The sequence below is a fragment of the Bradyrhizobium elkanii WSM2783 genome, from assembly GCF_000472865.1.
In the GTDB taxonomy this organism is placed as follows: domain Bacteria; phylum Pseudomonadota; class Alphaproteobacteria; order Rhizobiales; family Xanthobacteraceae; genus Bradyrhizobium; species Bradyrhizobium elkanii_A.
This window is the reverse complement of sequence record NZ_AXAP01000040.1, coordinates 1-55916: the sequence shown is the minus strand read 5'-3', so window position 1 is coordinate 55916 and position 55916 is coordinate 1. Positions and strand designations below refer to the sequence as shown.

The 55916-nt window shown below is 63.9% G+C and carries 56 protein-coding genes and 1 tRNA gene (1 of these 57 running past the window's edge); 25 read left to right on the top strand and 32 right to left on the bottom strand.

Annotation, left to right across the window (positions count from 1 at the left end; all coding sequences use genetic code 11):
* Positions 1–560 carry the 3' portion of an adenylate/guanylate cyclase domain-containing protein gene (locus YY7_RS0129225; protein ID WP_028166328.1) on the top strand. Its footprint begins 742 nt before the window's first position, so the window shows 560 of its 1302 coding nt (coding positions 743–1302); its start codon lies off the left edge, out of view; it ends in the stop codon at positions 558–560.
* A gap of 9 nt (positions 561–569) precedes the next feature.
* Positions 570–1484 (top strand): PhzF family phenazine biosynthesis protein, encoded by a 915-nt coding sequence (locus YY7_RS0129220; protein ID WP_028166327.1) that lies wholly within the window; start codon positions 570–572, stop codon positions 1482–1484.
* 109 nt (positions 1485–1593) lie between these two features.
* Here YY7_RS0129220 and YY7_RS0129215 read toward each other — a convergent pair whose 3' ends face one another.
* Positions 1594–2055 (bottom strand): DUF488 domain-containing protein, encoded by a 462-nt coding sequence (locus YY7_RS0129215; RefSeq protein ID WP_028166326.1) that lies wholly within the window; start codon positions 2053–2055, stop codon positions 1594–1596.
* A gap of 12 nt (positions 2056–2067) precedes the next feature.
* Positions 2068–2883: a DUF72 domain-containing protein gene (locus YY7_RS0129210; protein WP_028166325.1), complete on the bottom strand. Its 816-nt coding sequence runs from the start codon at positions 2881–2883 to the stop codon at positions 2068–2070.
* Between the two features lie 137 nt (positions 2884–3020).
* Here YY7_RS0129210 and YY7_RS0129205 point away from each other — a divergent pair, with 137 nt between their 5' ends.
* The 9 genes from YY7_RS0129205 to YY7_RS0129165 all read left to right on the top strand — a co-directional run bounded on the left by YY7_RS0129205 (position 3021) and on the right by YY7_RS0129165 (position 12460).
* Entirely contained in the window at positions 3021–3380 is a 360-nt protein-coding gene (locus tag YY7_RS0129205) for a hypothetical protein (RefSeq protein WP_028166324.1), read from the top strand.
* Between the two features lie 92 nt (positions 3381–3472).
* Positions 3473–3670 (top strand): hypothetical protein, encoded by a 198-nt coding sequence (locus tag YY7_RS63550; protein ID WP_028166323.1) that lies wholly within the window; start codon positions 3473–3475, stop codon positions 3668–3670.
* A gap of 248 nt (positions 3671–3918) precedes the next feature.
* Positions 3919–5052 carry a glycosyltransferase gene (locus YY7_RS0129195; RefSeq protein WP_028166322.1) on the top strand — a complete coding sequence of 378 codons (1134 nt, stop codon included), beginning with the start codon at positions 3919–3921 and terminating at the stop codon, positions 5050–5052.
* 7 nt (positions 5053–5059) lie between these two features.
* Complete coding sequence (locus YY7_RS0129190) at positions 5060–6562, top strand: glycosyltransferase family 39 protein (RefSeq protein ID WP_028166321.1); 1503 nt, start codon at positions 5060–5062, stop codon at positions 6560–6562.
* Between the two features lie 198 nt (positions 6563–6760).
* Positions 6761–7456, top strand: coding sequence for a DUF899 family protein (locus tag YY7_RS0129185; protein ID WP_028166320.1), 696 nt, complete (start codon positions 6761–6763; stop codon positions 7454–7456).
* Positions 7457–7744: 288 nt separating this feature from the next.
* A complete protein-coding gene (locus YY7_RS0129180; RefSeq protein ID WP_080663898.1) occupies positions 7745–8902 on the top strand; it encodes a DUF2778 domain-containing protein in 1158 nt (385 codons plus the stop codon).
* 649 nt (positions 8903–9551) lie between these two features.
* On the top strand, positions 9552–11276 hold the full coding sequence (locus tag YY7_RS0129175) for a pyrroloquinoline quinone-dependent dehydrogenase (protein ID WP_028166318.1): 1725 nt from the start codon (positions 9552–9554) through the stop codon (positions 11274–11276).
* Between the two features lie 27 nt (positions 11277–11303).
* Complete coding sequence (locus YY7_RS0129170) at positions 11304–11687, top strand: c-type cytochrome (RefSeq protein WP_051396990.1); 384 nt, start codon at positions 11304–11306, stop codon at positions 11685–11687.
* Between the two features lie 8 nt (positions 11688–11695).
* Positions 11696–12460 carry a substrate-binding periplasmic protein gene (locus tag YY7_RS0129165; protein WP_349642689.1) on the top strand — a complete coding sequence of 255 codons (765 nt, stop codon included), beginning with the start codon at positions 11696–11698 and terminating at the stop codon, positions 12458–12460.
* Positions 12461–12552: 92 nt separating this feature from the next.
* On the opposite strand, the gene groL is transcribed toward YY7_RS0129165, so the two are convergent.
* Entirely contained in the window at positions 12553–14193 is a 1641-nt protein-coding gene (gene groL / locus YY7_RS0129160) for a chaperonin GroEL (RefSeq protein WP_028166315.1), read from the bottom strand.
* 41 nt (positions 14194–14234) lie between these two features.
* Complete coding sequence (groES, locus tag YY7_RS0129155) at positions 14235–14549, bottom strand: co-chaperone GroES (RefSeq protein ID WP_028166314.1); 315 nt, start codon at positions 14547–14549, stop codon at positions 14235–14237.
* A 388-nt stretch (positions 14550–14937) separates the two neighbouring features.
* Between groES and YY7_RS0129150 the strand changes: the two genes are divergently transcribed.
* Positions 14938–15228, top strand: coding sequence for an usg protein (locus YY7_RS0129150; protein ID WP_028166313.1), 291 nt, complete (start codon positions 14938–14940; stop codon positions 15226–15228).
* A gap of 90 nt (positions 15229–15318) precedes the next feature.
* Positions 15319–15849 carry a cupin domain-containing protein gene (locus YY7_RS0129145; RefSeq protein WP_028166312.1) on the top strand — a complete coding sequence of 177 codons (531 nt, stop codon included), beginning with the start codon at positions 15319–15321 and terminating at the stop codon, positions 15847–15849.
* Between the two features lie 115 nt (positions 15850–15964).
* Here the strand turns inward: YY7_RS0129145 and YY7_RS0129140 are convergent, their stop codons facing one another.
* The 11 genes from YY7_RS0129140 to YY7_RS0129090 form a co-directional block, all read right to left on the bottom strand.
* Positions 15965–17224, bottom strand: coding sequence for a NupC/NupG family nucleoside CNT transporter (locus YY7_RS0129140; protein ID WP_028166311.1), 1260 nt, complete (start codon positions 17222–17224; stop codon positions 15965–15967).
* Between the two features lie 248 nt (positions 17225–17472).
* The gene (locus tag YY7_RS0129135) at positions 17473–18231 is read right to left on the bottom strand and encodes an SDR family oxidoreductase (protein ID WP_028166310.1); all 759 of its coding nucleotides are present in this window, start codon (positions 18229–18231) and stop codon (positions 17473–17475) included.
* An 11-nt stretch (positions 18232–18242) separates the two neighbouring features.
* Positions 18243–19004: a proteasome-type protease gene (locus tag YY7_RS0129130; RefSeq protein ID WP_028166309.1), complete on the bottom strand. Its 762-nt coding sequence runs from the start codon at positions 19002–19004 to the stop codon at positions 18243–18245.
* A gap of 249 nt (positions 19005–19253) precedes the next feature.
* Positions 19254–20102 (bottom strand): alpha/beta fold hydrolase, encoded by an 849-nt coding sequence (locus tag YY7_RS0129125; protein WP_080663897.1) that lies wholly within the window; start codon positions 20100–20102, stop codon positions 19254–19256.
* 73 nt (positions 20103–20175) lie between these two features.
* Positions 20176–21390, bottom strand: coding sequence for an acyl-CoA dehydrogenase family protein (locus tag YY7_RS0129120; RefSeq protein ID WP_028166307.1), 1215 nt, complete (start codon positions 21388–21390; stop codon positions 20176–20178).
* A 114-nt stretch (positions 21391–21504) separates the two neighbouring features.
* Positions 21505–22668, bottom strand: a complete 1164-nt coding sequence (locus tag YY7_RS0129115) for a PepSY-associated TM helix domain-containing protein (RefSeq protein WP_035691192.1) — start codon at positions 22666–22668, stop codon at positions 21505–21507.
* Positions 22669–22672: 4 nt separating this feature from the next.
* Positions 22673–24982: a TonB-dependent siderophore receptor gene (locus YY7_RS0129110; protein WP_051396989.1), complete on the bottom strand. Its 2310-nt coding sequence runs from the start codon at positions 24980–24982 to the stop codon at positions 22673–22675.
* A gap of 317 nt (positions 24983–25299) precedes the next feature.
* Entirely contained in the window at positions 25300–25482 is a 183-nt protein-coding gene (locus YY7_RS0129105; protein ID WP_028166304.1) for a hypothetical protein, read from the bottom strand.
* Positions 25483–25498: 16 nt separating this feature from the next.
* Positions 25499–26338: a transglutaminase family protein gene (locus YY7_RS0129100; RefSeq protein WP_028166303.1), complete on the bottom strand. Its 840-nt coding sequence runs from the start codon at positions 26336–26338 to the stop codon at positions 25499–25501.
* 144 nt (positions 26339–26482) lie between these two features.
* Positions 26483–27427: an alpha-E domain-containing protein gene (locus tag YY7_RS0129095; RefSeq protein ID WP_028166302.1), complete on the bottom strand. Its 945-nt coding sequence runs from the start codon at positions 27425–27427 to the stop codon at positions 26483–26485.
* Positions 27428–27443: 16 nt separating this feature from the next.
* Positions 27444–28865, bottom strand: a complete 1422-nt coding sequence (locus YY7_RS0129090) for a circularly permuted type 2 ATP-grasp protein (RefSeq protein ID WP_028166301.1) — start codon at positions 28863–28865, stop codon at positions 27444–27446.
* Positions 28866–29092: 227 nt separating this feature from the next.
* On the opposite strand from YY7_RS0129090, the gene YY7_RS0129085 reads away from it, so the two are divergent.
* The 3 genes from YY7_RS0129085 to YY7_RS0129075 all read left to right on the top strand — a co-directional run bounded on the left by YY7_RS0129085 (position 29093) and on the right by YY7_RS0129075 (position 31162).
* Entirely contained in the window at positions 29093–29830 is a 738-nt protein-coding gene (locus tag YY7_RS0129085) for a competence/damage-inducible protein A (protein WP_028166300.1), read from the top strand.
* A 30-nt stretch (positions 29831–29860) separates the two neighbouring features.
* Complete coding sequence (gpt, locus tag YY7_RS0129080) at positions 29861–30382, top strand: xanthine phosphoribosyltransferase (protein ID WP_028166299.1); 522 nt, start codon at positions 29861–29863, stop codon at positions 30380–30382.
* A gap of 156 nt (positions 30383–30538) precedes the next feature.
* Positions 30539–31162: a hypothetical protein gene (locus YY7_RS0129075; protein ID WP_028166298.1), complete on the top strand. Its 624-nt coding sequence runs from the start codon at positions 30539–30541 to the stop codon at positions 31160–31162.
* Positions 31163–31307: 145 nt separating this feature from the next.
* Here the strand turns inward: YY7_RS0129075 and YY7_RS0129070 are convergent, their stop codons facing one another.
* Entirely contained in the window at positions 31308–32330 is a 1023-nt protein-coding gene (locus YY7_RS0129070) for a methionine synthase (protein WP_028166297.1), read from the bottom strand.
* Positions 32331–32432: 102 nt separating this feature from the next.
* Between YY7_RS0129070 and YY7_RS0129065 the strand changes: the two genes are divergently transcribed.
* The 3 genes from YY7_RS0129065 to YY7_RS0129055 all read left to right on the top strand — a co-directional run bounded on the left by YY7_RS0129065 (position 32433) and on the right by YY7_RS0129055 (position 34873).
* Positions 32433–33134, top strand: coding sequence for a glutathione S-transferase N-terminal domain-containing protein (locus tag YY7_RS0129065; protein ID WP_028166296.1), 702 nt, complete (start codon positions 32433–32435; stop codon positions 33132–33134).
* A 153-nt stretch (positions 33135–33287) separates the two neighbouring features.
* Entirely contained in the window at positions 33288–33899 is a 612-nt protein-coding gene (locus YY7_RS0129060; protein ID WP_028166295.1) for a 2-hydroxychromene-2-carboxylate isomerase, read from the top strand.
* Positions 33899–34873, top strand: coding sequence for an NADPH:quinone oxidoreductase family protein (locus YY7_RS0129055; RefSeq protein ID WP_028166294.1), 975 nt, complete (start codon positions 33899–33901; stop codon positions 34871–34873). Before YY7_RS0129060 ends, YY7_RS0129055 begins: the two co-directional genes overlap by 1 nt.
* Positions 34874–34980: 107 nt before the next feature.
* Here YY7_RS0129055 and YY7_RS0129050 read toward each other — a convergent pair whose 3' ends face one another.
* From YY7_RS0129050 to YY7_RS0129005, 10 genes are all read right to left on the bottom strand, one after another.
* A complete protein-coding gene (locus YY7_RS0129050; RefSeq protein ID WP_155255364.1) occupies positions 34981–35400 on the bottom strand; it encodes a hypothetical protein in 420 nt (139 codons plus the stop codon).
* 134 nt (positions 35401–35534) lie between these two features.
* Complete coding sequence (locus YY7_RS0129045; protein ID WP_028166292.1) at positions 35535–36209, bottom strand: esterase/lipase family protein; 675 nt, start codon at positions 36207–36209, stop codon at positions 35535–35537.
* A complete protein-coding gene (locus YY7_RS0129040; protein ID WP_028166291.1) occupies positions 36206–37096 on the bottom strand; it encodes a crotonase/enoyl-CoA hydratase family protein in 891 nt (296 codons plus the stop codon). Before YY7_RS0129040 ends, YY7_RS0129045 begins: the two co-directional genes overlap by 4 nt.
* Before the next feature lie 152 nt (positions 37097–37248).
* Complete coding sequence (locus YY7_RS0129035) at positions 37249–38670, bottom strand: amidase (protein WP_028166290.1); 1422 nt, start codon at positions 38668–38670, stop codon at positions 37249–37251.
* Positions 38663–39835, bottom strand: a complete 1173-nt coding sequence (locus YY7_RS0129030; protein WP_028166289.1) for a M20 aminoacylase family protein — start codon at positions 39833–39835, stop codon at positions 38663–38665. Before YY7_RS0129030 ends, YY7_RS0129035 begins: the two co-directional genes overlap by 8 nt.
* Positions 39836–39842: 7 nt before the next feature.
* Positions 39843–41366, bottom strand: a complete 1524-nt coding sequence (locus YY7_RS0129025) for a M81 family metallopeptidase (RefSeq protein WP_028166288.1) — start codon at positions 41364–41366, stop codon at positions 39843–39845.
* A gap of 261 nt (positions 41367–41627) precedes the next feature.
* Positions 41628–43268, bottom strand: coding sequence for an ABC transporter ATP-binding protein (locus YY7_RS0129020; protein WP_028166287.1), 1641 nt, complete (start codon positions 43266–43268; stop codon positions 41628–41630).
* A gap of 155 nt (positions 43269–43423) precedes the next feature.
* Positions 43424–44314 (bottom strand): ABC transporter permease, encoded by an 891-nt coding sequence (locus YY7_RS0129015; protein ID WP_028166286.1) that lies wholly within the window; start codon positions 44312–44314, stop codon positions 43424–43426.
* Positions 44314–45255: an ABC transporter permease gene (locus tag YY7_RS0129010; RefSeq protein WP_028166285.1), complete on the bottom strand. Its 942-nt coding sequence runs from the start codon at positions 45253–45255 to the stop codon at positions 44314–44316. Before YY7_RS0129010 ends, YY7_RS0129015 begins: the two co-directional genes overlap by 1 nt.
* A 243-nt stretch (positions 45256–45498) precedes the next feature.
* Positions 45499–46629 carry a M20/M25/M40 family metallo-hydrolase gene (locus YY7_RS0129005; protein ID WP_028166284.1) on the bottom strand — a complete coding sequence of 377 codons (1131 nt, stop codon included), beginning with the start codon at positions 46627–46629 and terminating at the stop codon, positions 45499–45501.
* A gap of 269 nt (positions 46630–46898) precedes the next feature.
* On the opposite strand from YY7_RS0129005, the gene YY7_RS0129000 reads away from it, so the two are divergent.
* On the top strand, positions 46899–48503 hold the full coding sequence (locus YY7_RS0129000; RefSeq protein ID WP_028166283.1) for an ABC transporter substrate-binding protein: 1605 nt from the start codon (positions 46899–46901) through the stop codon (positions 48501–48503).
* 80 nt (positions 48504–48583) lie between these two features.
* Here YY7_RS0129000 and YY7_RS60745 read toward each other — a convergent pair whose 3' ends face one another.
* From YY7_RS60745 to YY7_RS0128985, 4 genes are all read right to left on the bottom strand, one after another.
* Entirely contained in the window at positions 48584–48739 is a 156-nt protein-coding gene (locus tag YY7_RS60745; RefSeq protein WP_155255363.1) for a hypothetical protein, read from the bottom strand.
* A 92-nt stretch (positions 48740–48831) separates the two neighbouring features.
* Entirely contained in the window at positions 48832–49005 is a 174-nt protein-coding gene (locus YY7_RS60740) for a hypothetical protein (protein ID WP_155255362.1), read from the bottom strand.
* A 334-nt stretch (positions 49006–49339) separates the two neighbouring features.
* On the bottom strand, positions 49340–49600 hold the full coding sequence (locus YY7_RS0128990; RefSeq protein ID WP_080663895.1) for a DUF3551 domain-containing protein: 261 nt from the start codon (positions 49598–49600) through the stop codon (positions 49340–49342).
* Between the two features lie 111 nt (positions 49601–49711).
* A tRNA-Leu gene (locus YY7_RS0128985) sits at positions 49712–49798 on the bottom strand.
* A gap of 208 nt (positions 49799–50006) precedes the next feature.
* On the opposite strand from YY7_RS0128985, the gene YY7_RS0128980 reads away from it, so the two are divergent.
* Positions 50007–50414 (top strand): hypothetical protein, encoded by a 408-nt coding sequence (locus YY7_RS0128980; RefSeq protein ID WP_051396988.1) that lies wholly within the window; start codon positions 50007–50009, stop codon positions 50412–50414.
* A 9-nt stretch (positions 50415–50423) separates the two neighbouring features.
* On the opposite strand, the gene YY7_RS0128975 is transcribed toward YY7_RS0128980, so the two are convergent.
* Positions 50424–51623, bottom strand: coding sequence for an FAD-dependent monooxygenase (locus YY7_RS0128975; RefSeq protein ID WP_028166280.1), 1200 nt, complete (start codon positions 51621–51623; stop codon positions 50424–50426).
* Between the two features lie 21 nt (positions 51624–51644).
* Positions 51645–51890, bottom strand: a complete 246-nt coding sequence (locus tag YY7_RS0128970; RefSeq protein WP_021077734.1) for a zinc-finger domain-containing protein — start codon at positions 51888–51890, stop codon at positions 51645–51647.
* Between the two features lie 236 nt (positions 51891–52126).
* Here YY7_RS0128970 and YY7_RS0128965 point away from each other — a divergent pair, with 236 nt between their 5' ends.
* The 4 genes from YY7_RS0128965 to YY7_RS0128950 all read left to right on the top strand — a co-directional run bounded on the left by YY7_RS0128965 (position 52127) and on the right by YY7_RS0128950 (position 55510).
* Positions 52127–53275, top strand: a complete 1149-nt coding sequence (locus YY7_RS0128965) for a hypothetical protein (RefSeq protein ID WP_028166279.1) — start codon at positions 52127–52129, stop codon at positions 53273–53275.
* 60 nt (positions 53276–53335) lie between these two features.
* On the top strand, positions 53336–54088 hold the full coding sequence (locus tag YY7_RS0128960) for an alpha/beta fold hydrolase (protein ID WP_028166278.1): 753 nt from the start codon (positions 53336–53338) through the stop codon (positions 54086–54088).
* A 251-nt stretch (positions 54089–54339) separates the two neighbouring features.
* Positions 54340–55167 (top strand): serine O-acetyltransferase, encoded by an 828-nt coding sequence (cysE, locus tag YY7_RS0128955; RefSeq protein WP_028166277.1) that lies wholly within the window; start codon positions 54340–54342, stop codon positions 55165–55167.
* A gap of 130 nt (positions 55168–55297) precedes the next feature.
* Positions 55298–55510: a DUF3126 family protein gene (locus tag YY7_RS0128950; protein ID WP_027583509.1), complete on the top strand. Its 213-nt coding sequence runs from the start codon at positions 55298–55300 to the stop codon at positions 55508–55510.
* Positions 55511–55916 lie beyond the last annotated feature (406 nt).

Below are 55916 nucleotides of genomic sequence, written 5' to 3'. Positions count from 1 at the left end.
CGACCGACAGCGATATCCGCCGCGTCGCGGTGATGTTCGTCGACTTCCGCAGCTTCACCGCGGGTGCGCGGACGCGCTCGCCGCAGGAAGTGGTCGAGCGGCTCGACCGTGCCTTTGCCATGCTGGTCGATATCCTCGATCGCCACGGCGGCATCGTGAACAAGTTCCTGGGGGACGGTTTCCTCGCGCTGTTCGGCGCGCCGCTCGAAGCCGAGGACGCGGCGCATCAGGCGGTGGCCGCGGCACGCGAGATGCTGCTCGCCAACGAGCACTTCAACGCGACCACGAGCTGGCCGCTGCGCATCGGCATCGCCATCCATATCGGCGAGGTCGTCGCCGGCAATATCGGCTCGCCCCGGCGCAAGGAATATACCGTGATCGGCGACACCGTGAATTTTGCTGCGCGGCTGGAGGCGCTCAACAAGGAGCTCAACTCGCAGTTCCTGATCTCGTCCGAAGTGCGCGAGGCGATCGGCGAGGCGGCTGGCGATGCAGTGCCGCGCGGCGAGGTGCCGATCCGCGGCTACGAGAAGCCGGTTGCGGTGTGGCAACTGGGATAGGAGGATTTCATGCAGCGTCGCTACATCACCGTTGATGTCTTCACCAACAGCGCGTTCGGCGGCAATCCGCTTGCCGTGGTGCTCGATGCCGCCGGGCTGTCGACCGCGCAGATGCAGGCGATCGCGACCGAGTTCAACTATTCCGAGACGACCTTCGTGCTGCCGCCGCGGGACAGCGCGAACGACGCGCAGGTCCGCATCTTCACGGTGCGATCCGAAATCCCGTTCGCCGGTCATCCCAATGTCGGCACCGCCTTCGTGCTGGCGACGCTCGCGGCCAAGCCGCCGGCGCGGCTGCGGTTCGAGGAGAAGGCGGGGCTTGTGCCGGTCGAGATCCTGAGCGAGCAGGGCAGGGTCACGGGCGCCGAGCTCACCGCGCCGCAACCGCTGCAGCGGCTGTCGCGCGTTGATGTCGAACAGGCCGCGGCCTGCCTGTCGCTTTCGGCGAGTGACGTGAAGACGGACCGGCATCCACCGCAGATCGTCTCGGTCGGCCTGCCGTTCCTGATGGTCGAGCTCGCCTCGCGCGATGCGCTGAAGCGGGCACGTCCGGATGCTGGGGCCTTCGCGCGGACGTTTCCCTGCGACGGTTCGGATGCTGTCTATTTCTACACGCGCGACGTGCCCGCAAGCGAGCAGCCGCTCGACCTGCAGGCGCGCATGTTCCATCCGGGCTCGAGTGGCCTCTCCGAGGACCCTGCCACCGGCAGCGCGACCGCGGCCGCCGCTGCATTCCTTGCCGATCTCGACGAGACGCGTGACGGTGAATTGAGATTGGGCATCGGCCAGGGCGTCGACATGCGCCGGCCGAGCCTGTTGCTCACCCGTGTCCGCAAGCAGGGCGGCACGGTGGCGTCCGTGCATGTCGGCGGCGGCTGCGTGAAGATGATGGAGGGGACGTTGGAGTTGGAGGGGGAGGGATAATCCACGCTCTGCCGTCATGCCCGGGCTTGACCCGGGCATCCACGTTCTTGGTCGCGAGAGGAGAGACGTGGATGGGCGGGACAAGCCCGGCCATGACGGGGGAGGCGGCCTACACCTGCGGCGCCGCCAAATTCTCCACCTTCACGCCGTCGCGGTCCTCGATGATCTCGGCGATCATCTGGCGGTGGCAATGCGTGTGGTCGCGCTCATAGCACATGAGGCACACCGGTCCGGCCTTCTTCACCAGCGACGACAATTCGTCGAGCTCTTCTTTTGCCTGCGACGTCTTCAGGTGCTTTCCGTAGATCGTGCGGAGAAGCTGGTGCTGGCCGCTGCGCGCGGCAAGGCGTCCCTCCTTGGGGGTGCCGAGCGCTGCGAGATGGACGTAGGCGATGCCGCGCTCGTCGAGCGCCGCCGCAAGCTGCTTCTTGGAGAAGCCTGGCCGGCGGGATGAGGTGACCGCACGGACATCGACCAGAAGCTTCACGCCGGCATGCTCGAGCTCATCGAGCACCGCTTTGGGCGGTGTCTGCTCGTAGCCGATCGTGAAGAGCTTCTTGGCCCTGGCCATCCGGCGTCCCGATCACTTCACGCGTTCGATCAATTCCATCGCGCCGGCCGGCGCCCGCACTTTGCCTTCGTGGATCACATAGGCGAACACATCGCGCGGCGCCTTCTTAGGTTTTGTCTTCTCGACATGCGGCAGGTCGTCCGGATCGCCGCCGCCGGCCCATTCCTCGAACCGCTTGGCCCACGCGTCGAGCTGCTTCGGAGGATAACAGGTCTTGATCTCGTCATTGCCCTTCTGCAGTCGCGCATAGACGAAGTCGCTCGCGACGTCGGCAATCGCCGGATATTTGCCGTGCTCGGCGAATACGACCGGCGTCTCGAACTCGCGGATCAGCGCGACGAATTCGGGCACGCAGAAACTGTCGTGCCTGACTTCGACCACATGGCGCAGCGCGCGGCCGTCGAGCTTGCGCGGCAACAGCTCGAGGAATTTGCCGAAATCGGCGCCATCGAATTTCTTGGTCGGCGCGAATTGCCAGAGCACCGGCCCGAGCCGGTCGCCGAGTTCCAGCACACCGGAATCATAGAAGCGCTTGATGGAATCGCCGGCCTCCGCCAGCACGCGGCGGTTGGTCGCAAAGCGCGGGCCCTTCACGGAGAACACGAATCCATCAGGGACTTCGCTGGCCCATTTGCGGAAACTCTCCGGCTTCTGCGAGCCGTAATAGGTGCCGTTGATCTCTATCGAGGTCAGCTTCGATGCGGCATAGGACAGCTCCTTCGATTGCGCGAGCTTTTCCGGATAGAACACGCCGCGCCACGGCTCGAAGGTCCAGCCGCCGATGCCGATATAGATGCTGCCTGCAGTTTTCTTTGGGGCTTTGGCCACGAGAAGAACTCATCGTGAGGAGGGGACCATCCAAGAGTAGTCAAATAAATCGTGATTGGCCAGTTGGCCAGCGGCAAGCTTTCCACGCTTATCGATCCAGGCCGTTCGCGCTAGGATACCCGAAAAGGAGAACAACAATGCGCATGATGATCGCGGCCCTTCTGGTTCTGATATCCTCGGCCGCGATCGCCGACGACGATCTCGACGATGCGCACAAGCTCGCCGTGATCGGCCGCGACGCCTACTGGAATTGCCTTGCCCGCGAATATCCCCGCGACAGTAACAAGACCATGTCGGACCAGGAGTTCGCTTCCCTGATGGCGAGCGCGTGTCCCTCGGAGCGGCAGAACTTCCGGGCCTCGCTGATCGGCTTCCTCACCGAGCAATTCCCGAACCAGGACGCGAGCGCGCATCTGGCCACCGCCAACCGCGCCATCGAGCTTGCGCAAAAGGACATCATCACCGCTTTCGTCCGACGCAAGGCGGCGGCGAAATAGGCGGCCTATTCCTCGACCGGCCTCTTTCATGATATCAGGAACCGCCATGGCGCGGTCGGGCGATCGCGCTCCAGTTGCTGGGACAATCGGGTATGACATCGCAATCGGTCGGGGGCCTGTTGGGCGCCATCGTCGCCGTCATCGTGTTGGGGGCGGCGGTCGTGTATGGGCCGATCGGGCAGATGGGCAAGCCCCCTAAGCCGCCCGCGGAGCAGCCCCCGGCTGCGGCGCAACCGGCACCGGCCGAGCCGGCCCCGAGGGGGCCGGTGATCCGGGAGGTGCCGAACTAGCGTAAGCGCCCTAGGAGCCCTTGCGGAAACGCATAGCGGTTCCTATCTAGGTGACAACGGCGCCGTCGCAGCCTGCAAGGGCTCTGGCGCTGGGACGACCACGTAATAGCACGGCAGCGCCGGATGTACGCGCGCCTGTTGTTCGTGGTCGTTGGCATTTTTGGGCGTGCCCAGGCCCGTTTTCCCGCATTCCAGCCGGCGTTTAGGGCTTCCCGCGGCTTGGCGGCGCGGATATACGCTTGGCCGCCATGAATGACGCCATCAAACCGGGCCCCGAAATCCCGTCGCAGGCCGTTGGTTTGCCACTTGTTTCGGTTGTCGTCCCCACCTTCAACGAGCGTGACAACGTCACCGTCCTGTACCGGCGGTTGGAGACGACGCTCGCCGGTATCCCCTGGGAGGTCGTTTTCGTCGACGACAATTCCCCTGATGGAACCTGGGAGGTGGTGCGCGGCCTGGCGCGGCAGGATTCCCGCGTGCGCTGCCTCCGCCGGGTCGGACGGCGCGGGCTGTCGGGCGCCTGCATCGAGGGCATCCTCGCCTCCAGCGCCCCCTATGCCGTGGTGATGGACGCCGACTTGCAGCATGACGAGACCCAACTGCCGAAGATGGTCGAGCTGCTGCGGAGCGGGAAGGCCGATCTCGTGGTCGGCAGCCGCTATATCGAGGGCTACCGCGCCGAGGGGTTCAACAAGCAGCGCGCCGGCGCCAGCGCTTTCGCCACCGAGATCGCGCGCCGTTTGCTGCGGGTCGATATCGCCGATCCCATGAGCGGCTTCTTCGCGATCCGCCGCGACCGCTTCGAGGAGCTGGCGCCAGACCTTTCGACCCAAGGCTTCAAGATCCTGCTCGACGTCGTCGCCACCGCCCAGGGCAAGCTGCGTGCGGTGGAGATTCCCTATACGTTCGGCTCGCGGCAGCATGGCGAGAGCAAGCTCGATTCCATGGTCGCGCTGGATTTCCTCGGCCTCGTGCTCGCGAAGCTGACGCATGACGTCATCTCGCTCCGCTTCGTGCTGTTCGGCCTGGTCGGCTCGCTCGGCCTGCTCGTGCATCTTGCCGCGTTATACGTTGCGCTGGAAGTATTCGGCGCGCCGTTTCCTGAAGCGCAGGCAACCGGCGCGATCGTCGCGATGACCAGCAACTTCGTCCTCAACAATTTCCTGACCTATCGCGACCAGCGGCTGAAGGGCTTTGCGATCCTGCGCGGCCTGTTGCTGTTCTACCTCGTCTGCAGCGTCGGCCTGCTCGCCAATGTCGGCGTCGCCTTCTCGGTCTATGACCAGGAGCCGATCTGGTGGCTTGCGGGCGCGGCCGGCGCGCTGATGGGCGTGGTCTGGAACTACGCGATGTCCGGACTGTTCGTCTGGCGCAAGCGATGATTGGGACATGAATCCGAACGAGACGAGTCTCGTCCGCACGACCGTCGTAACCGTCGTCGGGCTCGTCCTGTTGCGGCTGCTCGCCGCTGCTCTTACGCCGATCACCTTCGACGAAGCCTATTACTGGATGTGGTCGAAGAGTCTCGCCGGCGGCTACTACGACCATCCGCCGATGGTTGCGCTGGTGATCCGCGCCGGCACGCTGATTGCCGGCGATACCGAACTCGGCGTGCGGCTGGTCTCGATCCTGCTGGCGCTGCCGATGAGCTGGGCGGTCTATCGCTCGGCCGAGATCCTGTTCGGCGGCAAGCGTGTGGCGGCTAGCGCGGCGATCCTGCTCAACGCCACCTTGCTGGCCGCGGTCGGCACTATGATCGTGACGCCGGATGCGCCGCTTCTGGTTTCCGCAAGCCTCTTGTTGTTCGCGCTCGCCAAGGTGCTGGAGACGGGGCAGGGCGCATGGTGGCTTGCGGTCGGCGCCGCTGCCGGCGCTGCGCTGCTGTCAAAATACACCGCGCTGTTCTTCGGCCCGGCGATCCTGATCTGGCTCGCCGTGGTGCCGAAGCTGCGGCGCTGGTTCTTGTCGCCCTGGCTCTACCTCGGCGGCCTTCTCGCGCTGTTGATGTTCGCGCCGGTCATCCTCTGGAACGCCGACCACCACTGGGTCTCCTTCATCAAGCAGATGGGGCGGGCGCGCATCGAGGATTTCAGGCTGGCCTTCATCGGTGAACTGATCCCGACCCAGATCGCGTTCGCGACGCCGCTCGTCTTCATCCTCGGTGCGATGGGGCTGCACGCGCTCGCGTTCCGCCGCACGGGCGCCTTCGCCTCGCGCCTGCTCGTCAATCTGATGTTCTGGATCATCGTGGTCTATTTCATCTGGCACTCGCTGCATGCGCGCGTCGAAGCCAACTGGTTCGCACCGGTCTATCCGCCCTTCATGGTCGCGACCGCGGTAGCGGCGACGATGGTGCCGTGGGAGGGACGCTGGCAGCGGCTTGCCGATTTCTGCCGCCGCTGGGCGGCGCGGACCGGGATCGTGATGTTCGTGCTGCTGATCGTGCAGGCCAACACCGGCGTGCTCTCGCTCTATCGCCGCGATGCCACCGTGCGCAGCGTCGGCGTCGGCTGGCGCGAGACGGCGGCGGAAATCGAAGCGGCGCGCGCACGTACTGGCGCGACCTGCGTGCTGGCGCCGGATTACGGCACCACGAGCTGGCTCGTCTTCTATCTGCCGAAGGGCACGTGCGTCGCGCAGCAGACCCAGCGATACCGTTGGGTCAACGCATCAGAGCCGAGCGCGGCGGAGCTTGCCGGAAAGCTGCTCTATGTCCATGAAATCAGGCCCGAGGATCCGCCGTTCCTGAAGGAGATGTTCTCCCATGTGGAGAGGATCGCCGAGGTGCAGCGCAAGCGCGGCCCGCTCGTGATCGAGAGCTACGCGCTGTATGTTCTGGAGGGACCGAAGGGCGACGTCTTCGATCGCTCGCCGCCGCCGGAACTGCAGTAGAGCTGGCCCCGTCATTGCCGGGCTTGACCCGGCAATCCATCATTTCAAGAGTTCTTTGAAGATCGATGGATACGGGGGTCCAGCCCGCGTATGACGATTGTGAGTTAGCGGCGGGTCGAAAAAACTTCAGCCCGCACGTCGTCTTCGCGCCTCCAGGAACGTCTTCTAGAAGATATCGCCAACCAGCGAGGTTCCGTCATGACCAGTTCCATCCTCAAACCCGCCGCCGAGCTTGCCGCAACCAACACCACGCGCCAGCCGAATGAGAGCGCGGAATATCGCCAGGCGCGGCAGGCGCTGCTCGTCGAGGAGATCGAGTTGCGCCGCCAGATCGAGCGTGTCGCCGCGCTGCGCCGGGCCTTGCCGCCGGGCGGCGAGGTGACGAAGGCTTACGAGTTCGTCGGCGAGCGCGGCAAGGTCGGCTTTCCGGAGTTGTTCGGCGACAAGCAGACGCTCGTAATCTACAGCTACATGTTCGGGCCGCAGCGTGAGAAGCCGTGCCCGATGTGCACCTCATTCATGGGGACCTGGGAGGCCAAGCTGCCCGATGTCGAGCAGCGCACCGCCTTCGTGTTCGTGGCGCGCTCGCCGATCGAGCGGCTGGTCGCGGCGAAGCAGGCGCGCGGCTGGACGCAGCACAGGATCTTCTCGGATATGTCCGGCGACTACACGCGCGATTACGTCAGCGCTGATGATGCCGATGCGCCCGGCTACAATGTCTTCACGCGGCGCGACGGCACCATCCGCCATTTCTGGTCGGGCGAGATGGGATCGAAGATGTCCGACCCGGGCCAGGACCCGCGCGGCGCGCCCGACATCGATCCGCTCTGGACCATCCTCGACACCACGCCAGAAGGCCGCGGCACGGACTGGTATCCGAAGTTGAGTTACTGAGCGCGGGACTTAGAAGCGAGCGACTTTGGGCAGCGACTTGGGCAGCGACTTGGGCCGTCGAATCCCGCTTTGGGACATAGATAAATCCTGCCTTATTTCCGCAAGATTCCGGGGTAATTCACAAGGAAATTCCCCGCCGTTCCTCACGCCTCAGATCTGCCCGCGTTTAATCCGCATTTAACTAAAAGTCGCCTTAATGACGCTCCGCGCCTCTGCGAGATGCTCCGGCGAAACTTGTCCCGCACTCTCACACGAGGAAGAAGTGGAACTGTTCTGGACGCAAGGCGAATGAGTACGAGTATCGGTGCGTTTGGCTTTGCGGCGCCCTCCCGCAAAAAATCTTCCCGGAAAGTCCTCCCTCACCATTTCATCGGCAGCGCCGCAGTCGCGGCGCTCGTCGTCGGCTGCGCCTGGACCGTCTACACCAATATCTTCGCGGCGAACGTCTATCCCACGATGGGTGGTGCCTCCTATGAGACGCCCGCAGTGAACCGGGAGGCTGCGGTCGCCGCGCGTCCGACGCCATCCTTCAACGACGTGTTCGCGTCGCTGCCGCCACCGCCGCCGACCTTGTCGAAGCCTGAGCCAAGCTCGGCTTCGATTATGTTTAACGAAAGGTTTGCGGCCGCCGCTCCGGAGGGCGTGGAGTCACGGGCGGCCGAGGCCGCGCCGCCCGCCGAAGCGCCGAAGGTTGCGGAAGCGTCGAAGCCGGCCGCCGCAGCCAAACTCGCCGAAGCCAAGTCAGGTGCTGCGCCGAAGGGGGTTGAAGCGGCGAAGAAGGAAGCGGCGACCTCATTGCAGGTCGCGCTCAACACGCCGGCCGCGCCGGTTGACACCAAGCCCGCGGCAAAATCGTCCGGCGTCCGCGACATGGCGGCACGCGCCAAGGCGGCGGTGATGTCGATCGCCTCAGGCGAGAAGCAGTCGATCGTCGAAAAGCTCTGGGGCAAGCGCGAGTCTTCAGGCTCGCTGCTGTCGTTCGCATCTGCCGATGCCAATGTCACCGCCAGCATTCCCTCGACGCTGAGCCAGAACCCGATGAACGGCGGCTCGCCGCCCTATGACCGCCAGACCGCGGTCTACGACATCTCCGCCGCGACGGTGTATCTGCCTGACGGTACCAGGCTCGAGGCGCATTCCGGCCTCGGCTCCAAGATCGACGACGTCCGCTATGCGCACGTTCGCATGCAGGGCGTGACGCCGCCGCACATCTACGAGCTCAAGCCCCGCGAAGCGCTGTTTCACGGCGTGCCCGCACTGCGCCTGACCCCGATCGGCGGCGAGGACAAGATCTACGGCCGCTCCGGCCTGCTCGCGCATACCTACATGCTCGGGCCCAACGGCGATTCCAACGGCTGCGTCTCGTTCAAGAACTACTATGCGTTCCTGGATGCGTACCGGAACAAGGGCATCCGCCGGCTCGCGGTGCTGGCGAAGGTGCAGTGACGCGCTGGTGCGTGAGTGAGGTGCAAGCCCATCCCCGCGTCATTCCGGGGCGCGCGTAGCGCGAGCCCGGAATCCATTTATCCGAGAATTCAGCTCGCAATTTCCGGGTAAAGATCGATCCATTCGGGATTCTTCTCCTCGATGAACCGAATCTTCCAGTCTCTTAGAGGCCGTGTTGAAGCTTGACAGTTCCGGAGAGAAATCTAGGCTGTTTTCCATCCATGGGTGCACTTCGACATTGTCGCTTAGCGAATGGTCTGATCAACCAGGGATAGAGAGGAGGAACAAGATCGCCTCCACAGGATTTCGCGAAGATTGCGGTGAACAATAGCCTTTGCGCGAGTGGCTCGCGCAGGACAGATATGTCGCGACCGTATCTGGACGCGCAAGGCTTGAGATAAGCGTTGAGAGGCGCGCTGGCGTATGACCGGGCTCCTGAGTGTTGTTGACGCGCACGCGTAACGGATATCTCGCCGAAAATTAGAGCTAGCACGCCGCGGCGACAAATCGGCAACATGACCAATCGGCAATAGCAAGAGGGAGGAGGAGACCGCTGCAAGAAGCAAGCGGCGAGCGGATCGGCAAAATTCACCGCCGCGTATTAGCTGCAGAGATCAATGAAAACCAAAAATCAAAGGGGAGGAATCCAATGGCAATCGGTATCAAGTACCTTACGTGCGGTGCGGCATTCGCGCTGGCCGCTGTGGCTGTTGCGTCACCCGCATTGGCGATCGATCCGGCGCGCCTGCAGGCGGCCGAGCAGACGCCGAACGATTGGCTGACCTACCATGGCGGCTACAAGTCGTATCACTACAGTGCGCTCGATCAGATCAACGCTGATAACGTCAAGAATCTTCAGGTCGCGTGGATCCACATGCCGGGTCGCTCGACGCGCGGCCTGCAGTCGATGCCGCTCGCTGCTGACGGCGTGCTGTACTATTCGGGCTCCTACAGCCGCGTCTACGCGCTTGATGGCGCGACCGGCAAGCTGATCTGGTCGTATTTCCCCGAGCTCGACGAACAACTGGTGGCGATGCAAACGCACTCGCCGTACAACCGTGGCGTCGCGCTCGGCGATGGCAAGGTGCTGGTCGGCACCGTCGACGGCCGTCTCATCGCGCTTGATATGAAAACCGGTAAGCCAGCGTGGGACACCAAGCTGGTCGATTCCAAGAAGCTCACCGTGGGCTTCACGGGCGCGCCGCTGGTGGTGAAGGACACCGTCATCATCGGCAGCCAGGGCGGCGAGTGGACCTCGCGCGGGCCGCTGTTCGGCCTCGATATCAAGACCGGCCAGAAGAAATGGGAGTTCTTCACCGTCGCCGGCACCGAGGACGCCAAGGCGACCTGGGGCAATGAGTCCTGGCGCACCGGCGGAGGTGGCGCCTGGATGCCGGGCGGCTACGATCAGGAGAGCAACACGATCTGGTGGGGCACGGCGAACCCCGCACCGCTGTATGACTGGTCGGGCGCGGATTGGCAGAAGAGCGGGCCGCGGCCCGGCACCAACCTCTACACCACCTCGGTCATCGCGCTCGATCCCGATACCGGAAAGCTGAAGTTCTATCACCAGGAGCTGCCGCACGACGCCTGGGATTTCGATTCGGCGGTCGGTGAATTCCTGATGATCGACCGCGACGGTCGCAAGCTCGTCGTGCATCCGAACAAGGGCGGCTTCGTCTTTGTCTACGATCGCACCAATGGGAAAGTGCAGAACGTGTGGCGGCTCGCGAAGAACATCAACTTCGTGAAGGATATCGACCCAAAGACCGGCGAACTGATTGGTCGGCGCGACCTGTCGCTTGGCCAGACGAGCTCGCCGCTCTGCCCGGCGATCGCCGGTGGCATTAGCTGGAACGCGGGCTCCTACAACCCGAAGACCGGCCTCTGGTACAAGCTCGGACAGGAATGGTGCATGGACGTGGACGTGGTGAAGACCACGCCGATCACCGAGCCGATGGCGCAGCTCAACATCGGCGCCAACTTCAAGCTGGTCCCGCCGCCGGACGGGCCGGCGCGCGGACATCTCAGTGCCCGCGATCCCGTCACCGGCGACAAGAAATGGGAAGTCACCTTCAGCGAGCCGCCGCTCGCCAGTGTGCTCGCAACCGGCGGCAACCTGGTGTTCGTGCCGGACTCGCGCGGCGTGCTGCACGCCTACAATGCCGAGACCGGGTCGGAATTGTGGTCGCATTATAATGGCGTCGGCCATAATGGCGGCATCATCAGCTACACCGCCGGCGGCAAGCAGTACATCGCGGTGCCGGCCGGATGGGGCGGCATGGTGGCCGATGAATTTCCGGCCCTGTTCGGCGAACCCTACAAGAGCATGCCGAAGGATGCCGGCGCGCTCGTCGTCTTTACGCTGAAGTAACAACAATAACGACGGGGAGGCGGTGGGATGCTGTTGCATCCCGCCGCTGCAATCCTGATGCGAATGTCGAAGTCAATCATTCTCGCCATTGGCATTGCGCTGTTGTTGCCGTCGCTGTGGCCTTTGGGCGTCTGCGCGCAGCAAAGCCAGGCGCCTAACCAGGATCAGTCGGCCAAGGAGAGCGACATCGAGGGCAGGGTAATGTTCGCGACCTCATGCGGCTTTTGCCACCAGAACGGAGGCCGCTCCGCCGGCAGGGGACCGAAGCTCGCCGGAACGAAACGTGACGACGACTTCCTCGCGGAGCGGATCAGGAAAGGCAAGCCCGGCGCCATGCCGGCCTTCGGCGGCGCCTTTTCGGAGAGCCAGATCATGGCGATCGTGGCCTATATCCGGGCGCTCGAGGAGTGATGCCGGCAATGCGATTGGTCGTTCTCGCGAGCCTGCTGGCCTTGTGCGGCGCCGCCGACGCCGCGGCGCGCCCGCTTGACGCGATCCGGCAGCGCGGTGCGCTCACGCTCTGTGCGCATCCCAACGCGCTGCCGTTTGCCAGCAGGCAGGGCGACGTTCCGGGATTCCAGGTCGAAATCGCCAGGGAGCTGGCGAAGCGGCTCGAGGTCTCGCTGGAGCAGCACTGGGTCATCAACAGCTTTCAGTATCGCCGCGCCGATTGCGACGTCATCCTCGATGCGATCGCCGACCGCGCGGTGCTGGCAGAGGTGGGCTTACGCATGTCGCGGCCCTATCAGCGCAGCGGCGTCGTGCTGGCGGTGGGACCGAACTCTACCGCGGCGTCACTGGCGGAGTTGGGATCGGAGCAGCGGGTCGGCGTGCAGGTCGGCTCGATCGTGTCCATGATGCTCGGCAAGCGAGGGGTCAAGGCGTCGCCGTTTGCGTTCGAGGATGACATCATGGAAGCTCTCGCCAAAGGTGAGATCGATGCCGCGGCGGTCACGCCCGCCACCATCGGCTGGTTCAACCACACCCATCCCGACGCACGCGTCCGCCGCATCCCTGCCTTCGAGGACGAGCCGGACCTGAACTGGAATGTCGCCGTCGGGATACTCAGTCCGGACGAGAAGCTGCGACAAGGCATCGACGCTGCGCTGGAGGCCTTGCTGGCCGACGGCACACTCGCGCGAATCTACGCGCGCTACGATGTCGAACTGCAGCCGCCGAAATGAGTCCACGCGTGGAGAGATATCCCGCAAAACAAAAACCCCGGCATTGCTGCCGGGGTTTTGCGTTTCGTGGATCGCTCTGAAGCGAGGACTGCTCAGAAGTCCATGCCGCCCATGCCGCCGCCCGGAGGCATTGCGGGGCCGGCGCCGCCCTTCTTGGGCAGCTCGGCGACCATCGCCTCGGTGGTGATCAAGAGTGCCGCCACGGAGGCTGCGTTCTGGATCGCGGCGCGCACCACCTTGGTCGGGTCGATGATGCCCTTCTTGACGAGGTCGGCATATTCGCCGGTCTGCGAGTCGAAGCCGTAAGCGTAGGTCTTGTTCTCGAGGATCTTGCCGACGATGACCGAACCGTCTTCACCAGCGTTGATCGCGATCTGGCGGGCCGGAGCCGACAGCGCCTTGCGCACGATCTCGACGCCGGTCTTCTGGTCGTCGTTCTTGGTGCGGATGCCCTTGAGCTGCTCGGAAGCACGGAGCAGGGCGACGCCGCCGCCCGGAACGATGCCTTCTTCCACAGCCGCGCGGGTCGCGTGCATCGCGTCATCAACGCGATCCTTGCGCTCCTTCACCTCGATCTCGGTCGCGCCGCCGACGCGGATCACCGCGACGCCGCCCGCGAGCTTGGCCAGACGCTCCTGCAGCTTCTCACGGTCGTAGTCCGAGGTGGTCTCCTCGATCTGCGCCTTGATCTGCGCCACGCGCGCCTCGATGTCGGCCTTCTTGCCGGCGCCGTTGACGATCGTGGTGTTCTCCTTGTCGATCATCACCTTCTTGGCGCGACCGAGCATCTGCAGCGTGACGTTCTCGAGCTTGATGCCGAGATCTTCCGAGATCGCCTGGCCGCCGGTCAGGATCGCGATATCCTGCAGCATGGCCTTGCGGCGATCGCCGAAGCCCGGAGCCTTGACGGCTGCGACCTTCAGGCCGCCACGGAGGCGGTTGACGACCAGGGTGGCGAGGGCTTCGCCTTCGACGTCTTCGGCGACGATGACCAGCGGCTTGCCGGTCTGCACCACGGCCTCGAGCAGCGGCAGCAGCTCGTTCAGCGAGGAGAGCTTCTTCTCGTTGATGAGGATGTAGGCGTCGTCCATCTCAACGCGCATCTTGTCGGCGTTGGTGACGAAGTAGGGCGAGATGTAGCCACGGTCGAACTGCATGCCCTCGACGACGTCGAGCTCGGTCTCCAGCGACTTGGCTTCCTCGACCGTGATCACGCCCTCATTGCCGACCTTCTTCATGGCGTCGGAGAGGAACTTGCCGATCTCGGCGTCGCCGTTGGCGGAGATGGTGCCGACCTGGGCGATCTCGTCGTTGGAGGTGACCTTCTTGGAGTTCTTCTGCAGGTCCGCAACCACAGCCTCGACCGCGAGGTCGATGCCGCGCTTCAGGTCCATCGGGTTCATGCCGGCGGCGACCGACTTGGCGCCTTCCTTCACGATCGCCTGGGCCAGCACGGTGGCGGTGGTGGTGCCGTCGCCGGCCGCGTCAGCGGACTTGGAGGCGACTTCGCGCACCATCTGGGCGCCCATGTTCTCGAACTTGTCGTCGAGCTCGATCTCCTTGGCGACGGTGACGCCGTCCTTCGTGATGCGGGGAGCGCCGAACGACTTGTCGAGCACGACGTTGCGGCCCTTCGGACCGAGGGTGACCTTCACCGCATTGGCGAGGATGTCGACGCCGCGCAGCATCTTGTCGCGCGCCTCGACGGAGAATTTGACTTCTTTAGCTGCCATGTGAGTTTTTCCTTGAGGGATTTATCCTGGGAGGGAGGGCCTTAGGCCGCCTTCTTCTTGGAAGCGGGGACGTCGAGGACGCCCATGATGTCGCTTTCCTTCATGATCAACAGCTCCTGGCCGTCGATCTTGACTTCGGTGCCGGACCACTTGCCGAACAGCACGCGATCGCCAACCTTGAGGTCGATCGGGATCAGCTTGCCGGCCTCGTCGCGGCCACCCGGGCCGACGGCGACGACTTCGCCCTGGGAGGGCTTTTCCTTGGCAGTGTCTGGAATGATGATGCCGCCAGCGGTCTTCTCTTCGGCGTCGATGCGCTTGACCACGACGCGGTCGTGAAGCGGACGGAAACTCATGCAGTCCTCCTAAGCTATTCTGGATGCTGTAGAATTCTGGAGCGTTAGCAGTCTGTCTTGGCGAGTGCCAAGCCAGCCGCGATGGAGATAGGCCAGACTTTGTGTGGGAGCAAGGGTTTGTAGCAGAAAAATTGGCACTCGAAATCGCCGCCTGCCAATATCGTTTATCATCATTAACCTGGGCAGCGAGCGACGGCGAGACCTGCATTAGCAGATGCGCTAAGTTGCTGCTAATGCACGATTTTTCAACAGCCACCTAAACATTTGGGCTTGTGATGAGTTGGCCCTATGCGTCACAATTCCCTCATGTGAGCGCATCTCCGCGGGGGTGGCTCGGCTAGCAGGCCATCCCGTGAATGCGCTCCTTCGAAAAAACGGAGGTTGGCATATGGTCTCGCGGGTTGGTGGGGTTGCTTCCGACGATTTCCGGAAGCAGATGCTGGGTTATGGGCTGACGACGGCACAGATCCTCTACCGAATGCCGGACCATCCTTCACTGCTGCAGACCTACGTCTGGCAGAATTACGACCTCTTCCCGAAATTCCCTGCGCTGCAGGATTTCCTCGCCTTCTGGCAGGAGCAGCTCGAGGGGCCGCTGCACTCGGTGACCGTTGCGCATTCCAAGCTGATCAAGCCGGCGGAGCTGCGTGCCGTCGACGGCGTCTTCCGCTTGCACTGAGGCGCCAAGACCAATTGCTGCCGGGCGGAACGGTGGTAACGTTCCCTGGACGCGTCCGCGTCGCGGACGCCTGCAACAGGGAGGCAGGCCATGGCTAAGAAGGTGACATCAAGACCCGCGGCCAAGACGGCGGTCCGGAAGAAATGGACGGGCCACAAGACCGCCGCCAAATCCACCGCCCGCAAGGCGATCAAGTCCAAGGGCCGCGTATCCAAGGCGGCACATAAGGCGCAGCCGAAGCAACGCATTGCGGTGAGCCATCATCGCGAAGAAGACTTCAAGGCCGACGGGCTGCGCGCTTATGCGCAATATCGCGATCTCGGCTTTGCCGACGCCACGCACGGGCTTGCGCAGGCGCATGTGATCCGGCTGGTCGGGCCGTGCAATCCGGAAGAGGTCTCGAAACTGCATTATCACGACGTGCAATTCCAGATGGTCTATGTGCTCAAGGGCTGGGTGAAGACCTACATGGAAGGGCAGGGCGAGACTCTGATGCAGCAAGGCAGCGCCTGGACCCAGCCGCCGAAGATCAAGCACATGATCCTCGACTATTCGGATGATGTCGAACTGCTCGAGATCATCCTGCCCGCCGAGTTCAAGACGGTAGAGTTGACGACATAACCACCGCCGTCATTCCGGGGCGCGCAGCGCGAACCCGGAATCCATTCTTCCGCTTGTGTCCGCGGCCCGTTGGATTCCGGGCTCGTCCTTCGGACGCCCCGGAATGACGGAGCGGCTACGTCAACAGCCCCACGATCGCGCCCATCAGGCAGGTTGTTAGCGTGCCCGATACGATCGACTTCAGCCCGAGCGAATTGATCTCCTCGCGCCGCGTCGGCGCCATCGTGTTGAGGCCGCCGATCATGATGCCGAGGCTGGCGAAATTAGCGAAGCCGCACATCGCATAGAGCATGATCAGGCGCGAGCGCGCATCCAGCGCGTCGGTGGGAAGCTTCGACAGATCGACATAGGCGATCAATTCGTTCAGCACGGTCTTGGTCCCCATCAGGCTGCCCGCAGTGATGGCTTGCGACCACGGCAGGCCCATCAGCCAGCACACCGGGGCCATGATATAGCCGAGCAGACGCTGCAGAGAAATCTTGGCGCCGCCGATGTCCGGCAGGATCCCGAGCATCGCGTTGACGAGATAGACCAGCGCCACCAACACGAGCAGCATCGCGACGATGTTGAGCAACAGTTCAAGCCCGGCCGCGGTGCCCTTGACGATGGCATCCATCGTCGAGGACGCCTGCATCTCGGGATCGCTGCGATCGTCGAGCGCGCCGCCGGTGCGCCCGCCTGATGTCTCCGGCACCATGATCAGGCTCACCAGGATCGCCGCCGGCGCCCCTAGCACCGAGGCAATGACGAAATGCGCCGCCGCATCGGGGATCAGCGGCGCCAGCAGGGTGGCGTAGAGCACCAGCACGGTGCCGGCGATCCCGGCCATGCCGCCCGTCATCACCAGGAACAGTTCGGCGCGGGTGAGCTGCGCCAGATAGGGCCGGATGAACAGCGGCGCTTCCACCATGCCGAGGAAGATATTGGCGGCGGTGGAGAGCCCGACCGCGCCGCCGACGCCGAGCGTCCGTTCGAGCAGCCCGGCCATGCCGCGCACGATCGGCGGCAGCACGCGCCAATAGAACAGCAGCGTGGTCAGCACGCTCATGACCAGCACGATCGGCAGCGCCTGGAAGGCGAGGATGAAATCAGCGCCCGGCGCCTTGACATCGAACGGGAGCGGCGCGCCGCCGACATAGCCGAACACGAAGGAGGTGCCGGCACGCGAGGCGGCGGCGATGACGCCGACGGCCTCGTTGATGGCGCCGAAAGCCGATGCCACCAGCGGCACCTTGATCAGGGCCAGCGCAGTGACCAGCGTCACGATGAGGCCGACGATCGCCTGCCGGATCGACACCGCGCTGCGCTTCTCGCTGAAAGCCCAGGCGATCAGAAGCAGCGCCACCACGCCGAACGCCGATTGCAGTTGTAACATTCACAGGTCTCCCGAACGATTATGGCAGCACGATCTGCAAGTGCAATGCCGCTCCGTTCAGGTGCGGTGAACTTCGTCTTGTGGATGTGGTTTCTGTGGGCGCTGCTTCCGCCACCGTCATTGCGAGGAGCAAAGCGACGAAGCAATCCACTGTCTCCGCAGGCGGAGAGGTGGATTGCTTCGCGGAGCCTGTCATCGGGCGCGCATTCGCGCGACCCGTTGGCTCGCAACGACGGTGAGTGGGGTGTCTAACCCCGTCCCACAAACGGCATCTTGCTGGCCATCACCGTCATGAACAGCACGTTGGCGTCCAGCGGCAGGTTCGCCATATAGGCCACCGCATCACCGACGGCCTTCGCGTCCATCCGCGGCTCCGGCATCTTGCGGCCGTCGGGCTGCAGCACGCCGTCGACCATGCGGTCGGTCATTGGTGTCGCGGCATTGCCGATGTCGATCTGGCCGACCGCGATGTCGTACATGCGGCCGTCGAGGTTGGACGCCTTGGTCAGGCCGGTGATCGCGTGCTTGGTCGCGGTGTAGGCGGCGGAGAACGGCCGCGGCGCGTGTGCCGAGATCGAGCCGTTGTTGATGATGCGCCCGCCGCGCGGGGTCTGGTCCTTCATGATGCGGAAGGCGTGCTGGGTGCACAGGAACGGGCCGGTGAGGTTGGTGTTCACCACCGCCTGCCACTGCGCCAGCGGCAAATCCTCGAAATTCACCGGCGGCGCGCCCATGCCGGCATTGTTGAAGAGCAGGTCGAGCCGGCCATAGCTGTCTGTCACCTTGGCGAACAGGGCCGCGATCGAGTCGGGATCGGTCATGTCGGCCTGCACACACAGGCTCTTGCTGGCATCGCCGCCGAGCTTCTGCGTCTCCTGCAGCATGTCCAGCCGCCGGCCGACGAGCACCACGGTGAAGCCGGCATTGATCAGCGCCAGCGATGCGGCGCGTCCGACGCCGGTGCCGGCGCCTGTGACCACGGCTATTCTCTTTCCTGCTTCGGCCATCGTTTCCTTCCTTATTGTTTCTTGGATTCGGTTTCGGTCTTGTACGGCGGTCTCGGGATGTTCTGATGCGCCGCGCGGAGCGCCGCCGACCAGCGCGAGCGGAGATCGTGGAAATAGGGTTCGCCCGCCTCGATCCGATGATTGAGGTCGGCCTCGCAGGCATCGTTGCGCACCACAAGCACGTCGATCGGCAGGCCGACGCCGAGGTTGGAGCGCATCGTCGAATCCATCGAGATCAATCCGGTCTTCAGCGCCTCATAGAGCTCGACGTCGTAATGCATGGCGCGGTCGAGCACCGGCTTGCCGTATTTGTGCTCGCCGATCTGCAAATACGGCGTATCGGTGGTGCATTCGATGAAGTTGCCGGCGGTGTAGATCATGAACAGCCGCATCCGCGAGCCCTTGATCTGGCCGCCGAACAGGAACGAGACGTCGAAAGAGACGTCTTCCGACCTCAGCGCCTCGCCTTCGGTTGCGTGCACTGCGCGGATGGCGCGGCCGATGCGCTGCGCGGCCTGGAACATGGTCGGCGCGTTCAGGAGCGTCTCGACCTCGCCGGTTTCAGGATCTTCCATACCCTCCGTCAGCGTCGACAGCACCGACTGGCTGATGGCGAGATTGCCGGCGCTCGCGACCGCCATGATCCGCTCGCCGGGCTGGGCGAAGATGTGCAATTTGCGAAAGGTCGAGACATTGTCGAGACCGGCATTGGTGCGGGTGTCGGCGATCATGACGAGGCCGTCGCGCACCAGGATTCCGCAGCAATAGGTCATTTCCGTCCCCGAAAGTCCGAACGTCTCGGCGCCAAACTAGTAGCCAATTTCGGGATGTGATCCAACCCCAATTCCCCAGGGAACGGCGTTGCCTCCGCGATGGAGGCTGCGCTCCCTCTCCCGCTTGCGGGAGAGGGCCGGGGTGAGGGTGTCTCCACGATGGGACTTTCCGTGGGGAGAGAACCCTCACCCGCCGCGCTTCGCGCGTCGACCTCTCCCGCAAGCGGGGAGAGGTGAAGCAACCGGCCGCTAGCCTTCCAGGAAATCTAGCAGCGCCGCGTTGAACAGCACGGGATCCTGCAGGAAGGCGAAGTGGCTGACATTGGGAAGGATGAGCAGGCCGGCGCCCGGAATGGTCGCGGCCATGTATTCGGTGTGCTCGCGCTTGATGCCCTCGTCATACTGGCCGTCCGCAATCAGCACGGGGGCGCGGATCGCGCGCAACTGATCGTCGGTCCAGTTCGGCTGGGTCTCCCACATCTTCTCGATCTGGTGCAGGAACTGGTCGAATTCCCCAGGTGTCGGCGAGAGGCGCTCATACTCGGTCTTTGCGCGTGCGATGAACTGCGCGAAGGTCGGGTCCTTGTCGACGTCAGGCTTCAGGCCTGACGTCTGGGTGTTGGCGCCGAACGCAAACACCCGACTGACCCGATCGGGATGGCGCATCGCCATGTCCAATCCGATGATGGCGCCGTCGCTCCAGCCGACGATCGCGGCGCGCGGAATCTGCAGATGATCGAGCAGCGCGACGACATCATCGGTCATCAGGTCATATCCGAACGGCTGCGCGTTGCGCGTGCTGCGGCCATGGCCGCGGCTGTCGACGAGGATGACGCGATGCCGGCGCGCGACCTCCGGCACCTGCAGGCCGAAATAATCGGAGTTGGAAAGCCCGCCATGGAGAAAGACCACCGGGCTTCCTTCGCCGAGTTCGACGTAATAGAGGCTGATGCCGTTCACCTGCGCTCGCGCGCTGCGCCCCGCAACCGGCGGCGGTGTCGCAGGCAGCCTTTTCCACCGCTCGGCAGCGGCGGCGCGGTTAAGCGCCGCCAGGCTGGCGAGAGCAGCGATGACAAAGTGACGTCGATTCAAATTCATGATCGATGCGCGCTCCTGATGCCCTGCAGCCAGATGGTGATGACAGATATGTGTTCGGCGTAGCCTATCACCATCATGTCTGTCCGGCATCCTGCGCCGAGCGTGCCAGGAGCAGTTTGCCGACCGCGACATACTGTCGTTGCTGCACAGCGGCGTGCTGGGCGGCGACGTGCATGTCGCGCAGGCGCCGCTGCAGTGGCGAGGTCTCATAGACCGCGCTGCTTCCGGCAAGTGCGAAACACGCGTCGACGATCCGGACGCAGGTGGCGGCGATCCAGGTCGCGGCCTGCGTGCTCTCGACGACGAGGCTTTCGTCGTTCAGCGTTCCAGCCAAGGCGTGGTGCCAAAGGCTTGCGATCTGCGTCTCGCAAACGGCCCGCGCTGCATTGACGTCAGCGGAAATGCGGCCAAGTTCGAGCTGGAATATCTCGGAGTCGCGCATCGGCGTGGTTGCCCGGAACTGCTGCCGTCCCGTATGGGCCAGCGCCACCAATTCGTCGACGGCGCCTTCGGCAATGCCGACGGAGTTCGCACCGTGAAACATCGGCACCAATTGCGGCACCGCCGGATAGAGCGGGCCCGGTACGCAGGGCGTGCCGTTTGCGACATCGAAGAAGTTGGCCTCGGGAACCAGTGCATCGCGCAGTACAATGTGATGGCTGCCGGTTCCCCTGAGACCGGCCGCATGCCAGGTATCTTCGATTTCCCAGTTTTGCGCCGGCAATGCAAAGCCGCGAACCACCGGCTGCCCTTGCGGACCGGGGAGCGGTTTGCCGTCGTCGTCGGTGATGATGCAGAACCCCGCCATCCAATCGGCATGCTTGCAGCCGCTCGCGAATGGCCATCGGCCGCTCACCCGGAAGCCGCCCGCCGTCGGCTCCGCTTTTCCGCCCGGCTGCGCGGATCCGCAGATGGGTACGTCAGGTCCATTCCGATAGATGCGCTCGTAGGTTTCACGTACTGCCCAGGTCGCGAAAAGGCTGCCCCCGGTAGCCACCATCGCGGTCCACCCGATCGAACCGTCAAGCCGGGCCAGAGCCCTGATGACCTCCAACCCTTCCGGCAAGGCAAGTTCCAATCCGCCATAGCTTCTCGGCACGAACATCCTGAAGATACCGATCGATTTCAGCCGATCGATCAGGTCGGGCGGGACGCAGCGTGCGGCTTCGATCTCGGCGGCGCGAGCCGCGATCTCCGGAGCGAGTTTCCGGATGCCGGCGAGCACCGTTTTGTTGCTGTCCGGCGCCGTCAGGGTACGAAGGTCACGAAATTGGTCTTGATGGAGCATCTGTCTCGATCTCTCTTGCGGCAAAGGTGTCGCACGAGAGAATGGAGACGCGGCGCTACCGCATGGTTTCAGCGAGATCGCTCTCGATTACGGTTGTAACGTGATGCCGCCGTTTCACGAGGGAAGCCCGGATGTCGCCGCGACAGCCGGCCGGGGCGAGACCGCCGAGACGGCGCGGGCGGGCTTGCGTTTGCTGAGCCAGAGATAGATGCCGCTCGCCAGCACGACGATGGTCGCGAGATCGAGCAGCGCCCAGATGATCTTGAGCGGCAGGCCGCCGTAATCGCCGAAATGGAGCGGGCGCGACACCTGCAGCGTCCGCAGGTACCACGGCAATCCCTTTGCGGTGACGAGTTGCGCGGTCTCGGCATCGATGAGCACCGGCGTGAACAGGCGCGAGGTGATCGGCGTCGTCCCCTTGGTCCAGACGATGAAGTGGCGCGGCGTGCCGAATCGCGCTTCGGTTGGCAGCACGAGGCTGACGGGCGTGTTGTCGCCGAGCGCCTGGCGCGCCGTGACAACGACGTCATCGATGGAGGCGAATTTCGAAAGCGGCGGCTTGCCAAGATGCGGCGCGATCAATTCCGGCATCACCTGCGCACGCCAGGCGTTGAACAGCGGCAGCGATATGGTGTTGATGACGCCGGTGAGGCCGACGGCGAACGCCCACACCAGCGTCACCGCGCCGATCAGATTGTGCAGGTCGAGCCATTTGATCCGTCGCGCGCGGGCGCGTCGCACCTCGCCGAAATCGAGCCGCCGCATGAATGGCGCGTAGAGCATGACGCCGGAGACGACGGCGGTCACGAACAACAAGCCCATGACGCCGAGGAACAACTCGCCCGGCAATCCCATCAGCATGTCGCGGTGGAAGATGCGGATGGTCCGCATCAGGCCGCCTTGCTGCGCGTCTTCTCCGAGAATCTCGGCGGTCCGCGAATCGAAGGACAGCTTCAAGAACCGCTGTCCTGGCGGTGGGGTCGGAACATCGGACAGAAAGACATTGACGACATTGGCGTGGTCATCGTCCCAGTTCAGGACCTGGATATAGCGTTCCGGGAAGCGCGCCTTCGCTGCCTCGATCAGCCTGCTTAGCGGGGCTTCGGGCGTGTTGGGTGGAAAATCTCGCGCGGCAATTTCCGGCTCGAAAAGTTCATCGATTTCGTCGTGAAAGATCAGCGGCAGCCCGGTGATGCACAGCATCAGCATGAACAGCGTGCAGATGAGGCTGGTCCATTTATGGACCAGCGACCACCATTTCACGGATTGCGCAGTCATCCCATTACCACCGGTAGGTCAATGTCCCCAGCACCGTGCGACCGACCGCCCAGCGGCAGCCCGCCGCCGTGCAGATCGAGACGTAGCTGTTGTCGAACACGTTATTGATGTTCACCGCCGCGCTCAATCCCCTCCACTCCTTGAACCGCATCCCGAAATCATAGGACAGGGCCGCGTCAAAGGTCGTGCTGGCGGGAATGATGTTGGCCAGCGCGGGGCTGTTTGCGACGATAGTCGGCACCGTGAGATTGTTGGCGTTGGTCGTGTACATCTCGCTCATGTAGCGGACACCGCCGCCGAAGCCGAAGCCGACCGCCGGACCATCCTGCACGACGTAGTTGGCCCATAGCGAGGCCGTGTGCATCGGCGTGTTGGCGAGTACCTTGCCGTAATTGACGTCCAGTGGCGCGGAGATCCGGTTGTCGAGGTAGGAGTATTGCCCGCGCAGGCTCAAGCCGGGCAGGGGACTTCCGACCACCGATCCCTCGAAGCCGCGCGAGGTGACCTCGCCGACCTGGGCGTTTGAGTTGGGCGGGATGCCAGGTCCGGCAATCGCGCTCACCACGTTCTGCTGCTTCAGGTCATAGACCGCGGCGGTGAACATCAGGTTGTAGCCCACCGGCTGGTACTTGACGCCGGCCTCGATCTGCTCGCCGATGGTCGGCTTGTAGGGCTGACCGTTGAGCAGCGAGCCCACGGTGGTTGGCTGGAACGAGGTCGAATAGCTGACGTAAGGAGCAATCCCGACGTCAAAATTGTAGATCGCGCCGATACGGCCGCTCGACTTCTCATCATTGTTGAGGACGCGCGTGCCGAGATTGAGCGTATTGCCTTCGGCCCAGTCGTAGCGGATGCCGCCGAGCACGGTCAGCTTCCCGAGCTTCGCCTCATCCTGAACATAGACCCCGCGCTGCTCCAGGTGCTGATCCAGGTTCTGGAACACCGACGTCGGGACTGCGATGTTCTGGGTGTAGTTCGGCGCCAGGATGTTGAGCGTGTTGGTGGGAGCGTAGCGCGCCAGGTTGTTGAAGTCGAAGCGCTGATAGTCGAAGCCGGCGAGCACGGTGTGCTGCAACGGGCCCATGTTGAACTTGGCCTGAAGCTGGTTGTCTGCCGCGAAGGTGTTGAGGTTTTCGTTGGTCGAGAAATAGCTTCGCGTGATGGTGCGGCCGTCGGCCAGGCGAAGGGTGGGGCCGGCGCCCGTTGTCGTGAACGCACCGGGCTGCACCTCGATGTAGTTGAGCTCGTTGTGCAGATAGCGCACGTTCTGCCGCACCGTGAAGATGTCGTCGAAGCGGTGCTCGAATTCGTAGCCGATAGTCGCCTGCTTGTACTTCAGGCTCTCATAGTTGAAGTCGCCGGCGAAGAAGTTCCGGGGAATCTGCCCGTAGGTGCCCGGCACCAGCGTGCCCTGGATCGGCAGCAGCGCAAAGGCGCCGCCTTTCGGGTCCTGCCGATAGCTCGTGAGGAAGGTGATGGTGGTGTCGATATCCGGCCGCCAGGTCCAGGCCGGCGCGATCGCGTATTTCTCTTCGCCGATATTGTCGACCTGGGTGTTGGCGCTAAGTCCGATGCCGGTGACGCGGTAGAGCAGGGTCTTGTCCTTGTCCACGGGGCCGCCGACGTCGAACGCGCCCTGGATGCGGTCGAACGTGCCCGTCTGCAACTGGACCTCGCCGAAGGGAGATTCGGTCGGGCGCTTGCTGACGAGGTTGAGAATGCCGCCGGGCGAAGCTGCGCCGTAAAGGATCGACGCCGGGCCGGTGATGAGCTCGGCGCGCTCGAGCAGGTAGGGGTCGACGCGCGGCGTACCGAACGGCCCGCCCTGCAGGCGCAGGCCGTCGAGATATTGCTCGACGTCGAAGCCGCGCGCCTTGACCGGCTGGAAGCGGAAGTCGGTATCGTTGCTGAAATAGATACCGGGCGCGTAGCGCAGGAGATCGCGGATGCTCTGCGCCTGGCGAACATCCATCTCGCTGCGGGTGATGACGGCGACCGAGCCTGGCGTCGACATGATCGGTGCGTCGGTCTTGGTGGCGCCGGAGGCGCGGCTTGCGACGAAGCCGTTGGTGCCGGCGTTGACGCGCTGCGCCGTCGATACCAGTGCGGGCGTCGCCTGCTGCTGTTGTGCCCCCGCATGATCGGCTCGTTGATTCGGCCGCTGGTTAGGATCGCGCCGCGACGCGGTGTTGCGCCGGACTTGGGTTGGACGCTGCGCGCGCTGCGCAGGCGCGTCGATATTGACGGGCGGTAGCGCCGATGCGCCCGATTGCCCCGCGCTCTGCGCCCCCGCCGGCGAGCCGGCGATCAGCAAGCCGCCTAACGCCAATATGCTTGCGGTACACTTGAAAGTCGTGAGTTGTGAAAAAGAGATAGTACGGCGCGCAACGCCGTGCGTATTCCAATACATATGTCAGTGCCCCATCCGGCGAACGCCGTGGTGGAGTTGATGTTCTGACCTCACGCGACGATCGCAGCCGTACGCGTGTTATGTGTCAACGCAGCGCGCGTCGAGTTGTCGCGTTTTTGAATCGCTCGAAATTCGCGGCAGAACAATTTTTTCGAAGACTTCTAATATGTGGGCTAACTGATCGACGACGCTGTTGAATCCTTCGAATGCAGGCTCGCGCGCTAGAAGACGAGCCGTGATGCAACCGCGCTCAATTGGCGCTCGCTGTTGCGCATGGAACACGGCGGCGCCGTGCGCGCAGGTATTACGATGCGCGCATCCGCGATCTTGTCGGGAATGACCAGCAAGAATTGCGGGAATTCTTGGTCGGGCGAGAGCAGTTCGGTGATACGCGAATCGATCAAGTCCCGCTTGAGTCTCTCACTGCGACTGCGATTGCCACTGGCTGGGACGGCCGGCCTGCTCGACCTTGACTGCGACGGTGAGCGTCTCGGTGCCGCCGCCATAACGGGTGCCGCGCACCGGGGCGGCGCCAAGATAGTCGAGGCCGACGGCGACGCGGGCGTGGGCATCGGTGGTGCAGATGCCGTTGGCGGCATCGAAACCGATCCAGCCGAGATCGGGCGCATAGGCTTCCGCCCAGGCATGGCCGGCGGCCTGGTTGACCGTGCCGTCGGAACGGAAGAAGTGGCCGGAGACGAAGCGGGCCGGCACGCCGCCGGAGCGCGCGCAGGCGATGAAGATATGCGCGTAGTCCTGGCACACGCCGCGCTTCAGCGCGAAGGCCTCCGCCGCCGTGGTGCCGCTGTTGGTCGGGTCCTCGTCGAACGCCATGCCTTCATAGATCTGCACCATCAGCGCGTGCAGGAAGCCGAGCACGTCGCCATCGGCCTCCGAGCGCGACTCGCGGGTGAGGGCCGCCATCGCCGGATTGACCTCGGTCAGCGCGGTCGAGCGCAGGAACAGGCTCGGCGGAAAGCGCTCGTCGGTGCCGCGCAGCACGCCGCCGGTGTCGTGGGTCTCGATCTGCCCCTCGCAATGGATGGTGAGGTCGGCGAGCGGGCCGTGGGTCAGCACATGCGTGACATTGCCGAACGCGTCCTCATGCGCGTCGAGCCTGGAGTCGGTCGAGACGTCGATCTGCCAGTCCGCCACATACTGCCCGTCATGGCTCGTCGGCGTCATCCGGAGGATCTGGATCACGCCGGAAGCCTGGGGCTCGTAGCGATAGGTCGTGGTATGGGCAATTCGCAGGCGCATGGCGTACCAACATCAGGTTGGGATCGTCATGCCCGGGCTTGTCCCGGGCATCCACGTCCTCGTCATTTGGCCGGCATAGCAAGACGTGGATGGCCGGGACAAGCCCGGCCATGACGGGCGTGTGATTGCGGGCATCTTAGCCCATCAAATCAGATATTGCTTGGTGATGATCTCACCCAGGCGTGAATTGTCTGCGATGAACTCCTGGATGAATTCATGCACGCCGTGCTGGAAGATATCGTCCATATGGCTGTGCTCAAGCCGGTTGCGGATGCCGCGGGCGTGGCGCTGGGCGGCGCCCTGGCGGCCATAGGCGACGCCGATCTGGTCGAGATTGCGCACCAGATTGCCGTAGCAGCTTGCCAGCGACCGCGGCAGCGTGTCGTTGAGGATCAGGAGGTCGGCGATCAGCCAGGGCTTGAGCGTCTCGCGGTAGACCCAGTGATAGGCCGTCAGCGCCGACACCGAGCGCAGGATCGAGGTCCACTGATAATAGTCGAGCGGGCCGCCGATATGCTCCTCCTCGGGCAGCAGCACGTGGTATTTGACGTCGAGAATGCGGGCAGTGTTGTCGGCGCGCTCCAGATGCACGCCCAGCCGTGAGAACCAGTAGGCGTCGTTGCGCAGCATGGTCCGATAGGCGGAGCCGTCGAAACGCAGTGACGTCTCCTGAACGAAGCGCAGGAACTTTGCCAGATCCTCTCGATTTCCGGTGCCCTTCGACCACACCGCCTGCAGCTCGATCCAGGCGGCATTGATGGTGTCCCACATCTCGCTGGTCAGCGCTGTCCGCACCGAGCGCGCATTGAGCCGGGCCGCCTCGATGCAGTTCCTGATCGAGGAAGGATTGTCCGGTGCGAACGACAGATATTCGACGACGTTGGCCTCGTTGGCTTCCTGATAATGGCCGTAAAAGCTCTCGCCGACGCCGGCTGTCAGCAGCGCCGAGTCCCATTCATTGGTCTTGCCGATATAGGCCGCCGGCAGCGCCGTGACGCGCAAGGTGGCGTCGATGGTGCGGGCGAGATATTCCGCGCGCTCGACGTAGCGGGCGAGCCAGTACAGGTTTTCTGCGGTGCGCGACAGCATGCGAAAGCTAAACCCTCTACTCGTCCAGTATCCAGGTGTCCTTGGTGCCGCCGCCCTGGCTGGAATTGACCACGAGCGAGCCTTCCTTCAGCGCCACCCGCGTCAGTCCGCCCGGCACGATGGTGACGCGCTCGCTGCCGGTCAGCACGAACGGGCGCAGATCGACGTGGCGCGGCGCCAGTCCCTTCTCGGTGCAGGTCGGGCAGGTCGACAGCGCCAATGTCGGCTGGGCGATGAAGCCTTCAGGCTCGCGCTTGAGCTTGTCGCGGAACGCCTCGATGGTTGCCTTGGTCGCGGCCGGCCCGATCAGCATGCCGTAGCCGCCGGAGCCGTGCACTTCCTTCACCACGAGGTCGTCGAGATGGTCGAGCACATAGGCGAGATCCTGAGGCTCGCGGCAGCGCCAGGTCTGCACGTTCTTCAGGATCGGCTCTTCGGAGAGATAGAATCTCACGATGTCGGGCATGTAGGAATAGATCGCCTTGTCGTCGGCGATCCCGGTCCCGACTGCGTTGGCGAGCGTGATATTGCCGGCGGCATAGGCCGACATCAGCCCGGGCACGCCGAGCGCGGAGTCCGGGCGGAAGGTGAGGGGATCGAGGAAATCGTCGTCGACGCGGCGGTAGATCACGTCGACGCGTTTCAATCCCTCGGTCGTGCGCATGAAGACTTCATCGTTCTTGACGATGAGGTCGCGCCCTTCGACCAGCTCGATGCCGAGCTTGTCGGCAAGGAAAGAGTGTTCGTAATAGGCGGAATTGTAGATGCCGGGCGTCATCAGCGCGACCGTCGGCTCGGCCGCGGCACCGCGCGGCGCGACCGAGCGCAGCGCCGCCAGCAGCTCGTCCGGATAGCGCTCGACCGGCGCGACGCGGTGGCGGGCGAACAGGTCCGGAAACAGCCGCATCATGATCTCGCGGTTTTCCAGCATGTAGGATACGCCCGAGGGCGTGCGCGCGTTGTCCTCCAATACGATGAAGTTTTCCGGATCGGTCCGGATGATATCGATGCCGGCGATATGCACATAGACGTCGTGCGGCACGTCCTGGCCGTTCATCTCCGGGCGGAAGACGGGGTTCTGGAAGATCATGTCTTCCGGGATGATGTTGGCGCGCAGGATGTCGCGGCCGTGATAGATGTCGCGCAGGAACATGTTGAGGGCGAGCACGCGCTGCCTCAGCCCTTTTTCCAGCAGCGCCCATTCCCTGGCCGACAGGATGCGGGGGATCACGTCGAAGGGGATCAGCCGCTCCTGGGCTGCGGCGTCGCCATAGACCGCAAAGGTAATGCCGATCCGGCGGAACAGGAGCTCCGCCTCCTGGCGGCGATATTCCAGCGCATCCGGAGGCGTCTCCGTCAGCCAGCGGGAGAGCTCCTGGTAGGCTTGGCGGATTTCGGTGCCGCCCTGGCCGTTCATCTCATCGAATGCAACTGCCATAAATCCTGAACGTCCTCCGAAACCATACGCCACAGTGCATGACTTGCCGGGATGGTAGCAAGGGGCGGGCCAGCAGGATATGCATTGGCTGGCGACATTTGGTATGGGTGTCTCAAGGGGCTGCTCGAAAAACCGGCTGCCACCTGCTTATTTCGGCAGCAAAGACCCGCGACTTCAAGCCGCTGCGTCGGCGGGGCCCGGGGGCGGAAAAGGGTGAGGAAGAAACCATGAGCGAGATCGTCACGGCTGGCCTTCTGGTGATCGGCGACGAGATCCTGTCCGGCCGGACCAAGGACAAGAATATCGGCTTCATTGCCGAATACCTGACCAATATCGGCATCGACCTGAAGGAAGTGCGCGTCGTCGCCGACGACGAGGATGACATTGTCGCAGCCCTGAATGCGCTGCGCCATCGCTATAGCTATGTCTTCACCACCGGCGGCATCGGCCCGACTCACGACGACATCACCGCCGATGCCGTGGCAAAGGCGTTCGGCGTCGGCATCGATCATCACCCGGAGGTGGTAGCGCGCTTCCGCGAGCGCTGGAGCGACCAGGACCTGAACGAGGCGCGGCTACGCATGGCGCGGATCCCCGACGGCGCCGACCTGATCCAGAGCGCGACCATCCTCGCGCCCGGTTTCAAGCTCGGCAATGTCGTCGTGATGGCGGGCATACCGACCATCATGCAGGCGATGATGGACATCGTCGCGCCGCGCCTGAAATCGGGCGTGCGGATGCTTTCTGATTCGGTCCGCGCCAATGCGCGGGAAGGCGACATCGGCGGACCCTTAAAGGAGATCGCGATCGCCCATCCCGACACCATCATCGGCAGCTATCCGTTCATGGACGAAGAGCAGCGTCCCAACACCAATCTGGTCGTCCGCTCCCGCGATCCGGACAAGCTCGCCGCCGCAATGGGGGCGGTGAAGGAGATGCTGGCGAACCTGCAGGTGACGCGTTAAAGCGGCGAGACGGACTTCTCGGAGAGAAAGATGGCGGATACGAACCTCAGCGCACAGGAACGGGCAGGCAAGGCCTTCCCGGTGTCCTGGGACCAGTTCCATCGGGACTGCCGGGCGCTGACCTGGCGGCTCAATGAGGTCGGGCCATTCCAGGCGGTGATCGCGATCACCCGCGGCGGCCTGGTGCCGGCGGCGATCGTGGCGCGCGAACTCGGCGTGCGCGTGATCGACACCGTCTGCATCGCGAGCTACGACCACAACAAACAGGGCGACCTTCAGGTCCTGAAGGGCATTTCGGAAGCAACCGCCAAGCTTGGCAATGGCACCGGCAAGGGGCTTCTGATCGTCGACGACCTCGTCGACACCGGCAAGACCGGCAAGATGGTGCGCGAGATGATGCCCGATGCCCATTTTGCCACGGTCTATGCCAAGCCGAAGGGCCGGCCGCTGGTGGACACCTTCATCACCGAGGTGTCGCAGGACACCTGGATCTTCTTCCCCTGGGACACCGCGCTCTCGTTCCAGCCGCCGATCCGCGACGGCGCGGCGTAGCCTTACCTCGCCCCGCTTGCGGGGAGAGGTCAGATCGCATCGAAGACGGGATCCGGGTGAGGGGGAGTCCCCGCGAGTACATTTGCTTTCGTATTCGCGGATAGAGCCCCTCATCCCGACCTTCTCCCCGTAAGAACGGGGAGAAGGAGAAGCAAGATGCCCCTGCAGAACCGCGTCACGCCAACCGGCGAGATCGTCGCCACGCCGCACCGCGGGTTGTTTACCGGCAACCGCGGCATCATCCATGATCCGGCGACCAAAACGCTCCTGAAAAAGCGCTGGTCAAGCCCGGCTTGGCTGACATGCGTGTGCGAATTCCGCGGCCGGCGCCGCAAGGTGATGGGCGGGCGAAGCTGGACCGAATTGTTCTTCCTCGATGAAGCCACCGCGTTCGCCGCGGGCCATCGCCCCTGCTTCTTCTGCCGCCGCGACGATGCCAACCGCTTTCGCGCCGCCTGGGAGCAGGGCAACGACGCGGAAAACATCCACGCGCCCGAGATCGACGCCGTGCTGCATCGCGAGCGCCTCGACCGCGGTCGGAAGCGGCTGCATCCGCTGCCGATGCTGCTCGCGAGCCTGCCAGACGGAGCGATGGTGCAGGCGGGTGAGCGCAGCTTTCTCATCGTAAGCGGCGAACCGCTGCGCTGGTCGTTCGCTGGCTACGCACGCGCCGACATCGACGCCGATGCTGCGCTGCTGCTGACGCCGCCATCGACGGTTCGCGCATTCGCCGCCGGCTATCGGCCCGTGCTGCATCCAAGCACGACCTCATTTGCTTGAATCGATGCGGCCGCGAGGACCACCTCTCCCCATTGGGGAGAGGTCGCGCCGAAGGCGCGGGTGAGGGGGATCAGGTCCCACGAGAGCGCCGAACCCCTCACCCGGCGCTTCACGCCGACCTCTCGCTATGGGAGAGGTGAAGCGATCAGCCGAGCCGCTGCCGCGCCAGCTTGGCGCCTGCGCCGAGCGCCATCAGCTTGGCTTCCGCGATGTCGCGCCGCATCGGCGCCATGCCGCAATTGGTCGTCGCGACGATGTTGCTCTTCGGCACGAATTTCGCGACCGCCTCGATCACATTGGCCACGTCTTCGGCGGTCTCGACAACGTCGCTCGCGACATCGATCACGCCGGCCTGGACGATCTTGCCCGGCAATAGCGCGAGCAGCTCGATCGGCACTTTCGAGTTGCGGCATTCGATCGCGACCTGCTGGATCGTGCTCTTGTCGATCACAGGAAACGTCTCTTCATATTGCCGCCATTCGCTGCCCAGGGTCTCTTTCCAGTCGGTATTGGCCTTGATGCCGTAGCCGTAACAGATGTGCACGGCGGTCTCGCAGGTCAGCCCCTCGGTGGCGCGTTCCAGCGCCTTGATGCCCCAGTCGCGAACCTCGTCCATGTAGACATTGAAGGCGGGCTCGTCGAACTGGATCATGTCGACGCCGTCGGCTTGCAGCGCCTTGGCCTCCTCGTTCAGCAGTTCGGCAAAGGCGAACGCCATCTTGACCCGGTCGCCGTAATATTGGTCGGCGATGGTGTCGATGATCGTCATCGGGCCGGGCAGGGTGAATTTCAGCTTGCGCGTCGTGTGGGTGCGGGCGACACGGGCCTCGGTGGCATGGACACGGCCCTTGAGCTGCAGCGGCGCCACCACCTGCGGCACCATCGCCTTATAGCGGTCCTTGCGGATACCCATCTCGACCTTGTGGGCGAAATCGATGCCTTCGACCTTCTCCAGGAAGCCATGGACGAAATGCTGCCGCGCCTGCTCGCCCTCGGTGACGAGATCGATTCCGGCATCCTCTTGCAGCTTCAGCGCCAGCAGGGTGGCGTCGCGCTTGGCGCGCGCCAGCTCGTCGCCTTGCGACTTCCAGGGCGCCCACAGCGTGTTGGGTTCGGCCAGCCATTCCGGTTTCGGCAAGGAGCCTGCGATCGTGGTCGGAAACAGCATGTCTGGCCTCCCTCGGTTCGGATTGAGCGCCTGTCTGCCATGTCTTATGATCGAGGTACAGAACAACAAGCGTCTTTATGACGCGACCTCTTGGGGGAAACCATGATCGACCTGCACTACGCGCCGACGCCGAACGGCTGGAAGATTTCGATCATGCTGGAGGAACTCGGGCTTCCCTATCAGGTCATCCCGGTCAATATCCGCGCCGGCGAGCAGTTTCGCCCGGAATTCCTGGCGATCAGCCCGAACAACCGGATCCCGGCAATCGTGGACCACGCGCCCGCCGATGGCGGCGAGCCGTTCGCTGTGTTCGAAACCGGCGCGATCCTGATCTATCTGGCCGAGAAGACCGGCCGCTTCCTGCCTGCGGATATGCGCGGCCGTTCCAGGGTCATCCAGTGGGTGATGTGGCAGGTGGGCGGGCTCGGTCCGATGCTTGGCCAGCACGGCCATTTCGCGCTCTATGCCGCCGACAAGATCCCCTATGCGATCGAGCGCTACCGCGACGAGGCGGCGCGGCTCTATGGCGTGCTCGACCGCCAACTCGGCAAGACCGGCGCCTATATCGCCGGCGACTACTCCATTGCTGACATCGCCTGCTTCCCCTGGACCATGACCCACAAGGCGCAGGGTTTTACGCTCGACGACTACCCGAACATCAAGCGCTGGTACGCCGAGGTGCGCGCCCGGCCGCAGGTGCAGGCGGGGCTCGCGATCGGCAAGTTCGTCAAGGAACCGTTCGACGAGGAGGCACGCAAGAACATGTTCGGCCAGCGCGCCAAGGAGATGCTGGAGAAGCAATAACTATCCGTCATTCCGGGGCGCGACGGAGTCGCGAGCCCGGAATCCATTTCGCCGCTGGCGCACGCCGATCAATGGATTCCGGGCTTGCGCCTTGCGGCGCATCCCGGAATGACGAAAATGGACACAAGCGATATCACAACAGGAAACGCCACCATGATCGAATTCTTCTTCGACTGCTCCAGCCCCTGGACCTATCTCGCCTTCCACAACATCCAGCCGTTGGCAAAGGAGTTCGGCGTCGATATCTCCTGGCGCCCGATCCTGGTCGGCGGCATCTTCAACACCGTCAACCCGAGCGTCTACGCCTCGCGCGAAACGCCGGTGCCGCTGAAGGCGCGCTACATGAAGAAGGATCTCTCCGACTGGGCGCGCTCGGCAGGCCTTGCGATCAAGATGCCGCCAAGCGTGTTTCCCGTGAACAGTGTCAAGGCGATGCGCGGCTGCATCTGGCTCGGCAACGACAAGATGGTGCCGTTCGCGCGCGCGGTGTTCGAGGCTTATTGGGGGGACGACAAGGACATTTCGCAGGATGCGGTGCTGACCGAGATCTGCAACAAGGTCGGCATCGATCCGGCAAAATTCTTCGCCGGCATCAGCCAGCAGGCGATCAAGGACCAGCTCAAGGCCAACACCGATGAAGTGATGGCGCGCGGCGGCTTCGGCTCGCCGACCATCTTCGTCGACAAGACCGACATGTATTTCGGCAACGACCGCTTGCCGCTGATCCGGGAGGTGCTGGAGCGCAAGAAGGAGCGCGCAGCGTGATGCCGAAAGCCGTTGTCTGCCGCGAGCTCGGCCCGCCCGAGCGCCTGCGGCTGGAAACATTTTCGTCCGCGCCATTGAAGGCAGGCGAGGTGCGCGTCGCGATCCGCGCCGCGGGGATCAATTTTCCCGACGTGCTGATGGCGGCCGGCGAATATCAGCTCAAGCCGCCGTTGCCGTTCACGCCGGGGATGGAAGCCGCTGGCGACGTGGTCGAGGTAAATGATGCCACGGGCGTCAAGGTCGGCGACAAGGTCGTTGTCAAGATGCGCCACGGCGCCTTCAGCGACGAGGCGGTGGCCACGCCGTCGCAGCTCACGCGGATGCCGTCGACGTTCGATTATGCGGAAGGCGCGACCTTTCTTGCCGCGCACGGCACGGCCTATCATGCGCTGATCGACCGCGGCCAGCTTCGGCCCGGCGAGGTGCTGCTGGTGCATGGCGCCGGCGGCGGCGTGGGGCTGGCCGCGGTCGAGATCGGAAAGCTGCTCGGCGCCGTCGTGATCGCTGCCGCGTCCAGCGAGGAGAAGCTTGCGATCGCCAAGGCGAGGGGAGCGGACCATCTCGTGCTCTACGATCGCGAGCCGTTTCGCGATGCCGTGAAACGCATCACGGACGGCAACGGCGCCGATGTCGTGTTCGATCCGGTCGGCGGCGAGGTGTTCGAGAACTCGATGCGCTGTATCAACTGGGGCGCGCGGCTGCTCGTCATCGGCTTCACCGGCGGCATCGGGCTTGCCCGCACCAATCTCTTGATGATCAAGGGCGCCAGCGTGCTCGGCATCCGCGCCGGCGAAGCCGTGCGGCGGAATCCGGCGCTGGGCGAGGTGCGCATCAAGGCGCTGACCGAATGGGCGGAAGCCGGCAAGGTGCGCCCGAACATCTCGCATCGTTTGCCGCTGGAGGATGTTGCGAAAGCGATGCGCCTGCTGCTGGAGCGCAAGGCGATCGGCCGCGTGGCGCTGATGATGGGTTAGCCGTCATTGCGAGCGAGATCGTGTAGGGTGGGCAAAGCGAAGCGTGCCCACCATCGACACTCCGCTTGGAATGGTGGGCACGCTTCGCTTTGCCCACCCTACGAGTATTACTTCTCCGCCTGCGCGTAGCCGAGACATGTCCGCACGATCTGGCCGCAGACGGCATCCCGCGCGTCGCCGATGTCGGTATTCCCGGCGTATTGCACCTCCGCGACCTTGCCGCCGACGAAGCGGAGCTGCACGCGGCAATAGCCGTTCAACGGCTGGCCGCCGATGTTCAGCCCGGGTGGGATCGTGAGGGCCGGCGGCGCTATACCGCCGGGCGCACTGGCGGCATGCTCATACATCCAGATTTCGCCGGTGCCGTCCTTGGTGGTTCCAGTCGGCAGCCCCGCGCACATCCGGATGTTCGATTGATTAAGTCCGATCAGGCTTTCCCGGCCGCGCCGCGCCCATTCGGCGTCCCGTTCGGCACAGCCGGCCAGGACGAGGGGTGCCAGGATAAGCATCCGCAGGCGAAGTCGCATCGGTACCGATTCAGTGACTGGATTTGCAGCGACGATATCGCGTTGCGAATTTGCGTTGCAGTGGACGTGCTGCTCGCCTCCATGCGCGGCCGGCATGGATCAAAAGCCGAGGTGGCACGTTATCGACGCCCACTTTACCAATGCGCCGTAAATTTCCCCTCCCGCAGGAACGCAATCGTCTGCGCGATCGCCGCGTCATTGCGCACCAGCCATGGATGTGACGTGCGCACGACAATATGATCGGTCATGCCGTCGAGCTTGGTGTTCGCGACCGACACACGACCGTCATGTGGCCGCGGCAGGAAGGCCGAGGCGACAGGGTAGATTGAGCGGTTCCCGGCGATGATGCCAACCGGATAGTCGATCGGCGGCAGCAGCGCCATGGTCGCAAGATCGCGCAGCGTGCCAAGCTGCTGCCCGGCCGGGCCAAAGAAGGCGCGATACAGCACGACATTCTTCAAGCGGTCCGCGATCTCGCTACCGCCGTTGGGCGTCCCCAGCATCATCACGCGCCCGAGATTGTGCGGCCGGTGTTTGGCGAGATAGACGCGCGCCAGCAGTCCGCCCATGGAATGGCAGACGAAGTGCACTCGGCCACCAAGACGGCCTGCGAAAGTTTCGATCGCGGGATGGATGTCTTCCGCCAGCGCCTCAAGCGGTTTGCGGCGGCTGGCGTAGTCGAGATTGAGCGTTGTATATCCGGCGCGCTCGATCGCGCTTTCCATCTTGCGGAACGAACGCGCGGTCCGGCTGATGCCGTGCAGGAGGACGACGCCGTCCCGTGCTGGCGTCGTCCCAAGTGTGCTCACTTATATTCGCGTTCCTGCCACCACGGGAAATAGTCGGGCATGTCGGACGAGACCTTGTTCTTGAATTGCGCGGGGCGCTTTTCCAGGAACGAGACCACGCCTTCCTTGACGTCGTCCGAACGGCCGCGGGCGTAGATGCCGCGGCTGTCGACCTTGTGCGCTTCCATCGGATCGTCGGCGCCGAGCATGCGCCACATCATCTGCCGGATCAGCGCCACCGAGACCGGCGCGGTCTTGGCGGCGATCTCCTTGGCCAGCGCGCGGGCGGTCGGCAACAGCTCGTCCGGCGGCACCACCTTGCTGACGAGACGGCCGGCAAGCGCCTCCTGCGCGGGGAAGACGCGGCCGGTGTAGCACCACTCCAGCGCCTGCGAGATGCCGACGATGCGCGGCAGGAACCAGCTCGAGGCCGCCTCCGGCACGATGCCACGTTGGGAGAACACGAAGCCGAACCGCGCGGCCTCGCTCGCAATGCGGATGTCCATCGCAAGCTGCATGGTGACGCCGATGCCGACCGCGGGCCCGTTCACCGCCGCGATCACCGGCTTCAGGCTCTTGAAGATGCGCAGCGTCACCTGGCCGCCGCCGTCGCGCACATTGGGATCGCTGTAATCGACCGCGCCGCTCGGCAGCCGCTTCACCGCTCCGCGCCGGGCGTCGCGGTCAAAGGTGTTGGCGCCGGAGGAGAGATCGGCGCCGGCGCAGAAGGCGCGGCCCTCGCCGGTGACGATGATGGCGCGGATGTCGTCGTCCTTGTCGGCGGCATCGAAGGCGTCGATCAGTTCCTGCTGCATCGTCGCGTTGAAGGCGTTGAGCTTGTCCGGGCGGTTCAGCGTGATCGTGAGGATCTGCTCGGCGACCTCGTACTTGATCGTCTCATACGCCATGGTGGTTGTTTCCTTCCTTGTGTCTGTTCGTTGCGTCCCAGCGCAAATCATCGTCATGCCCGGGCTTGACCCGGGCATCCACGTTCTTGCTTTCTCGCAAGCGTATAGACGTGGATGGCCGGGACAAGCCCGGCCATGACGGAGTGCGGAGATTATTTCTCAGGCGGCTGCGGCCAGGGGCGTTGCGGGCCGCGCAGGGCCTCGAAGGCCTTGCCCATGCCGAGCACGCCGATGTCGTCGAAGCGGCGGCCGATGATCTGCACGCCGATCGGGAAACCCTTCTTGTCGTAGCCGCCGTTGATCGACAGCGCCGGGTTCTCCGACATATTCCACGGTACGGTATAGCAGATGTGCTCGAACGGCCTGTCGGGATCGTTGAGCGGAGCGGGGAGCTCGGCCGCGAAGTTCACCACCGGTGAGACCGGCGAGATGATGTAGTCGAAATCGCAGAACAGTTTGGCTGCGGCGGCGCGGATCGCCATGGTCTGGTTGAAGCCGCGGATGACGTCCACGCCCGACAGTTTCGCGCCGGCCTCGCCCCATTTGTAGATATAGGGCAGCACCTTTGCGCGCTCTTCCCCCGAGAGCTTCGAAAGATCGTCCCACATCCGCGCGCGCCAGAAATTGTCGAGACCCTCGAGCATTTGCCGCGTGAAGAAGCCGTCGATCTCGGTGACGACGGCGCCTGCGGATTCGAAGGTTTTCGCCGCCTTCACCACGACGTCGCGCACTTCCTTCTCGAGCGCCTGGCCGACGTCGAGATCGAGCATCAGGCCGAGGCGCATCTTGCGCGGCGACTTCTCCAGCGTCTTCCAGTTGATCTCATGCGCCGGCAGGCTCATGCCGTCGCGGCGATCGGGGCGCGACAGCACGCTCATCATCAGCGCGGCGTCGTCGACGGTGCGGGTCATCGGACCCGCAACGCGGCCGACATAGGGCGGATCGATCGGGACGCGCCCGAGGCTCGGCTTCAGTGCGACCAGGCCGCACCAGCATGCCGGCAGGCGAACCGAGCCGCCGATGTCGGTGCCGAGATGCAGCGGCCCGTAGCCGGCCGCACCGGCCGCACCTGCGCCCGCGCTCGAGCCGCCGGGATTCTTGCTGAGGTCCCAGGGGTTGCGGGTGAGGGGATGGAACGAAGAGAGTCCGGAGGACAGCATGCCGTAATCCGGCATCGTGGTCTTGGCGAAGATCACCGCGCCCGCTTCGCGCAGGCGTGCCGCAGGAGGCGCATCCTTCTCCGCCGGCACGTGCCTGACGCTGGCGGCACCGAGCGGCACCGGCTGGCCTTTGGTGGCGATATTGTCCTTGATCGTGACAGGCACGCCGTCGAGCGTGCCCATCGGCTCGCCGGCCTGCCAGCGGTCGGTCGAGGCCTTGGCCACTGCGCGCGCGCCATCCGGGTCGTACAGATAGAGCGCCTTGATGTGCGGTTCCCACTGGGCGACATGGGCGATCACCTCGTCCAGCACCTCCAGCGGCGAGAACTGCTTGGCGCGGTAGCCCGCGATCAGGTCGGTGGCGGAAAGGTCGTGCAGCGAGGTGACGGCTTCTTCGGGGGCTGGTTTATGCATGGGCACCTACCGGCAAACGAGTCTCGATGATGCGTGCGAACATGCTGGCGCCAACAGGCAGAATCTTGTCGTCGAGGACATAACCGGGATTGTGCACCGGCACCGAGCCATCATGGCCGACCCAGAAATAGGCACCGGGCACCGCCATCATCATGTCGGCGAAATCCTCGCTGCCCATCTTCGGCTGCGAGCGGGTGATGACCTTCGACGGATCGACCACGGTGCGCGCGACCTGCTCGACCACGCGAGACTGTTCTTCCTGGTTGACGAGCACGCTGAAACCGTCGCGGATGTCGACGGTGATTTCGACCTGGAAGGCCGCCGCAATGCCGGCGGAGATCGCGCGCATGCGCTCGCGGATCAGCGCGCGCACCTCGTCGGAGAAGGCGCGCACGGTTCCGCACAGCTTCGCGTCGCCCGGAATGACGTTGTAGGCCGAGCCCGAGTGGATCTGCGTGATCGACAGTACCGCCGCCTGCAACGGATCGACATTGCGGCTGACGATGGTCTGCAGCGCCTGTCCGAGCGTCATCGCGATCACGACAGCATCCTTGGAGCGCTCCGGCATCGCGCCATGCGCGCCATAGCCCTGGATGGTGATGTCGAAGAAATCAGCGCCGGCCATTGCCGGCCCCGGCAGGACCGCGATCTCGCCGTGGTCCAGATCTGGCGCATTATGCAGGCCATAGATCTCGTCGCAGGGAAACTTTTCGAACAGACCGTCCTTGATCATGGCGCGGGCGCCGCCAAGGCCTTCCTCTGCCGGCTGGAAGATGAAATGCACGGTGCCGTCGAAATTGCGGGTTTCGGCGAGATAGCGCGCACTGCCGAGCAGCATGGTGGTGTGGCCGTCATGGCCGCAGCCGTGGAAGCGGCCGGGAATGGTCGAGCGCCATTTCAGGTTGGTGTTTTCCTCCATCGGCAGCGCGTCCATGTCGGCGCGCAGGCCGATGCGCTTGCCGCCATTGCCCTTGCCCTTGAGCACGCCCACGACGCCGGTGCCGCCGAGGCCGCGATGCACCTCGATGCCCCAGCTCGCGAGCTTCTCGGCGACGATGCCGGAGGTGCGGACCTCCTCAAAGCCGATCTCGGGATGGGCATGGAAATCCCGACGGATCGCCGTGAGTTCGTCGGCAAAGCCTTCGATGCGTTCGATGGTGGGCATTTGGTCCTTATCCGGTTGAACGTGATGTGTTGACAGGCGCAAAGGCGGGCCCGTTCGGCTTGATACGAATTCCCGGCCGCAATTTGGTCCACGGCAGCGAGGCGGTGTCGGCCGGCATCGCGCCGGGTGCGGCGCAGATCAAAAGCTTCTCGGCGATCGGCTCGAAATCGGCACGGAAATGCACCGAGCTCTTGTTGACGAGGACCGCCTGCTTGGTCGGCTCGATACCGACATAGCGGTACATCGCCTGGTCGGCGAGCTGCGCCTTGTGCGAGCTGACGACCACTCTGACATCGCCGATGCGCAGGCACGCCGATGGTCCCATGTCCATGTCGCGGCCGCCATAATAGGGACCGGGCGCCACGAACTTTCCATCCGAGAGTTGCTCGACGACGAAGGTTTCCTTGTAGGGCGCATCGCCCGGGATGCCCGACTTGCCGCCGAGCGCGAGCGTTACGGTGGCGCCGACGCCCGCGGCATGCGCCGCCTTCGCCGATTGGGGGTCGTAGATCACGCCGGTTGCGGCGCGGGTCGCATTGTTGCGCACCAATGCGCGCAGCATCCCTGTGGTGTCGGAGTCGCCGCCGGCGCCGGGATTGTCCTGGGTATCGGCAATGATGATCGGCCTGGTCGCGGTCTTTGCCAACTCCATCGCATGGCGGACGCCGTCGTCGGGCGAATAGATGCGACCGTCGAAATCGTCCTCATGGCCAGTGATCAATGCGGCAAGCTTGTCGGCGGCGGCATCGGCATCGGCCTGTGTCCTGCCGTAAGCGAACACGCTCGGGCCGCAATGTTCGAAATCGGCCGCGGGAAAGCCCGGCGCAAAGGACAGGGTCGGCACCGCATCGCTCTCCATCGCGGCGAGCTTCTCGTAGATGCCTCTGGTCGGCTGGTCATTGGTGCACTGCCAACTGATCGGGATCAGGAACGGCAGTTGCCGGAACGCCTTGGCGAAGCGCTGCCTGGTTCCCAGCAGCAGCGCGAGATGCCTTGCGGATGCGCGGCCGGTGTCGGCCATGTCGACATGAGGGTAGGTGCGGTAGGCGATCAGCGCATCGGCATGCTCGACCATCTCAGGCGTGACATTGGCGTGCAGATCGAGACTTGCGACCAGCGGCACGTCCTTGCCGATCACTTTGCGCGCGCGCGCCAAAATCTCGCCTTCGCCGTCGTCGAGATGCTCGGTCACCATCGCGCCGTGCAGGTCGAGATAGACAGCATCGAGCGGGCCTGCACTGGCGATGCCGTCGATCATTTTCTTGACGATACGCTCGAACGCATCTTCGGTCACATGGGCGGACGGGCTGGCGCCGCAGGAGATCGTGGGGATCAATTCCCAGCCATTGGCTTCGGCGGCCTCGACGAAGCCGGCTAGCCCGACATTGATCTTGCGCATCACCTTCAACATGTCGGCGCCGTGCGCCATCGATGGCCAGCCGCCGCCATGCACGAAATCATCATAGGTCGCTTTGGTCGGCGCGAAGGTATTGGTCTCGTGCAGGAAGCCGCCAACGGCGATGCGGGTCATTGATCAGGGTCTCGTAAAGAGGTCATGGGGCGCGACGTTAAGCGTGTCGCTGCGGCCAGCGCAAGCCGCGAAGCATTCCGGATTTGCATGCCGCATGGGCGTTGGGAAGTGGCTGATCTGCCTGGACTAGGCCGTCATTGCGAGGAGCGCAGTGACGAAGCAATCCATGTCCCGGTAAGCGGCGGCATGGATTGCTTCGCGGAGCCCGTCATCGGGCGGCGCGTTCGCGCCGACCCGGTGGCTCGCAATGACGGGTGGTGGCTACTCCGCGGCCTCAGCCACCGGCCGGAAATTGGCAAAATCCCAGCCGCGGCCGGGTGCGGCATCAAGTAGCGCCCTGGTGTAGGCCTCCTTCGGGTGAGTGAGCACTTCCGCCGCCGGCCCCTGTTCGACGACGCGGCCATGCTGCATCACAACGACATCGTCGCAGATTTGCGCCGCAACGCGCAAATCGTGGGTGATGAACAGCAGCCCGATGCCGAGCCGCTTCTGGATCTCATCCAGGAGATCCAGCACCTGCGCCTGCACGGAGACGTCGAGCGCGGACACCGCCTCGTCTGCCACCAGCACCTCAGGGTCGAGCGCGAGCGCGCGCGCAATCGCAATGCGCTGGCGCTGGCCGCCGGAGAACTGGTGCGGATAGCGCGAGATCGCGTCCGCCGGCAAATGCACCAGCTCGAGCAGTTCGCGCGCTTTGCTCAGCGCCTCCTTGTGCGGCATGCCGTAATTGATCGGGCCTTCCGCGATCGACTCGCCGACAGTGACGCGCGGGTTGAGCGAGCGGTAGGGATCCTGGAAGATGATCTGGATCTTCTTGCGGTGCGGCTGCAACAGCCGCCGCGACAATTCGGAGATTTCGCGGCCCACCAGCCGCACGCCGCCGGAGGTCGGGTCGATCAGGCGCACGATGCAGCGCGCCACTGTCGATTTGCCCGAGCCGCTTTCGCCGACGATGCCGAGCGTGCGGCCTTTGCGCAGCGTCAGCGTGACGTCCTTGGCGGCCGCGACCTCGCGGATTTTGCCGAGGAGGGAGCGCTCGCGATAGACCTTGCAGAGTTCGTTGGCTTCCAGCACCACCGGCTCCCTGGTCTCCTCGCGCGGCGGCCGCGGCACCAGGCTCGGCACCGAAGCGAGCAGGTTGCGGGTATATTCCATCGATGGATTGCGCAGGATGCCGTCCAGCGGCCCGCTCTCGACCAGCCGGCCGTGACGCATCACCGCGACGCGGTCGGCGATCTCAGCGACGACGCCCATGTCGTGGGTGATGAACAGCACGGCGGTGCCGTGATCGCGCTGCAGGTCGCGGATCAAGGTGAGGATCTGCTTCTGCGTGGTGACGTCGAGCGCGGTGGTCGGCTCGTCCGCGATCAGAAGCTTCGGCTCCAGCACCAGCGCCATGGCGATCATGATGCGCTGGCGCTGTCCGCCGGAGAGCCGGTGCGGGTAGGAGGCGAAGATGCGCTCCACGTCGGGCAGCCGCACATGCTCCATCATCGCCAGGATCTTCTGCCGCCGCGCGCGGGCGTCGAGATTGGTATGCACGCGCAGGACTTCGTCGATCTGGCGGCCGACCGGTACCACCGGGTTGAGTGCCGTCATCGGCTCCTGGAAGATCATCGCCATCCGCGTGGCGCGCAATTGCCGCAAGCGGCGGTCGCTTGCGGTCAGCAACTCCTCGCCGACCAGCTTGACGCTGCCGCCGGTCGGGATCAGCGAGCCCTTCTGCAACAGGCCCATCACCGTGAGCGAGGTCACCGATTTGCCGGAACCGCTTTCGCCGACCAGGCACAGCGTCTCGCCTTCTCGGACTTGCAGTGAAATGCCGTCGATGATGCGGCTTGCGCCCGGCTTATTGCCGAGGGCGACGACGAGATTGTCGATGTCGAGGACGATGTCGGTCATTCAGTTACTCTCTCGTCATTCCGGGGCGCGCGCAAGCGCGAGCTATGATGTGCAATTGCACATCAGAGAATCCATCGGGCCACAAGTGCAAGCTGAGAAATGGATTCCGGGCTCGCGCTTGCGCGCGCCCCGGAATGACGGAGTAAATGGCTTCATCACTTCCCGCTCCCCCGCTGCTTCATGCGCGGATCGAGCGCATCGCGTGCGGCGTCGCCGATCAGGTTCACGGAGAGGATCGCGATCGATAGCAAGAGGCCGGGCCAGAAGATCAGGGACGGCTTGATCTGAAAGTACGCGCGGCCCTCGGCCATGATGTTGCCCCAGGTCGGCGTTTCCGGCGAGATGCCGGCGCCGAGGAACGACAGGATCGCTTCGGTGAGCACGGCGGAAGCACAGACATAGGTGCCTTGCACGATCAGCGGCGCGATCGTGTTCGGCATCAGGTGCCGCCACATGATCTTTGGCAGGCTGGAGCCGAGCGAGATCGCGGCTTCCACATAGGGCTCCTCGCGTGCGGTGAGCACCACCGAGCGCACCAATCGCGCCACCCGTGGTACTTCGGGAATGGTGATCGCCACCAGCACGGTCCAGACGCTTGCGCCCGACAGCGAGACCACGGCGATCGCGAGCAGGATGCTCGGGATCGCCATCAGGCCATCCATGATCCGCATCATCACCGCGTCGACCCATTTGAAGAAGCCGGAGACGAGGCCGATCACGAGCCCGATGCTGATCGAGAACACCGCCGCACCGAGCCCGATCAGAAGCGAGATCCGGCCGCCATAGATGATGCGTGACAACAGGTCGCGACCATAGGCGTCGGTGCCGAGCGGAAACTCAGCGCTGGGCGGCTTCAGTCGCAGTGCCGGTGCGAGTTGCACCGGGTCATGCGGCGCAAGCCATGGCGCGAAGATCGCCATCAGGATGATCAGCGACAGGCAAATCGTGGCGCCCGTCATGATCGGCGTCGAGGTCAAAAATCCGAATCGTGGCCGCAGCGGCGTCGTGATCGGAAGCGACGACTCGGGAAGGGTATCGATCGCCATCAGTAGCGGATCCTTGGATCAAGCAGGGTATAGGCGAGGTCGATGAGCAGGTTGACGGCGACATAGATGCCCGACGTCAACAGGATCATGGCCTGGATCACCGGATAGTCGCGCGCCAGCACCGCATCGACGGTGAGACGGCCGATGCCGGGCAGATTGAACACGCTCTCGGTGACGACGACGCCGGAGATCAGCAGCGCAAAGCCGCTGCCGATCACTGTGATGACAGGCACCGCGGCGTTGCGCAGCCCGTGCCGCAGCAGTACGCCCATCTCGCCGATGCCTTTGGCGCGGGCGGTGCGGATGTAATCCTCACCCATCACATCAAGCATCGAGGCCCGCGTCATGCGTGCGATCAGCGCGACATAGATGAAGGAGAGGGCGCAAGTCGGCAGGATGATGCGCTCGAAGAACGGACCGAAACCCGCGGTGATGCTGCGAAAACCCTGCACCGGCACCCAGCGAAGGTCGATCGCGAAGATCTGGATCAGCACATAGCCGATCACGAACACCGGCACCGAGAAGCCGAGCACGGACAGTCCCATCACGAAGCGGTCGATCCAGGTGCCGTGCTTCCAGGCCGCGATCACGCCGAGCGGCACCGCAACCACGATCGAAAGCACGATGGTGGAGAGCGCGATCGAGATCGACGGCTCGATGCGCTGGCTGATCATCTTCAGCACCGGCACGTTCGAGATCAGGGACACGCCGAGATCGCCGTGCAGGAGTTTTCCGATCCAGGTGAAGAACTGGATGTGGAGCGGCTCGTTTAGCCCGAGTGAGGTCCTGATCCGTTCGAGCTGCTCCGGCGTCGCATTGTCGCCGGCGAGGATCGCCGCAGGATCACCCGGCGTCAGCCGCAGCAAGAGGAACACGAACAGCGCCACCACGCCCATCACGGGAATAGCGGCAAGGATTCGGCGAAGCAGATATCCCAGCAATGTCGATCCGTCAGATTAGGGTCATTGGGAGTGACGTCGGCCGTTAACCTGAGTTCCGTCACCAGCGTAGCATTTCAGCAATTCCCATGCCATCGGGCGCCGATGCGTCTTCAAACTCCCGTCATTCCGGGATGGCTCCGGAATGACCCGCCACACTTTAGTAGCGTAGCCCGGATGGAGCGCAGCGCAATCCGGGGTCTTCGCTTCCCCCGGGTTACGCTTTCGCTTCACCCGGGCTACAGGTCACTGCAAGGTTGCCAATAACCCTGCCATCAGCCGGCCGCGCTCGGCAAGGCTGTCCACTTCTATATGTTCATTGAGCGTGTGTGCATCGGCACCGCGCACGCCGAGGCCGTCGAGCGTGGGCACGCCCATCGCCCCGGTGAAATTGCCGTCGGAACCGCCGCCCTTGCTGCCGTGGGGTAGCTTCAAGCCCATCCCTTCCGCAAGCGCGCGGGCCTTTTCATAGAGCGCCATGGTGCCGGCATCCGGCTCCCACACCGGGCGGGTGACGCCGCGCGTCACCGTGAAGGTGACGTCGTTCGACGTGCCCGACAGCGCCAGCATGCGCTCGACGCCGCGGTCGAGATCGGCCTGGCGCTTGGCCATGCTCAGCGCTTCGCCGGTGCAGGTGGTGGCGACGCAATTGACCCATTGGCCGCCATGCACGATGCCGACCGAGAAGGTGCAGTCCTCCGTCGTCATGCCGTCGATCGCGAGGATCTGCCGCGCCATCTCACGGATCGCCGAACGGCCGGAAGAGAGTGTCGCGCCGGCATGGCTCGGCCGTCCCGTTGCCTCCAGGTTGAAGCGGGCGATCGCATAGCGGCCGGTGACAACGCCGTTGTCGGCGGTGCCCGGCTCCGGCACCAGCACATATTTATTGCGCGCGGCTTCGGCCTCGATGATGTCGCGCGTCGACGGCGTGCCGACTTCCTCGTCCGGCGTGAACAGCACGGTGATCGGCAATGGTGTCGTGAAGGAGGCGCGGATCAACTGCCGGATTGCTTCCAAGCTTAGATAATTGCCGCCCTTCATGTCGAAGATGCCGGGGCCGAAACATTTGTTGCCTTCGCGCCGCCACTTCAGCTTCTCGAGGGTGCCGACCGGGTGCACCGTGTCGAGATGACCTGCGATCAAAATGCCGGGCTCGCCGAACTTCGGATGGGGAAAGCGCGCGCGCACGCAGCCGGCAAAGCCTTGGCGGCCGGCGATGCGCTCGATCGTCGCACCCATGATCGCCATCTCGCGCGCCGCAAGGTCGAGCATGCGCTCGACGGCGGCGGCGTCCCAGGTCGGGCTTTCGCACTCCACCCAGCTACGCAGGCCCTGCAGCATCACTTCGGAATCAAAAGGAAGATTGGCTGGATTCATGAGGTCCCTCTGTTCGTTGCTGCAGGCGCGTAATGCCGTCAGATCGCGACCGGCGAAATCGGCCTTTCGAAGTTGTAGCGTCAAACGCGGTGAGCCGCACCATTCGTTTGTGTACATCCGATCTCGACCAAAACCGGATTGACGCAATACACGCTTGGTGCAAGTCTCAAATTTGCAGGCCTTGCAGCATGTTAGGTTCGCCTAAATAACGGACCGACTGCACAACGAATAAGCCGGCTTTGATCAGTTTCACGTCAGGAGAGACAGGAATGTTCCAAACGTCCAGTTGGAAGCGCAGGGCGCTGTCGTCAGCGTTATCAATCGTTGCGCTTTCGGTGGCGCTGAGCGCGCAGGCGCTCGCGGCCGGCAAGACCATCACCGCGGTGATGCATTCGGACTTGCGCGTGATCGATCCGATCATGACTACGGCCTACATCACCCGCGATCACGGCTACATGGTCTATGACACGCTGCTCGCGACCGACTCCAATTTCAAGATCCAGCCGCAGATGGCGGACTGGAAGGTCTCCGACGACAAGCTCACCTATACTTTCACGCTGCGCGACGGCTTGAAGTGGCATGACGGCACGCCGGTGACGGCGGAAGATTGCGTCGCCTCGCTGCAGCGCTGGGGCAAGGTCGACGGCATGGGCCAGAAGCTGATGGACTTCACCGAAAGCCTCACCGCGACCGACGCCAAGACCATCACGCTGAAACTGAAGGAGCCCTACGGCCTGGTGCTGGATGCGATCGGCAAGCCGTCCTCGCGCGTGCCGTTCATGATGCCGAAGCGTCTTGCCGAGACCCCGCCGGACAAGCCGATCCCCGAGCAGATCGGCTCCGGTCCGTTCAAATTCGTGCAGGCCGAATTCCAGCCCGGCGTGAAGGCGGTCTATGAGAAGTTCAAGGACTATGTGCCGCGCAAGGAGCCGGCGAACTGGATCGCCGGCGGCAAGGTCGTGAAGGTCGACCGCGTCGAATGGATCACGATGCCGGACGCGCAAACCGCGATGAACGCGCTACAGTCGGGCGACATCGACTTCATGGAGAATGCGCCGCTCGACATGCTGCCGGTGCTGGAGGCGAACAAGGATCTCAAGATCGAGGTTCTCAACAAGTTCGGCTATCAGACGCTGGGGCGCATGAACTTCCTCTATCCGCCCTTCGACAACGTCAAGGTCCGACGTGCGGCGTTCCTGGCGATGAAGCAGAAGGATGTGCTCGACGCACTGGTGGGCAATCCCCAGTACTACAAGATCTGCGGCGCCATCTTCGGGTGTGGCACGCCGCTGGAGACCGACGTCGGTGCCGAGACGCTGGTGAAGGGCAACGGCATGGCGGAGGCAAAGAAGCTGCTGGCCGAATCCGGCTATGACGGCACGCCGATCGTGATCATGGCGCCCGGCGATGTGAGCACGCTGAAGGCGCAGCCGATCGTCGCCGCGCAGTTGCTGCGCGAGGCCGGCTTCAAGGTCGATTTGCAGGCCACCGACTGGCAGACCGTGGTGACCCGCCGCGCCAGCCAGAAGCCACCGAAAGAGGGCGGCTGGAACATGTTCTTCACCAATTGGGTCGCGGCCGACATCGCCAATCCGATCGTGAATGCCTCGGTCAACGGCCGCGGCAAGAATGGTGGCTGGTTCGGCTGGGCTGAGAACGCCAAGATCGAGGATCTGCGCGACAAGTTCGCGCGCGCCTCCTCGCTCGACGAGCAGAAGAAGATCATCGCCGAATTTCAGAAGGAAGCCTACGACCAGGTGCTCTATATCCCGCTCGGCCAGTACCTCAATCCGAGCGCCTGGCGCAAATCGCTCACCGGCGTGCTCGACGGCCCGGCGACCCCGATCTTCTGGAACATCGACAAGAGCGAGTAGGGCGCTTCATCGAATGATAAAGCAAAATGGCCGGGCTCAGCCCCGGCCATTTCATTTGAGCGAGCGGGTTTCGTCCGCGCTCAGCAGTGACTCTCGCGCACCCGTTCCAACCCTTCGTTCAGAAGCGGCGGAGCTGGTTCCGGCAGCGAAGCCGGCCCGCGCGTCTCTTGCTTCTGCTCTTGCGGTTCCGGGTGCTGTTCCGCCGCCTGGTGTTCCTCTGGATAGTCTTTCGCCATGTCATCGCACTCCAATGCTGCATCACAACATTTTCGGCGAGAGAATGTTCCGCACCCGTTGCGCGCACGGCGATGGTCCCTAATGTCCGAATTTACGGAAACAGAGTCATCGTCGCGAAATCGCCGAGTGCCGTGCCTGGCGACATCGAGGCGGCGTACAACGCGACGAGAAACAGCCTCGATAAGAACAGAACACCAATGATGATCGCTACGCGGCCGATCCAGGCTGTCTTCTCCGCAAGCCGATCCTGCTCCGAACTTGCCATCGTCACATCTCCAATCCATACGCGTTGAGATTTGACAGCCGCAAGATTGCGGTCGGCGCGCAAAGACTAGGTTTCGGTGGCAGGCGTTGATGTGATCCCAGCTACACCTGACGGGAACGTGATGAGTGAGCGCGCGCGAGCATGCTGTTGCCTCACCGCAACTCGAACGTTCTCGTGCTCTCGCCAGCAATCAAACGGTGCTGATTTACGCTTTGCGTCGAGTTGTTTCGGACGATCTTGTGAGAGTGGCGTGCAGTGATGCGATCGGATGCATCATGGTCTCAAGGCGGGCTCAAAAAAAATCTGGCTCAAGCGACCGCACGCACGTTCATCTCTACGACCTGCTCGTCCGCCGCTTTTTGCGCGGAATGGGCTTGGCATAGTAAGGATTGACCACGCACTGAGCCGCCCGGCCGGAGGCTGATGCCTGACACTGGGGTATCGAGGTGTAGCGACATTCGAAGTAGTAATCCACCATGCCCTGGTAGATCTGCAGGCAGACCGGATAGTTCGGATCGTAAGTCTGTGCCTGGGCTGGCGTTGTCTTGCCGAGCATAACGACTGCCAGGATAGCCAAAGCCAGAATGCGCATCATGATATCCTCGTTCCTGGTAGGTTGTGGTCTCGGTCCAGACCGCCATGTGCCGGCTGACTTGCCGGCTCTGGTCGTGTCGTCGTAGCCAAAGCGAGATTCGTCTGATTCGATTGGTGCGGGCGGTGGGACTCGAACCCACACGACGTTGCCATCGAGGGATTTTAAGTCCCTTGCGTCTACCAATTCCGCCACGTCCGCGTTCGTCGGGAGAAGGATATCTAGCGCGTTTGGTGACGAAGTGGAAACAGGATAATTGTTGCCGAATACACGTTATTTCAACAGTTTAACGCGTAACGCGACGACGCGACGTCTTGCGTATCGCGCTGCGCGGTGGCCGCCCAGCCTCAATCCCGACATTTCCCGCTGCTTTAGCCAATCTCAACACTTAACCGTTTATCAAGGCGCCATGTCCGTCCGCACCTTCCTCCACCTGCCGCCGCACGCGGCCGTGACCGCCGCGCTGATTGCGCTTGGCGGCCTGCTTTGCGGCTGCGCCCAGATGGGCGAGACGCTCAGCCCGGCCTTTGTCGATCCCGCGAAATACGATCTTTACGACTGCAAGCAGCTCGAGACGGAGCGCGCGGCGCTGACGTCGCGCGCGGCGGAGTTGCAGGGGCTGATGTCGAAGGCGGAGACCGGGGTCGGCGGCGCCGTGGTGGCGGAGGTGGCCTACCGCAACGATTACGTCGCGGTGCGCGCGCAGCAGAAGCTCGCCGAGGAAAACTGGCGACGCAACAGATGCCATGAGACGATCGTGGCGGCGCCGGCGCCGATCGTGCCACCGGCGCCCGCCCGAGGCGCGCGTTCGCGCTGAATCGCGCCTTCACGCCCGCCAATCATAGATCCAGTCCTGCCGCGCCAGCATTCGCTGCGGACCCATCGCCCGGATGACGAGATCGCGCGTCAGCGCCATCGGTCCTGTGAGGTGATAGATGCGCCCTTGTCGCTGCGCGGTGCGCGCCACCCGATCGACGCGCCCGCGGCGCAGCCTGGTGTAGCGCTTCAGTGCCGCGGGAATGCCGGAGATGTCCTCGCCGGTGCAGCCAGAGAGGCAATTGGCAAGCACGGCGGCATCCTCGATCGCCATGCCCGCGCCTTGCGCAGCAAAGGGCAGCATCCCGTGCACGGCGTCGCCGAGCAGGGCGACCGCGCCCGCGCTCCATTCGCTGACCTCGGGCATCGTGAACAGCGCCCAGCGCCGCCATTCCTCGACCGCGCCGATCAGCGTCCGCGCGCTGTCGGGCCAATCGGCGGAGAACGCGTTCTTGATCTCGCCCGCATCGCCGGCCTCGCTCCAGCCCGGCCGGTTCCAGGTTCCCGGCACGATCGCGACCACATTGATCCGTCGTGCTGCGGCGATCGGATAGGCGACCAGATGCGCGTTCGGTCCCATCCAGAGTTGCACCCGCGGCGAGGCGGATTCGCGCGGCAGCGCCTTCGCATCGAGCGTGCCGCGCCAGGCGATCAGCCCGGAAAACCGTGGATGCAGTTCCGGGAACAGGCGGCTGCGCACGGACGACCAGATGCCGTCGGCGCCGATCAGCGCCGCCGCCAGCTCATTCTGCCGCGCGTCGCCGCACCGCGCGGCCACCGTCAGTCCTCTGGCGTGGTCGGCGACATCCTCGAACTGCCAGCCCAGGCGGAGTTCGATGTCGGGATGATCCTCAACCTCTGCCTGCAGCGCTTCTTGCAAATCGGCGCGATGCACCACCCAATAGGGTGAGCCGGCGCGCGTGCTCGCGGCCTCGCCGAGCGGCAGGCGGGCGATCTCGCCACCCGCGCGCGCGCTGAGAACGCTGATCGCTTCCGGCGTCACCGCGCGCGGCGCAAGCCGCGGTTCGAGGCCGAGACCGACCAGGACGCTGCTGGCATTGGGTGAAAGCTGCAGGCCCGCGCCGACTTCCTCCAGCCGCGGCGCCTTTTCCAGGATGACGACACGAAAGCCCTTCGCCGCGAGCGCCAGCGAAGCTGTCAGTCCTCCGATCCCGGCACCAGCGACGACAACGGTGCGCGTGATCGCCACGGATCAATCAGCCATGAGCAGTCAGGCGACTTTGTCCTTCAGCACGCATTCGGGCGGGCGGGCTTCGCCGGCCGCGAGATCGGGCGCGAAGCGATACAGCGTCGAGCAGTAGGGGCAGATGATCTCGTTGTCATTGCCGAGATCGAGGAACACATGCGGATGGTCGAACGGCGGGTTCGCGCCCACGCACATGAACTCCTGCGAGCCGATCTCGATCACCGAGACTCCGGCATCGTTATGGAAGTGCGGGACGACGTGGTCGGACATATCTTCACCTTGGGATGGCAATAACGGACGGACGCAATTTAACGCGATGCGGCACTGCGAAATGCCCGGCACCATACTGGCGGGTGGAGTTGATTCCTAGAGCCCCGACCATCCATTTGCTCATGCAAATTCGACACAATCTTGTCGTCGGAGAGAAGCCCTTCTTTCGTCGGGGCTGTTGTGTCTTAAAAACGGCACACTATTTCCAAGTTGAGCAAAACCCTGGGTTTTATCGAATGAAGCGAGCGCGGGTCAGTATAGGGGTGGCAGGGATGCTGGTGAGCATCGCCGCCGGCGTCGCGCTGTGGCCGTATGCCAGCGACGCGTATGCCATGCTGGCCGCACAAGACGAGCCGGCGCAATTGGCCGACCTGCAGATCAGTTCTGCTTTACGGAATGACGAGCGCCTGATCGAGCAGAATATCGAGCAGGCGCTGGCTGCTGATGACGCCGATCTCGCCAACAGCTTTCTCGAACTCGCGCGTGAGAAGAATGTCGCAATCAGCGATGGACTGACCACGCGCGTGAACGATGCGGTTGCGGAAGCGAGCTCGACCTCGCATGTCGCCAAGCGCTTTGCCACCGGCCTCGTCACCGGCACCGCGGACGATCTCGCCAGCCTGTCCGGCACGGTCGCGGGTGATCTTTTTGTTTTCGGCGATGTCAGGGATGTCGTGCGCGAAGGCAAGCATCTGGCGATGGGCGAGGAGACCGATCATCTCATTCTTGGCCTCGCCGCCGCCGGCCTTGCAGTGACGGCTGCGACCTATGTTTCCGTCGGCGGTGTCGCGCCGGTGCGCGCCGGGCTGTCGCTGGTGAAGGATGCGCGCAAGGTCGGCCGGATCAGCGAGGGGCTCTCGGCCTGGGCCGGCCGCTCGGCGCGCCAGGTCGTGGATGCGCCGATGCTGCAGGAGGCGATGGCCTCGGCTTCGGCGCTCCGTCCGGGCCAGACCATGACCGCGATCAAGGCGGCGTTCCGCGTGGAAAAGGCCGGGGCTCTGGTTCGCCTTGCCAAGGATGTCGGGCGCATCGGCGAAAAAGCCGGCACCCGCGGCGCGCTGGAGACGCTCAAGATCGCGGAGGGACCGAAGGATGTCGCGCGCGCCGCGCGGCTCGCGGAAGCGAAGGGCAGCCAGACCCGGGCGATCCTGAAACTGTTCGGCCGCGGCGCGCTGCTGCTTGCCGCCGGCGCCTTCAACCTCACTATGTGGCTGTTCGGCGCGCTGCTGACGCTGTTCGGCTTCCTGTCCTCAATCAAGGCGACCACCGAACGCCTGACGCTGGCATGGCTGCGCCGGAGCAAGGCGCGGCGCTTGCGGAAACAACTCGCGATGGCACAAGCGCCATCCGAGGCTGCGATGGCGGGCGCTACCGCCTGCCGCTAAGCTCTGCGGTCGTTCGCCGGTCGTCAATCCAAGAAAATCCCTCAAACAACGGAAGGCGCGATGCCGAGTTTTCATCACGGCGCTGTTGAGATCGCCTATCTCGACGAAGGCGAGGGCGATCCGATTTTCCTCGTGCACGGCTTTGCCTCGAGCAAGAACGTGAACTGGGTCTATCCCGGCTGGGTCTCGGAACTGCGCAAGGATGGCCGCCGCGTGATCGCGCTCGACAATCGCGGCCACGGCGAGTCCGCCAAGCTCTACGATCCCGCAGAGTACGACATCGCCGTCATGGCAAGCGACGTGATCGCGCTGATGGATCATCTCGGCATCCCGCGCGCGGATATCATGGGTTATTCGCTGGGCTCGCGGATGACGGCGGTGCTGGCGCACGACGAGCCGCAGCGGTTGCGCTCGGCAATTCTCGGCGGCATCGGCATCGGCCTGATCGAGGGCGGCGGTCCCGGGGAGAACGTAGCTGTCGCGCTGGAGGCGCCCTCGCTGGAGGATGTCACCGATCCGGTCGGTCGCACCTTCCGTGCCTTCGCCGATCAGACCCGCTCCGACCGCTCTGCGCTCGCCGCCTGCCTGCGCGGCTCGAGGCGGCTGATGACACGGCAGGAGGCCGCCGACATCGACGTGCCCGTCCTGATCGCGGTCGGCAGCAATGACGAGATCGCGGGCTCGGCCGAAGCGCTCGGCCGCGTCATCCCGCGGTCGCAAGTGCTTGCCATCCCGAACCGCGATCACATGCGGGCGGTGGGCGACAAGGTCTACAAGACCGGCGTGATCGACTTCCTGTCGCAAAGAGAATGATCTTCTACGCCAGGAGAATGTTCTTCTACGGAAATCGAACTTAAGCCTGCTTGATTTCCGGCAAATGCCGACCAATTGGATGTGACGTCTCCGCATAGCGGTTAAGCGAGGCTTATCCTTTGCCGAACCGCACCGGGACAAACGTCGCTCAACCGTGCTATAGCGCACACCGAAACTGGGGCATGATCCGGAAAAGTGGGGACCGGTTCTCCAAGAAGATCATGCTCTGCAAAGATCACGCGAGGCCAGCCATGGCAGTGCATCAGGTCAATCCGCAAGGCGGCAAGCTCGCCGCGCTCGATCCGATCTGGGACCGGATCAGGAGCGAGGCCGAGGAGATCGTTCGCCGCGAGCCGGAGCTTGCCACCTTCATCTATTCCGCGGTGCTGCATCACGAGCGCCTGGAAGATTCGATCGTGCATCGGCTGGCCGAGCGGCTCGACCATTCGGCGCTGTCGGGCGATCTGATCCGCCAGACCTATGACGAGGCGTTGCGTGATGAGCCCGATATCGGCAACGCCTTCCGCGCCGATCTCGTCGCCGTCTACGACCGCGATCCCGCGACCTCGCGCTTCATCGACCCCTTGCTCTACTTCAAGGGCTTCCATGCGCTGCAGACGCATCGGCTCGCACACTGGCTCCATCTGAAGGGCCGCAAGGATTTTGCTTCTTATCTGCAGAGCCGCTCGTCGGAAGTCTTCCAGACCGACATCAATCCAGCCGCCAAGATTGGCCGCGGTATCTTCCTCGACCACGCTACCGGTTTTGTCTGCGGCGAGACCGCCGTGATCGACGATGACGTTTCGATCCTGCATGGCGTCACCCTCGGCGGCACCGGCAAGGAGAACGAGGATCGCCATCCGAAGATTCGCCATGGCGTGATGATCGGCGCCGGCGCCAAGATCCTCGGCAATATCGAGGTTGGTCATTGCGCGCGCATCGCCGCGGGCTCGGTCGTCGTCAAGCCGGTACCGCACAACGTCACGGTCGCGGGCGTACCGGCGAAGATCGTGGGGGAGGCCGGCTGCGCCGAGCCGTCGCGCACCATGGACCAGATGCTCAACGCGATCGGGCTTTGATTTCACTCGTGTTTCGCGATCGTTTCGATTGCAAATATTAGATTGTGCCAGAGCCGAAAAGGCTCTGGCGATTGCCGCCGTCCCGTCCTAAAACTCCGTCCCAAATCATCGATCCGATTGGAGACCGCCCGTGGACGTTCAGGAAGTCAGGAAACTTGACGCATATCTCAAGCGCGTCTTCGGTAATCCGAAGATCCGCGTCGTGCCGCGGCCCAAGAAAGACGACTCCGCCGAAGTCTATATCGGCGAGGAGTTCGTCGGCGTCCTCTTCGTCGACGATGAAGACGACGATCGCTCGTTCCAATTCCAGATGGCGATCCTCGAAGAGGATCTGGCTGAGTAGGCCTGCGCCGGCCTGTAGTCCGTAGGGCGGGCAAAGCGCAGCGTGCCCACCATCCACGGGCGATGCAAGAAAGGTGGGCACGCTTCGCTTTGCCCACCCTTCTGTAACGGGCCTTGCTCAGTCAATCCCTTTTTGCGTCATCCACTCGCCGGGGTCTCGCTTCTGTACGGGGTCGGTGCAAGACCGCCACCTGATGGGGTTGGAGAGGATCGGTCGGCCAATCTACAGGAGCGTGGTTACGAGCCACCTGGTGGGCAACGGCCTGACCTGATCCATCGTCCCGGCGAAGGGACTTCGCTTCGAGAAGGCCTGGTGTGGTGACCCGCCCGAAAACCTGGTGTGCGCCTCCCTGTCAGGCTGCCGCCGCGGCGGCGTTGAACGGGGTTTGATCGACCAGCATGCGATG

Coding starts and splice junctions, on each gene's coding strand:
- gpt (WP_028166299.1), top strand. CDS start 29,861: ATGGCGGATACGAACCTCAGCGCACAGGAACGGGCAGGCAAGGCCTTC.
- YY7_RS0129135 (WP_028166310.1), bottom strand. CDS start 18,231: ATGGCCGAAGCAGGAAAGAGAATAGCCGTGGTCACAGGCGCCGGCACC.
- cysE (WP_028166277.1), top strand. CDS start 54,340: ATGGCAGTGCATCAGGTCAATCCGCAAGGCGGCAAGCTCGCCGCGCTC.
- YY7_RS0129040 (WP_028166291.1), bottom strand. CDS start 37,096: ATGGCGTATGAGACGATCAAGTACGAGGTCGCCGAGCAGATCCTCACG.
- YY7_RS0129085 (WP_028166300.1), top strand. CDS start 29,093: ATGAGCGAGATCGTCACGGCTGGCCTTCTGGTGATCGGCGACGAGATC.
- YY7_RS0129190 (WP_028166321.1), top strand. CDS start 5,060: ATGAATCCGAACGAGACGAGTCTCGTCCGCACGACCGTCGTAACCGTC.
- YY7_RS0129115 (WP_035691192.1), bottom strand. CDS start 22,668: ATGACTGCGCAATCCGTGAAATGGTGGTCGCTGGTCCATAAATGGACC.
- YY7_RS0129020 (WP_028166287.1), bottom strand. CDS start 43,268: ATGACCGACATCGTCCTCGACATCGACAATCTCGTCGTCGCCCTCGGC.
- YY7_RS0129070 (WP_028166297.1), bottom strand. CDS start 32,330: ATGCTGTTTCCGACCACGATCGCAGGCTCCTTGCCGAAACCGGAATGG.
- YY7_RS0129145 (WP_028166312.1), top strand. CDS start 15,319: ATGGCTAAGAAGGTGACATCAAGACCCGCGGCCAAGACGGCGGTCCGG.
- YY7_RS0129185 (WP_028166320.1), top strand. CDS start 6,761: ATGACCAGTTCCATCCTCAAACCCGCCGCCGAGCTTGCCGCAACCAAC.
- YY7_RS0129035 (WP_028166290.1), bottom strand. CDS start 38,670: ATGCATAAACCAGCCCCCGAAGAAGCCGTCACCTCGCTGCACGACCTT.
- YY7_RS0129005 (WP_028166284.1), bottom strand. CDS start 46,629: ATGAATCCAGCCAATCTTCCTTTTGATTCCGAAGTGATGCTGCAGGGC.
- YY7_RS0129215 (WP_028166326.1), bottom strand. CDS start 2,055: ATGGCCAGGGCCAAGAAGCTCTTCACGATCGGCTACGAGCAGACACCG.
- YY7_RS60745 (WP_155255363.1), bottom strand. CDS start 48,739: ATGGCGAAAGACTATCCAGAGGAACACCAGGCGGCGGAACAGCACCCG.
- groES (WP_028166314.1), bottom strand. CDS start 14,549: ATGAGTTTCCGTCCGCTTCACGACCGCGTCGTGGTCAAGCGCATCGAC.
- YY7_RS63550 (WP_028166323.1), top strand. CDS start 3,473: ATGACATCGCAATCGGTCGGGGGCCTGTTGGGCGCCATCGTCGCCGTC.
- YY7_RS0129060 (WP_028166295.1), top strand. CDS start 33,288: ATGATCGAATTCTTCTTCGACTGCTCCAGCCCCTGGACCTATCTCGCC.
- YY7_RS0129170 (WP_051396990.1), top strand. CDS start 11,304: ATGCTGTTGCATCCCGCCGCTGCAATCCTGATGCGAATGTCGAAGTCA.
- YY7_RS0129175 (WP_028166318.1), top strand. CDS start 9,552: ATGGCAATCGGTATCAAGTACCTTACGTGCGGTGCGGCATTCGCGCTG.
- YY7_RS0129030 (WP_028166289.1), bottom strand. CDS start 39,835: ATGCCCACCATCGAACGCATCGAAGGCTTTGCCGACGAACTCACGGCG.
- YY7_RS0129090 (WP_028166301.1), bottom strand. CDS start 28,865: ATGGCAGTTGCATTCGATGAGATGAACGGCCAGGGCGGCACCGAAATC.
- YY7_RS0129125 (WP_080663897.1), bottom strand. CDS start 20,102: ATGAATTTGAATCGACGTCACTTTGTCATCGCTGCTCTCGCCAGCCTG.
- YY7_RS0129100 (WP_028166303.1), bottom strand. CDS start 26,338: ATGCGCCTGCGAATTGCCCATACCACGACCTATCGCTACGAGCCCCAG.
- YY7_RS0129065 (WP_028166296.1), top strand. CDS start 32,433: ATGATCGACCTGCACTACGCGCCGACGCCGAACGGCTGGAAGATTTCG.
- YY7_RS0129015 (WP_028166286.1), bottom strand. CDS start 44,314: ATGGCGATCGATACCCTTCCCGAGTCGTCGCTTCCGATCACGACGCCG.
- YY7_RS0129165 (WP_349642689.1), top strand. CDS start 11,696: ATGCGATTGGTCGTTCTCGCGAGCCTGCTGGCCTTGTGCGGCGCCGCC.
- YY7_RS0129025 (WP_028166288.1), bottom strand. CDS start 41,366: ATGACCCGCATCGCCGTTGGCGGCTTCCTGCACGAGACCAATACCTTC.
- YY7_RS0129000 (WP_028166283.1), top strand. CDS start 46,899: ATGTTCCAAACGTCCAGTTGGAAGCGCAGGGCGCTGTCGTCAGCGTTA.
- YY7_RS0129195 (WP_028166322.1), top strand. CDS start 3,919: ATGAATGACGCCATCAAACCGGGCCCCGAAATCCCGTCGCAGGCCGTT.
- YY7_RS0129130 (WP_028166309.1), bottom strand. CDS start 19,004: ATGACCTATTGCTGCGGAATCCTGGTGCGCGACGGCCTCGTCATGATC.
- YY7_RS0129095 (WP_028166302.1), bottom strand. CDS start 27,427: ATGCTGTCGCGCACCGCAGAAAACCTGTACTGGCTCGCCCGCTACGTC.
- YY7_RS0128990 (WP_080663895.1), bottom strand. CDS start 49,600: ATGATGCGCATTCTGGCTTTGGCTATCCTGGCAGTCGTTATGCTCGGC.
- YY7_RS0129120 (WP_028166307.1), bottom strand. CDS start 21,390: ATGCTCCATCAAGACCAATTTCGTGACCTTCGTACCCTGACGGCGCCG.
- YY7_RS0128960 (WP_028166278.1), top strand. CDS start 53,336: ATGCCGAGTTTTCATCACGGCGCTGTTGAGATCGCCTATCTCGACGAA.
- YY7_RS0129055 (WP_028166294.1), top strand. CDS start 33,899: ATGCCGAAAGCCGTTGTCTGCCGCGAGCTCGGCCCGCCCGAGCGCCTG.
- YY7_RS0129050 (WP_155255364.1), bottom strand. CDS start 35,400: ATGCGACTTCGCCTGCGGATGCTTATCCTGGCACCCCTCGTCCTGGCC.
- YY7_RS0129205 (WP_028166324.1), top strand. CDS start 3,021: ATGCGCATGATGATCGCGGCCCTTCTGGTTCTGATATCCTCGGCCGCG.
- YY7_RS0128980 (WP_051396988.1), top strand. CDS start 50,007: ATGTCCGTCCGCACCTTCCTCCACCTGCCGCCGCACGCGGCCGTGACC.
- YY7_RS0129140 (WP_028166311.1), bottom strand. CDS start 17,224: ATGTTACAACTGCAATCGGCGTTCGGCGTGGTGGCGCTGCTTCTGATC.
- YY7_RS60740 (WP_155255362.1), bottom strand. CDS start 49,005: ATGGCAAGTTCGGAGCAGGATCGGCTTGCGGAGAAGACAGCCTGGATC.
- YY7_RS0129220 (WP_028166327.1), top strand. CDS start 570: ATGCAGCGTCGCTACATCACCGTTGATGTCTTCACCAACAGCGCGTTC.
- YY7_RS0128965 (WP_028166279.1), top strand. CDS start 52,127: ATGAAGCGAGCGCGGGTCAGTATAGGGGTGGCAGGGATGCTGGTGAGC.
- YY7_RS0129150 (WP_028166313.1), top strand. CDS start 14,938: ATGGTCTCGCGGGTTGGTGGGGTTGCTTCCGACGATTTCCGGAAGCAG.
- YY7_RS0129075 (WP_028166298.1), top strand. CDS start 30,539: ATGCCCCTGCAGAACCGCGTCACGCCAACCGGCGAGATCGTCGCCACG.
- YY7_RS0129180 (WP_080663898.1), top strand. CDS start 7,745: ATGAGTACGAGTATCGGTGCGTTTGGCTTTGCGGCGCCCTCCCGCAAA.
- groL (WP_028166315.1), bottom strand. CDS start 14,193: ATGGCAGCTAAAGAAGTCAAATTCTCCGTCGAGGCGCGCGACAAGATG.
- YY7_RS0128970 (WP_021077734.1), bottom strand. CDS start 51,890: ATGTCCGACCACGTCGTCCCGCACTTCCATAACGATGCCGGAGTCTCG.